49 protein-coding genes (2 of these 49 cut by a window edge) are annotated in these 57,671 nt (G+C 65.6%); 27 read left to right on the forward strand and 22 right to left on the reverse strand.

Annotation, left to right across the window (positions count from 1 at the left end; all coding sequences use genetic code 11):
• On the forward strand, positions 1-362 hold the 3' end of the coding sequence (locus H7A12_08045) for a hypothetical protein (protein MCP5320760.1). It extends 592 nt beyond the left edge of the window; 362 of the gene's 954 nt are visible here — the last part of the coding sequence; the start codon falls outside the window, past its left edge; the stop codon is at positions 360-362.
• A gap of 21 nt (positions 363-383) precedes the next feature.
• Positions 384-4,979, forward strand: a complete 4,596-nt coding sequence (locus H7A12_08050; protein MCP5320761.1) for an EAL domain-containing protein — start codon at positions 384-386, stop codon at positions 4,977-4,979.
• Between the two features lie 183 nt (positions 4,980-5,162).
• On the opposite strand, the gene H7A12_08055 is transcribed toward H7A12_08050, so the two are convergent.
• From H7A12_08055 to H7A12_08075, 5 genes are all read right to left on the reverse strand, one after another.
• On the reverse strand, positions 5,163-6,590 hold the full coding sequence (locus H7A12_08055) for a M48 family metalloprotease (protein MCP5320762.1): 1,428 nt from the start codon (positions 6,588-6,590) through the stop codon (positions 5,163-5,165).
• A gap of 8 nt (positions 6,591-6,598) precedes the next feature.
• Positions 6,599-7,216: a hypothetical protein gene (locus tag H7A12_08060; GenBank protein MCP5320763.1), complete on the reverse strand. Its 618-nt coding sequence runs from the start codon at positions 7,214-7,216 to the stop codon at positions 6,599-6,601.
• Between the two features lie 115 nt (positions 7,217-7,331).
• Entirely contained in the window at positions 7,332-8,162 is an 831-nt protein-coding gene (locus tag H7A12_08065) for an undecaprenyl-diphosphate phosphatase (GenBank protein ID MCP5320764.1), read from the reverse strand.
• 11 nt (positions 8,163-8,173) lie between these two features.
• Positions 8,174-8,929: an SDR family oxidoreductase gene (locus H7A12_08070; GenBank protein MCP5320765.1), complete on the reverse strand. Its 756-nt coding sequence runs from the start codon at positions 8,927-8,929 to the stop codon at positions 8,174-8,176.
• Positions 8,930-8,986: 57 nt separating this feature from the next.
• Positions 8,987-9,379 (reverse strand): TM2 domain-containing protein, encoded by a 393-nt coding sequence (locus tag H7A12_08075; GenBank protein ID MCP5320766.1) that lies wholly within the window; start codon positions 9,377-9,379, stop codon positions 8,987-8,989.
• Positions 9,380-9,468: 89 nt separating this feature from the next.
• Here H7A12_08075 and H7A12_08080 point away from each other — a divergent pair, with 89 nt between their 5' ends.
• Entirely contained in the window at positions 9,469-12,165 is a 2,697-nt protein-coding gene (locus H7A12_08080) for a bifunctional acetate--CoA ligase family protein/GNAT family N-acetyltransferase (GenBank protein MCP5320767.1), read from the forward strand.
• Between the two features lie 12 nt (positions 12,166-12,177).
• On the opposite strand, the gene H7A12_08085 is transcribed toward H7A12_08080, so the two are convergent.
• Positions 12,178-12,765, reverse strand: coding sequence for a thioredoxin family protein (locus H7A12_08085; GenBank protein MCP5320768.1), 588 nt, complete (start codon positions 12,763-12,765; stop codon positions 12,178-12,180).
• A gap of 27 nt (positions 12,766-12,792) precedes the next feature.
• On the opposite strand from H7A12_08085, the gene H7A12_08090 reads away from it, so the two are divergent.
• Positions 12,793-13,182, forward strand: a complete 390-nt coding sequence (locus tag H7A12_08090) for a nuclear transport factor 2 family protein (protein MCP5320769.1) — start codon at positions 12,793-12,795, stop codon at positions 13,180-13,182.
• 49 nt (positions 13,183-13,231) lie between these two features.
• Here H7A12_08090 and H7A12_08095 read toward each other — a convergent pair whose 3' ends face one another.
• Both H7A12_08095 and H7A12_08100 read right to left on the reverse strand, forming a co-directional pair.
• Positions 13,232-14,269, reverse strand: a complete 1,038-nt coding sequence (locus tag H7A12_08095) for a tRNA pseudouridine(13) synthase TruD (protein ID MCP5320770.1) — start codon at positions 14,267-14,269, stop codon at positions 13,232-13,234.
• A gap of 96 nt (positions 14,270-14,365) precedes the next feature.
• Positions 14,366-15,859 carry a Ppx/GppA family phosphatase gene (locus H7A12_08100; GenBank protein MCP5320771.1) on the reverse strand — a complete coding sequence of 498 codons (1,494 nt, stop codon included), beginning with the start codon at positions 15,857-15,859 and terminating at the stop codon, positions 14,366-14,368.
• 145 nt (positions 15,860-16,004) lie between these two features.
• On the opposite strand from H7A12_08100, the gene ppk1 reads away from it, so the two are divergent.
• A complete protein-coding gene (ppk1, locus tag H7A12_08105) occupies positions 16,005-18,107 on the forward strand; it encodes a polyphosphate kinase 1 (GenBank protein ID MCP5320772.1) in 2,103 nt (700 codons plus the stop codon).
• On the opposite strand, the gene H7A12_08110 is transcribed toward ppk1, so the two are convergent.
• Positions 18,104-18,421 carry a BolA/IbaG family iron-sulfur metabolism protein gene (locus H7A12_08110; protein MCP5320773.1) on the reverse strand — a complete coding sequence of 106 codons (318 nt, stop codon included), beginning with the start codon at positions 18,419-18,421 and terminating at the stop codon, positions 18,104-18,106. The genes ppk1 and H7A12_08110 overlap by 4 nt on opposite strands.
• A gap of 103 nt (positions 18,422-18,524) precedes the next feature.
• On the opposite strand from H7A12_08110, the gene H7A12_08115 reads away from it, so the two are divergent.
• Complete coding sequence (locus H7A12_08115) at positions 18,525-19,841, forward strand: tRNA 5-hydroxyuridine modification protein YegQ (protein MCP5320774.1); 1,317 nt, start codon at positions 18,525-18,527, stop codon at positions 19,839-19,841.
• 68 nt (positions 19,842-19,909) lie between these two features.
• Here H7A12_08115 and trxA read toward each other — a convergent pair whose 3' ends face one another.
• The 5 genes from trxA to H7A12_08140 form a co-directional block, all read right to left on the reverse strand.
• Complete coding sequence (gene trxA, locus H7A12_08120) at positions 19,910-20,764, reverse strand: thioredoxin (GenBank protein ID MCP5320775.1); 855 nt, start codon at positions 20,762-20,764, stop codon at positions 19,910-19,912.
• A 142-nt stretch (positions 20,765-20,906) separates the two neighbouring features.
• The gene (locus H7A12_08125) at positions 20,907-21,119 is read right to left on the reverse strand and encodes a hypothetical protein (GenBank protein ID MCP5320776.1); all 213 of its coding nucleotides are present in this window, start codon (positions 21,117-21,119) and stop codon (positions 20,907-20,909) included.
• A gap of 235 nt (positions 21,120-21,354) precedes the next feature.
• Positions 21,355-23,508, reverse strand: a complete 2,154-nt coding sequence (locus H7A12_08130; GenBank protein ID MCP5320777.1) for an enoyl-CoA hydratase/isomerase family protein — start codon at positions 23,506-23,508, stop codon at positions 21,355-21,357.
• Between the two features lie 44 nt (positions 23,509-23,552).
• Positions 23,553-24,755 carry an acetyl-CoA C-acetyltransferase gene (locus tag H7A12_08135; protein MCP5320778.1) on the reverse strand — a complete coding sequence of 401 codons (1,203 nt, stop codon included), beginning with the start codon at positions 24,753-24,755 and terminating at the stop codon, positions 23,553-23,555.
• Between the two features lie 147 nt (positions 24,756-24,902).
• Positions 24,903-25,982 (reverse strand): AraC family transcriptional regulator, encoded by a 1,080-nt coding sequence (locus H7A12_08140; GenBank protein ID MCP5320779.1) that lies wholly within the window; start codon positions 25,980-25,982, stop codon positions 24,903-24,905.
• A gap of 150 nt (positions 25,983-26,132) precedes the next feature.
• Here H7A12_08140 and H7A12_08145 point away from each other — a divergent pair, with 150 nt between their 5' ends.
• Positions 26,133-26,666, forward strand: coding sequence for a hypothetical protein (locus H7A12_08145; protein ID MCP5320780.1), 534 nt, complete (start codon positions 26,133-26,135; stop codon positions 26,664-26,666).
• Here H7A12_08145 and H7A12_08150 read toward each other — a convergent pair.
• A complete protein-coding gene (locus tag H7A12_08150) occupies positions 26,635-28,059 on the reverse strand; it encodes a HAMP domain-containing histidine kinase (GenBank protein ID MCP5320781.1) in 1,425 nt (474 codons plus the stop codon). The genes H7A12_08145 and H7A12_08150 overlap by 32 nt on opposite strands.
• Positions 28,031-28,723 carry a response regulator transcription factor gene (locus tag H7A12_08155; protein MCP5320782.1) on the reverse strand — a complete coding sequence of 231 codons (693 nt, stop codon included), beginning with the start codon at positions 28,721-28,723 and terminating at the stop codon, positions 28,031-28,033. The genes H7A12_08150 and H7A12_08155 overlap by 29 nt, the downstream gene beginning before the upstream one ends.
• 198 nt (positions 28,724-28,921) lie before the next feature.
• Here H7A12_08155 and H7A12_08160 point away from each other — a divergent pair, with 198 nt between their 5' ends.
• From H7A12_08160 to fnr, 16 genes are all read left to right on the forward strand, one after another.
• Positions 28,922-29,398, forward strand: a complete 477-nt coding sequence (locus tag H7A12_08160; protein MCP5320783.1) for an RDD family protein — start codon at positions 28,922-28,924, stop codon at positions 29,396-29,398.
• A 211-nt stretch (positions 29,399-29,609) separates the two neighbouring features.
• Positions 29,610-31,130, forward strand: a complete 1,521-nt coding sequence (locus tag H7A12_08165) for a leucyl aminopeptidase (GenBank protein MCP5320784.1) — start codon at positions 29,610-29,612, stop codon at positions 31,128-31,130.
• Positions 31,127-31,585: a DNA polymerase III subunit chi gene (locus H7A12_08170; GenBank protein MCP5320785.1), complete on the forward strand. Its 459-nt coding sequence runs from the start codon at positions 31,127-31,129 to the stop codon at positions 31,583-31,585. The genes H7A12_08165 and H7A12_08170 overlap by 4 nt, the downstream gene beginning before the upstream one ends.
• Entirely contained in the window at positions 31,575-31,904 is a 330-nt protein-coding gene (locus H7A12_08175) for a hypothetical protein (protein MCP5320786.1), read from the forward strand. Before H7A12_08170 ends, H7A12_08175 begins: the two co-directional genes overlap by 11 nt.
• A gap of 60 nt (positions 31,905-31,964) precedes the next feature.
• A complete protein-coding gene (locus tag H7A12_08180; protein ID MCP5320787.1) occupies positions 31,965-34,724 on the forward strand; it encodes a valine--tRNA ligase in 2,760 nt (919 codons plus the stop codon).
• A gap of 151 nt (positions 34,725-34,875) precedes the next feature.
• Positions 34,876-36,309 (forward strand): cytochrome-c oxidase, cbb3-type subunit I, encoded by a 1,434-nt coding sequence (gene ccoN, locus H7A12_08185; protein ID MCP5320788.1) that lies wholly within the window; start codon positions 34,876-34,878, stop codon positions 36,307-36,309.
• Between the two features lie 9 nt (positions 36,310-36,318).
• The gene (gene ccoO / locus H7A12_08190; GenBank protein MCP5320789.1) at positions 36,319-36,930 is read left to right on the forward strand and encodes a cytochrome-c oxidase, cbb3-type subunit II; all 612 of its coding nucleotides are present in this window, start codon (positions 36,319-36,321) and stop codon (positions 36,928-36,930) included.
• A 9-nt stretch (positions 36,931-36,939) separates the two neighbouring features.
• Positions 36,940-37,110, forward strand: a complete 171-nt coding sequence (locus H7A12_08195) for a cbb3-type cytochrome c oxidase subunit 3 (protein ID MCP5320790.1) — start codon at positions 36,940-36,942, stop codon at positions 37,108-37,110.
• Complete coding sequence (ccoP, locus tag H7A12_08200) at positions 37,103-37,978, forward strand: cytochrome-c oxidase, cbb3-type subunit III (GenBank protein ID MCP5320791.1); 876 nt, start codon at positions 37,103-37,105, stop codon at positions 37,976-37,978. Before H7A12_08195 ends, ccoP begins: the two co-directional genes overlap by 8 nt.
• A complete protein-coding gene (gene ccoG, locus H7A12_08205) occupies positions 37,975-39,393 on the forward strand; it encodes a cytochrome c oxidase accessory protein CcoG (protein ID MCP5320792.1) in 1,419 nt (472 codons plus the stop codon). The genes ccoP and ccoG overlap by 4 nt, the downstream gene beginning before the upstream one ends.
• On the forward strand, positions 39,390-39,896 hold the full coding sequence (locus H7A12_08210; protein ID MCP5320793.1) for a FixH family protein: 507 nt from the start codon (positions 39,390-39,392) through the stop codon (positions 39,894-39,896). Before ccoG ends, H7A12_08210 begins: the two co-directional genes overlap by 4 nt.
• 4 nt (positions 39,897-39,900) lie before the next feature.
• Positions 39,901-42,324: a cadmium-translocating P-type ATPase gene (gene cadA, locus H7A12_08215; GenBank protein MCP5320794.1), complete on the forward strand. Its 2,424-nt coding sequence runs from the start codon at positions 39,901-39,903 to the stop codon at positions 42,322-42,324.
• A complete protein-coding gene (ccoS, locus tag H7A12_08220; protein MCP5320795.1) occupies positions 42,317-42,514 on the forward strand; it encodes a cbb3-type cytochrome oxidase assembly protein CcoS in 198 nt (65 codons plus the stop codon). Before cadA ends, ccoS begins: the two co-directional genes overlap by 8 nt.
• A gap of 73 nt (positions 42,515-42,587) precedes the next feature.
• On the forward strand, positions 42,588-43,217 hold the full coding sequence (locus H7A12_08225; GenBank protein MCP5320796.1) for a sulfite exporter TauE/SafE family protein: 630 nt from the start codon (positions 42,588-42,590) through the stop codon (positions 43,215-43,217).
• Positions 43,218-43,369: 152 nt separating this feature from the next.
• Complete coding sequence (hemN, locus tag H7A12_08230) at positions 43,370-44,749, forward strand: oxygen-independent coproporphyrinogen III oxidase (protein MCP5320797.1); 1,380 nt, start codon at positions 43,370-43,372, stop codon at positions 44,747-44,749.
• 150 nt (positions 44,750-44,899) lie between these two features.
• Complete coding sequence (gene fnr / locus H7A12_08235; protein ID MCP5320798.1) at positions 44,900-45,658, forward strand: fumarate/nitrate reduction transcriptional regulator Fnr; 759 nt, start codon at positions 44,900-44,902, stop codon at positions 45,656-45,658.
• Positions 45,659-45,668: 10 nt separating this feature from the next.
• Here fnr and H7A12_08240 read toward each other — a convergent pair whose 3' ends face one another.
• From H7A12_08240 to fliS, 4 genes are all read right to left on the reverse strand, one after another.
• On the reverse strand, positions 45,669-47,090 hold the full coding sequence (locus H7A12_08240) for a sigma-54-dependent Fis family transcriptional regulator (GenBank protein ID MCP5320799.1): 1,422 nt from the start codon (positions 47,088-47,090) through the stop codon (positions 45,669-45,671).
• Between the two features lie 10 nt (positions 47,091-47,100).
• The gene (locus tag H7A12_08245; GenBank protein ID MCP5320800.1) at positions 47,101-48,327 is read right to left on the reverse strand and encodes a PAS domain-containing protein; all 1,227 of its coding nucleotides are present in this window, start codon (positions 48,325-48,327) and stop codon (positions 47,101-47,103) included.
• 287 nt (positions 48,328-48,614) lie between these two features.
• A complete protein-coding gene (locus H7A12_08250) occupies positions 48,615-50,051 on the reverse strand; it encodes a sigma-54-dependent Fis family transcriptional regulator (GenBank protein MCP5320801.1) in 1,437 nt (478 codons plus the stop codon).
• A gap of 107 nt (positions 50,052-50,158) precedes the next feature.
• Complete coding sequence (gene fliS, locus H7A12_08255) at positions 50,159-50,581, reverse strand: flagellar export chaperone FliS (GenBank protein MCP5320802.1); 423 nt, start codon at positions 50,579-50,581, stop codon at positions 50,159-50,161.
• Positions 50,582-50,835: 254 nt separating this feature from the next.
• Here fliS and H7A12_08260 point away from each other — a divergent pair, with 254 nt between their 5' ends.
• The 4 genes from H7A12_08260 (at position 50,836) to H7A12_08275 (ending at position 54,740) form a co-directional block, all read left to right on the forward strand.
• On the forward strand, positions 50,836-52,317 hold the full coding sequence (locus H7A12_08260) for a flagellin (protein ID MCP5320803.1): 1,482 nt from the start codon (positions 50,836-50,838) through the stop codon (positions 52,315-52,317).
• 84 nt (positions 52,318-52,401) lie between these two features.
• On the forward strand, positions 52,402-52,848 hold the full coding sequence (locus tag H7A12_08265) for a flagellar protein FlaG (protein MCP5320804.1): 447 nt from the start codon (positions 52,402-52,404) through the stop codon (positions 52,846-52,848).
• Between the two features lie 69 nt (positions 52,849-52,917).
• Positions 52,918-54,366, forward strand: coding sequence for a flagellar filament capping protein FliD (gene fliD / locus H7A12_08270; protein ID MCP5320805.1), 1,449 nt, complete (start codon positions 52,918-52,920; stop codon positions 54,364-54,366).
• Positions 54,363-54,740 carry a hypothetical protein gene (locus H7A12_08275; GenBank protein ID MCP5320806.1) on the forward strand — a complete coding sequence of 126 codons (378 nt, stop codon included), beginning with the start codon at positions 54,363-54,365 and terminating at the stop codon, positions 54,738-54,740. The genes fliD and H7A12_08275 overlap by 4 nt, the downstream gene beginning before the upstream one ends.
• Before the next feature lie 20 nt (positions 54,741-54,760).
• On the opposite strand, the gene flgL is transcribed toward H7A12_08275, so the two are convergent.
• Both flgL and flgK read right to left on the reverse strand, forming a co-directional pair.
• The gene (gene flgL / locus H7A12_08280) at positions 54,761-55,996 is read right to left on the reverse strand and encodes a flagellar hook-associated protein FlgL (protein ID MCP5320807.1); all 1,236 of its coding nucleotides are present in this window, start codon (positions 55,994-55,996) and stop codon (positions 54,761-54,763) included.
• Between the two features lie 13 nt (positions 55,997-56,009).
• On the reverse strand, positions 56,010-57,671 hold the 3' portion of the coding sequence (gene flgK, locus H7A12_08285; protein ID MCP5320808.1) for a flagellar hook-associated protein FlgK. It continues 342 nt past the right edge of the window; 1,662 of the gene's 2,004 nt are visible here — the last part of the coding sequence; the start codon falls outside the window, past its right edge; it ends in the stop codon at positions 56,010-56,012.

The raw sequence follows: 57,671 nt of genomic DNA on the forward strand, positions 1-57,671 counted from the left end.
AGCTCCTGCCCATGATGCGTTCTCCGCAGGATGCGCTGTGGTTGCTGCAGGCTTCGCCGTTCCTCGACGAGGCCTCGGTGCTGCAGATGGTGTTGCGCGCCGCCTGGGATCGCAATCTCGTGATCTTTTCGAGCAACCCGTCGCATGTGCCCAAGGGAGCGTTGTTCGCACTGTTCCCGAACGACAATGAACTCGGCCGGCGCCTGGCCCGCGAGGCGGCAACGGCACCGACGCCCGATGCACGGCTGCAACCACTGGAGCAACTGCATACGGCAATCAACATCCGCACCGCAGACCATCTGGGCCTGGGACTCGATGCGCGTGATCCACGTTTCAACATGGTCTTCCCGAGTCGTCTCTAGGTTCCGGAGGAGCAATTCCCGATGCCACGCAACCCGATACGCAACATGAGCCTGCGGCAACTCATTGCGATCAGCTTCACGGGTTGCGTTCTGTTGCTCGCCTTCGCATCGAGCATGCTGATCTCGCGGCAATCGGGCGACACCGTACAGCGACGTGTTCACGACGAAGGCATGCGTCTGGTCGAATCGCTGTCGCGCCAGAGCACGCTGGCATTGCTGTACGGCGACACCGGCAGCGCCACCGAGCTGGTCAGCAGCTTCCTGAATTTCCCCGACGTCCAGGGGGTCGAGATCGTCTACGCGGACGGCCGTCGGCTGTACGCCAGCGACTCCGTCGCCGCGGTGCCTGCGCAGCAGATCGGCATACCGAAGGCACCGCAACTGGTGCAGGAAAGTACACACGAGTGGGTCTTCTCTGCACCGGTCTTCTCCGGACAGGAGCAGGTGGATTCTCCGTTTGCCGATACGCGCGGCAGCCACCGCGAGATGATCGGTGCGGTAAGACTGATCATGTCGCGACAGACGCTGGCAAACATGCGATCCGAGATCGTGCGTTCCGGTCTGATGGTCGCAGCGGTGCTTGCGGCGCTGTCGCTGCTGGTGCTTTTCGGCATCACGCAGCGCCTTACCGGGCCGATGCGCAACCTGTCGGCCGTGATGCGACGAGCGCAGGCAGGCGAACAGGATGCACGCGCGGTGCTCGAGGGCACGCGCGAGGTTCTCGACATGCAGCGTGCCTTCAACACGATGATGGAAGTGCTGCGCAATCGCGAACAGACGATCGCGCTGGCACGTGACCAGGCACTGGAGCAGGAGCGCGTCGCGCAGACAGCGCGCGACCAGGCGATCGAACAGGAACGCGTCGCCCAGGACGCGCGCGATCGCGCGATCGAGCAGGGCAAGGCACTCAAGATCGCCCGCGACCAGGCCCTCGATTCGGCCCGTGCCAAGGGCGAGTTCGCCGCGACCGTCAGCCACGAACTGCGCACACCGCTGAATGGCGTGATCGGCATGCTGGATCTGATCGTCGAGATGGATCTGACCGGCCGCCAGCTCGACTACGTGCGCACTGCACGCAACTCCGCCGACATGCTGCTCGCCCTGATCAACGACATCCTCGCCTTCTCGAAGATCGACGCTGGCAAGACCACGCTGGAAGTGGTCGAGTTCGAGTTGCGCGACCGGATCGAAGAGATTCTGGCGCTGGTGACGCCGCAGGTGCAGAGCAAGGGTGTCGAGCTCGCCTACGTGGTGGACTCCGAGATTCCGGCGAGCCTGCTTGGCGACACGCATCATCTGGGGCAGGTGCTGCTGAACCTGCTCGGCAACGCCGTCAAGTTCACCGAGACCGGTACCATCGGAATACGGGTCACGCTGCGCGAAGACGACGACGTCCACCTGCGGCTGTGCTTCGAGGTCAGCGATACCGGAATCGGTATCGCACCCGAAGCACAGAAGCGGATCTTCGATGCCTTCTCCCAGGAAGACAGCTCCACGACCAGGCGCTTCGGTGGCACTGGGCTCGGACTGGCGATCTGCCGCGAACTCGTTCACCTGATGGGCGGCGAGATCGACGTGCGCAGCACACCGGGGCAAGGCAGTTGCTTTTACTTCATGCTGCCGTTCATCCGTCCGCGCGAGCCCATGCAGTCACGTCCGCTGCTGCCGCTGGCACGCCCCGCCAGTATCCTGCTCTGTGACGACAACCCGCTGGTGCGCGAGTCGCTGCAGACGATGCTCGTCGGCGAACGCGTGCAACTGCAGCTCTGCGCCGACGCGACGCAAGCGATCGCCGCACTGCGTGCAGCCCGCACGGACGGGCACTTCGACGTCGCGATCGTCGACGAAGACCTGATCGGTCCCGATGCAGCGGAGTTCATCGACGCACTCGTGCACGGAGCACGCCAGTTCGTGCGCCTCGGCGTGCGCCCGCGGGCCGATGGTCACTGGCTGCCGCGATTGCCGATCGCGCACGCTCTCGGCAAACCGGTACGCCGCAACGCGCTGGCCGACTGCCTGCGTGCGTTGCTGGCGTCCCAGCTTCCCGCGCCGCGCCAGACGACGCAGCGCGATCCGGGTCGCGAACGCGACAGCTTCCGTGGCGTGCGCGTGCTGGTGGTCGAGGACAATCGCGCCAACCAGGAGGTCGCGAGCGGCATGCTCGAGCGCCTCGGCTGCGAGGCCGTGATCGCAGCCGACGGTCTCGAAGCGCTCGAGGCAGTCGCACGCTCGCGCTTCGATCTGGTGCTGATGGACTGCCACATGCCACGCATGGATGGCTTCGAGGCGACCCGGCAGATTCGCGCTGCCAACGCACCGTACAGCGGCGTGACGATCGTCGCGATGACCGCGAACGTGCAGAAGAGCGCGATGGAACAATGCCATGCCGTCGGCATGAATGATTACCTGTCGAAGCCGGTCAAGCTCGCAGTGCTTCGCGACATGCTGAACCGCTGGATCGAACCGGAAGAAGGTGCTGCGCAACAGACTCACCCCGTCGCGTCACGACCAGGGCCCGGGAACTTCGTGATCGACAAGGATTATCTGGCCGAGCTGTACGAGCAGATCGGAAACGCAGCCGAGCGCATGATCGCGGCCTTCCTGGAGGATCTGCCCGGCCATCTGGAACAGCTACAGCAGGCGCTGCAGACGCAGGATATGGCCGAACTCGCCCGCCTCGCGCACACGATCAAGGGTGCCGCCGCAAATTCGGGTGCCGGGCGGCTCGCGCAGAAGGCACAGCAGCTCGAGCGCGAAGCCCGGGCGGGCACTGGCAGCGCATGCGACGATCTGGTCTCGGGACTCGCGTACGAATCGAACCTGGTGCGCCACGTCCTGGGCGCCAGCGATGCGCGCGACGCCGCCGGTGCATCACGAGCCGTCGAACGCCGTCTGCAGGCTGACCGCCAGTATCGCATCCTGGTCGTCGATGACGATCGCGGAGCGCGTTTCGCGTTGCGTGAGACCCTGGTCGGTGAAGGCTACGAGGTGCTGGAAGCGACCAACGGGCAGCAGGCGGTGCAGCTCTGCCGCCAGAGTCTGCCCGACCTGGTGATTCTCGACGCCGTGATGCCGGTAATGGACGGCTTCCAGGCCTGCGAAGTGATCCGCTCGCTGCCGGAATGCGCCACCATCCCGATCCTGGTCGTCACCGGTCTGCACGACGAGGCGTCGGTGGACAAGGCGTTCATCGCGGGCGCCACCGACTACATCAGCAAGCCGATCAACTACGCGGTGCTGCGCCGGCGCATCGATCACATGCTGCAGGTATACAGTGCAGAGAAGCGCGTGCACCAGCTCGCGTACGTCGATTCGCTCACCGGAAGGCCGAACCGCACCCGCTTCAACGAACACATGGAATCGTTGTTGGCCGACACCGCACGCAGCGACAAGCAGTTCGCGTTGCTGTTCCTGGACCTGGACAACTTCAAGCTGGTCAACGACACGCTGGGCCATGAGGCAGGCGATCTGCTGCTGAAGTATGTTGCCGAACGCCTGAGCGGTTGCGTGCGCAAGGGCGACCTCGTCGCCCGTTTTGGCGGCGACGAGTTCTGCATCGTGCTCGACGGGGTGCGCAGCTACGAAATGGTGCGCAATATCGCCGAGAAGCTGCTCGAGCACCTCAAGCGCCCGTTCGTGTTCCTCGGGCGCGAGATGCTCCTCAGCGTCAGCATCGGCATCGCCGTGTATCCGGAGCACGGACGTGATGCAGTGACACTGCTGAAGGCGGCGGACATGGCGATGTACGACGCGAAGAAGGCGCGCCGTGGCTATGGCTTCTACGAAGCGCACCTCGAGTCCGACAACCTCGACCGGCTCGAGCTGGAAAACGACCTGCGCAACGCGATTGCGCGCGACGAACTGCTGCTGTACTACCAGCCGCAGGAGGACCTGGCGACCGGGCGCATCACCGGACTCGAGGCGCTGATCCGCTGGCAGCATCCGAAGCGCGGCCTGGTCAGCCCGGCCGGGTTCATCCACCTTGCCGAGGAGACCGGAATCATCGAGGACATCGGCCACTGGGTACTGTGCACGATCTGCGCACAGATCAACGACTGGATCGAACGCGGATTCGAGGCGCCACGCATCGCCGTCAACCTGTCGGCGCGCCAGCTCGCCAACCCGTCGATGGTCGATACCTTCTCGGAAATCATTGCCGACTCCCGCGTGCCGCGCGACTGTATCGAGTTCGAGATCACCGAGAGCACGATCATGGAGCGTCCCGACGAGATGATCGGGATGCTCGGCAGGCTGAAAGGGCTTGGCACACGCCTGGCGATCGACGACTTCGGAACCGGCTACTCGTCACTCGGCTACCTGAAACGATTCCCGCTCGATTACATCAAGATCGACCGTGCGTTCGTATCGGACGTGACCGAGAACCGCATCGACGCCGACATCGTGCGTACGATCCTCGCACTGGCCCAGGCACTCGAGGTCAGGGTGATCGCCGAGGGTGTCGAAACACCGCAACAGCGACAGTTCCTGAAGGATCACAACTGCCATTACGCACAGGGATTCCTGCTCAGCAAGCCGATTCCCGCACCCGAGATCGAACACCGGTTCCTGCGCCGCGTGGAGACCGCAAACCTGCTGCCTTTTCCGAAGACGCCCTGATTCGCCAGGCCCGGCGATCCGACCGGAAGATGCAAGCAGCGTGCGACGATGCCTTTGCACCGGTGGGACGCCGTAAATGCATCCCTGCAGGCTCGAGCGCCGCATCTCCTGCGGCACACGCCCCCGATGCAAAGGCATCGCCACACGCGTCGCGGCGTTTTGCGACAGCCTCGGAAGCCTGACCTACTCGATGATCTTCAGCCACTCGCCCGGCTGCGGCTCACCGCGCGGATACGCACCGTTCAGCAGGCGCAACTGTTCTTCCGCGTACGCTCGCAGCGGGCTTTGCGCCGCCAGTTGCGCAAAGCCGGCGCCGGGCTCTGCGCGCACATACCGCATCTGCATCGCCAGCACTGCGTCGCGGTCTGCGGGACGCAACGGCCGGAAACTGCCGATCGTCGACACGAACAGCGCATCGTGCAGTGACGCAAGTGCCGCATTCGCCGACCGCCCCTCGAAAACGTAGGCGTATGGACCGTAGTACAACACCGCCACGCGTCGTGAAGGCCCGCCCCCGGCACCCGGGTAACGGGCGGTGAACCCCTTCACCCCTCCATCCCCGATTTCACGCCCATCGCTGCCATCGCGCAGTTCGAGCATCGTCGCGGCAAATTCGGCCGGGCTCAGCTCCGCCAGGGCACGTCGCACCGACATCTGCAGACGAGCTTCGCCATTCGCCGCGTCGGCAACCACGGTCGTCGCACGGTTGACGACGCGCCATCCGGTCGGGAAGGCAACCGTGAAACCCATCTTGCCGTTGAAATAGCGACCATCCACGACCGCTGCGCTGCCACGTCGCTCGGCGAACTTCATGCCATCGGTGACCCGGCGGAACTCGTCGGGATCGACTTGCAGTGCTGCGCCGGAGCTGAGTGCCCCCGCGGCGGCGACGACTTCCTGCAAGCGCTGGTCGTTGCGCGGATGGGTCGAGAACACGCCGTGATATACCGCTGCTTCGTGTCCATCGGCGCGGGCACGCACACGCGCAAAGCTCTCCTGTTCCTTCAGCGCGCCGAGCACTTCGACCATCGCCATCGGGTCATAACCGCTGCGGTGCATGAACCTGGCGCCTTCGCGATCGGCTTCGAGCTCCATCTCACGCCCGTAACCGCGCACCATCGCGGTTCCTGCGGTCGCTGCCGCGTCCTGCGCCAGACTGCCCACCGTACCGCTGCCGGTGCCAATCGCCGCCAGCACGCCGAGCGCCAGCGAAGCCACCGAACTCGTCTTCGACATCACGTCCTGGCGCGAGGCATGCCGTTCGGTGATATGCGCAATCTCGTGGGCAAGCACTGCCGCGAGCTCGGCCTCCGACTGCAGATACAGGATCAATCCACGATTGATGTAGACGAAACCGCCGGGCGTCGCGAACGCGTTGATGTCGGGACTGTCGAGCACCGTGAACGTGTATTCGAGCCCGGGACGATCGCTGGCACGCGCGAGCCGGTTGCCGACCCGTGCGACGTAAGCGGCAAGCGCAGGGTTCGCGTAGACCGGAATCTTCGCGAGGATCTCGCGATGCATCTCGCGCCCGATCGTGATCTCCTTCTGCTCCGACATCGACCAGGCGCTGAGCGGCGCCAGCCCCAGCAGGGTGATCAGCAGCAGCATGCGCATCTTCATGGCGCCGTGAACAACTGTCGCAACTGCGCGCTGATGCCCTCGCAGGCCGAAGCACGCACGCGCGCGATCAGCGGCACCGGAACGATCAGTGCCGGCATGTAGGAAGTTCCCTCCGCTTCGGCACTGATCGTCGCGATCGCCTGCGTCTGCTTCAGGTCCCAGACGCTCGCTTCGTATTTCGACTGATCGTCCCAGGTACCGAAGCCGATACAACCCCCGCCACCCGGCCCGATCGCGCACGAGACCGACCCCGCCTTGTCGACGGTTTCGGTATGGCCGTCGACCCAGACGATGTAGCGCAAGCCGGTCTCGTTCATCCGCGCCGCGAATGCCGGCATCTGCATCAACGCCTCGAAGCGCTTCAGGCTCATCGGGGCCGTGCGCGGCTCGAACCACGGATAGAAGCGGTTCATGAACTCGAGCTCGGGCAGCACCGTTGCGCCGCTGCCCGCGATGCCGCGCCCCACGCAGCGCACGAACGCGGGTTCGGTCTCGTAGTCGCTGCTGTGACGGCGGCCCAGCACGACCACGCGTTCGCCATCCCCGAGCGCAACCGGTGCCACCCGACTCTCGTCGATCGTCGTCGTCGTGCACCCTGCCACCGCCAGCCACATCGGCAGCGACACGCATCGCAACAGCGCCGTAACAGCTCTCATCGGAGACACCCTCCTGCGCGCACCATGATAGAGCCGTGCCGCGACGGCTGGCCAGCAGTGCGGCCCGGCCGGCTCAGGGTGGTGCCTGCGACCAGTCGACCAGGGCGAAGCGCCAGGTCACGAGGACCAGCAGACCGAACGCGATGCGGTACCACGCGAATACGGCGTAGGAATGTCCGGCCACGAAGCGCAGCAGCGCCCGCACCGCGATCATTGCGCACACGAAGGACGTGACGAACCCGACGGTGAATACCGGCAGGTCGGAGGCGAGGAACTGATCGCGGTAACGATAAGCCGAGTAGACCGCGGCACCGACCATCGTCGGCATGGCCAGGAAGAACGAGAATTCCGTTGCCGCGCGCCGCGACAGGCCGAACAGCAGACCACCGATGATCGTGGCACCGGAACGCGAGGTCCCGGGTATCAGCGCCAGACACTGGGCGCAGCCGATCTTCAGCGCATGCCTCCAGTCCATCAGATCGACCGCATCGATCCCGCTGCGGTGTTCGCGCCGTTCGACCCAGAGGATCACCAGACCGCCGACGACCAGTGCCATCGCCACCGACGGCGGGTTGAACAGGCGCTGCGTGATCAGATCGGAGAACAGCACACCGAGCACCGCCGCCGGAATGAAGGCGAGCAGCAGATTCACCGTGAAACGCTGTGCCTGCGCAGAGCGCGGCAGATCGCGCACCACGCCGACGATACGCGCCCGGTACTCCCACATCACGGCAAGGATCGCGCCAAGCTGGATGATGATGTTGAACGCGGCAGCACGCTCACCCGTGAAGCCGATCAGGTCGGCAACGATGATCTGGTGTCCGGTACTGGATACCGGAATGAACTCGGTAAGGCCTTCGACCACACCGAGCAACAGCGCCTGCAGCAGCGACCACGAATCCATGGCGTGGGCGTTCAGCGCAAAAAGGCTTCACCACCGTCGAGCGGCAGCGTATGGCCCGTGATATAGCGCGCGTCGGGCCCGCACAGGAACGCGACCGCCCGGCCGATATCGACCTCGCAGTCACCGACACGCCCCAGCGGCACCAGGCGCAGCAGCGCAGCCGCCTCCTGCGGATAAGCCGCAGTCCACGCGTCCATCGCCGGCGACATCGCCAGCGGCAGGATGCAGTTGACACGGATACCGTCCGGACCCCATTCGACCGCCGCCGCCCTCGTCAGTGCCCGGATCGCTTCCTTGGCTGCGGTATACGCGCCAAGACCTGCGGCACCCGGGCGCATGGCCGCCGACGAACCGAGATTCACCACACAGCCTCCATCACGCAGGTAGCGATGGCAGGCACGCATGAAGCGCAGCGTCGCCAGCGGACCCGAATCCATTCCGGCCTGGTAATGCTCTTCGGAAAACTCGAGGATCCTCCCGAGCGCGACCACCTGGGCGTTGTTGACCAGGATGTCGACCGTGCCGAACGCGTCCACCGTGGACTGCACGCAGCGTTCGATGTCCGCGGCGATCATCACGTCACAGACGACCGGCAAGGCACTGCCGCCCCGCTGCGTGATCTCGGCACAGGTCTCGAGCAGCTTGCCCTCGGTGCGTCCGGCCGCGACCACCCGCGCGCCTTCCGCGGCGAGCGCGAGTGCAATACCGCGTCCCACCCCCTGCCCCGCCCCCGTGACCAGCGCGACCTTGCCTGCCAGAGTCCCCATGATCCGTCTCCCGTCCGCCACGTGCCCGCACCGTCACCGCACCCCGAAGCGTCCGCGCTACGCGCCGAGTTCGTCGATCTGCCGGTTGAGTGTCCAGTAATCGTAAAGAACCCCGAGCATGAACAGCCCGCCGGTGAACAGGTACAGCAGCCCGCTCAGCCACTTGCCCATGTAGAAGCGGTGCACGCCGAAGACGCCGAGAAAGGTCAGCAGCAGCCAGCTCACGTTATAGCCGACCGGACCCGTGCGATAGCGACGCTCCGCATCCCTGTCCATGCCGGGGATCAGGAACAGGTCGATGATCCAGCCGATACCGAGCAACCCCAGGGTGCAGAACCAGATGGTGCCACTGACCGGCTTTCCATAATAGAACCGGTGCGCTCCCATGAAACCGAAGATCCACAGCAGGTAGCCCATCGGTACCGAATGCGTCTGCCCGCCTGCGCTCATCGTCCCCACCCCCTTGCAACGACGCCGTAGTGTAGCCAATCCAGGTCCAGATGCACCTTCTGCGACACGAATTCGCTACACTCCGTCGCATGACGATACGCAACCTCGACAAACTCCTGGCGCCCTCCTCGGTGGCGGTGATCGGCGCCAGCGAACGTGCCGGCAGCATCGGCAACGTACTGACACGCAACCTGCTGGCCGGAGGCTTCGCGGGTCCGATCTGGGCGGTGAACCCGCGCCACGGTGGCGCCAGCGTGCTCGGCGTCCCGTGTTTTGCGTCCGTGGCCGAACTGCCGGCAGCGCCGGATCTGGCCGTGATCGTGACGCCGGCCGCGAGTGCGCCCGGACTCGTCGCCGCGCTCGGCGCACGCGGCACCCGAGCCGTGATCGTGATCAGCGCAACCCCCGAGGGAGCGCAAGGCAAGGCGATCAAGACGGCGATCCTCGAAGCGGCACGCCCGTACACACTGCGCGTCGTCGGGCCGAACTGTCTCGGCATGATGGTGCCGGGGATCGGCCTCGACGCGAGCTTCTCGCATCTGGCTCCACTGGCGGGACGACTGGCGTTCGTGACCCAGTCGGGCGCGATCGTGACCTCGATGATCGACTGGGCGCACGCACGTGGCATCGGTTTCTCGCAGGTGCTGTCGCTCGGCGACATGAGCGACGTCGACATCGGCGACATGCTCGATTACCTCGCCAACGACGCCGCAAGCGACGCGGTGCTGCTCTATGTCGAGTCCGTGAGCAGCGCGCGCAAGTTCGTCTCCGCGGCACGTGCGGCTGCACGCACCAAGCCGGTGATCGTCGTCAAGGGCGGACGCTTCGCGGCCGGTGCACGCGCGGCGGCAACGCACACCGGTGCGATGATGGGCCGCGATGAAGTGTACGAGGCGGTGTTCCGCCGCACCGGCATCGTTCGCGTCTACACGCTGACCGAACTGTTCAACGCCGCAGAAACCTTGAGCCGCATGCGCAAGCTGCGTGGCGAGCGGCTCGCGATCCTGACCAACGGGGGCGGACTGGGGGTACTTGCAGCCGATGCGCTCGGGGCACTCGACGGCACCCTGGCCACCCTCGACGAGCAGACCGTTGCCGCACTCGATGCGATTCTGCCGCAGAACTGGTCACGCGCGAACCCGATCGACGTGATCGGCGATGCGCCCCCGGAACGCCTCGCACATGCCGCCGACATCATCGCAGCCGATCGCGGCGTGGACGCCGTACTGGTGGTGCACTGCCCCACCGCAGTCTGTCCCGGCGTCGAGGCTGCACGCGCGATTGCCGAAGTCTTTGCGCCACGGCGCACGACGCAACTGCTGACGAGCTGGGTCGGCGGCGCAACCGCGCTGGCTGCACGTGAGGCATTCAGTGCAGCCGGCATCCCGACCTACCCGACGCCCGAACAGGCGGTCCGCGGCTTCATGCACGCGGTCGCCCACGCACGCGGCCAACGCATCCTGATGGAAACGCCGGAGCTCGCACCGCTGACGCGCACACCCGAAATCCGTGTGGTCGCCGAACTGCTCGCACAGGCACGCCGTGAAGGACGCGAGTGGCTGGACAGCAGCGCCACGCGGCGTGTGCTGCAGGCCTATGGTTTTCCGGTAGTCGAAGCGTTCCATGTCGAATCACCTGCGGAGGCCGCTGCAGCGGCTGCACGCATCGCGGCTCCCGTGGCGCTGAAGATCCGTTCGCCGGACATACCGCACAAGACCGACTTCGGCGGCGTGGTGCTCGACCTGGCCGACCCCGAGGCAACCCGTGCCGCTGCCGAGGCGATGCGCACGAGCATCACGGCACGATTGCCGGGCGCACGCATCGAGGGTTTCAGCGTCGAGCGCATGGTGCATCGTCGCGGCGCCTACGAGCTCATCATCGGCATGAGTTCGGACCCGCAGTTCGGCCCGGTGCTGGTGTTCGGCCACGGCGGTACGGCAACCGAGACGATCGCCGATACCGCACTCGCCTTGCCGCCGCTGAACATGCACCTCGCGCGCACGCTGATCACCCGCACACGCATCGCACGACTGCTCGGCGGAGCGCGCGGCATGCCGGCGGCAAACCTCGATGCGATCGCGCTCGCGCTGGTAAGGCTGTCGCAGCTCGTGTGCGACTTCGGCGAAATCGCCGAAATGGAGATCAACCCGCTGCTCGCGGACGTGCACGACGTAGTGGCCATAGACGCGCGCATCCGCCTCGGCGAGGCCACCGACGCGGGAACCGCTCGCCTGGCGATCAAGCCCTATCCGCGTGAACTCGAGGAAGACGTGCCACTTGCCGACGGGCGGGTGCTGTGGCTGCGCCCGGTGCTGCCGGAAGACGAGCCGTCACTGCGCCGGGCCTTCGAGAGCCTGAACGCGGACGAGATCTACCTGCGCTTCTTCGCTCCGATCAAGGCGATGTCGCACGCGATGGCCGCACGCTTCACGCAGATCGACTACGACCGCCAGATGGTGCTGATCCTGACCGATCATGGCGCGCCGGGAACGACCGAATTCTACGGATCGGTCAATATCGTCTGCGACCCTGACCTGCAACGCGCGGAGTATGCGATCCTGGTGCGCCACGACATGACCGGAATGGGTCTTGGTACGCTCCTGATGCGCCGCATCATCGCCTACGCACGCGGGCGCGGCATCGCTGAAATCTTCGGCGATGTGCTGGTGCAGAACCACAGCATGCTGAATCTCTGCACGCAACTCGGTTTCCGCATCGAGGCTTCCAGCGGAGACCCCGGCGTGGTCACGGTGCGCCTGGATCTGGGCAGCGCACGCACCGACTGATCCGACTCGCACTCAGTGTCGATGCCAGGCTGCGGCAAACTTGCGGATCAGCCCGGTGTCGTATTTCGCGTCGGCGATCAGCACATCGGCATCGACCGATGCGAGTACGTGTCCGTCGGTCTCGACCACGAAGAAGTGGGGAAACAGCTCGAACTCGGGGAATGCGGCGAGGAAGGCCTCGTTGGTGTTGTCATCGCCGTAGTACACCCGCAGCAGCTCGAACTCGCCGTACAGCGTGCGCGCCGCTTCGGCGTCGGAACGCAGATGGCGATCGAGCAGGAAGCACCACACGCACCAGTCTCCACCGACCATGACCAGCACGCGCTTGTCGCTGGCCGCAGCCGCCGCAAGCGCGCGCCGCAGGTCACCTGCCGGATCACGGGCGGCATCGAAGCGCAGCGAGTAGTCGGCGGGCCCCTGATCCGCCCCGGTGCGTGTTGCGCTCGGCGCAGCCGCAGTGCCCTGCGCGTGCGACGGCAGCGCCTGCGCCAGCATCAGCAGCAGTGCCAGGACCGGGAACGACCACAGAAAAACACGCCACGGCGGCACACGCGCGGCCCGGTTCGCGACAATTGCCTTACAATCTCTCGACCGATACATCATCCAACCATCCTGCGGAGGCTACCCATGGCACTGAACCTCGAAGACTGTCATGCAATCGAGCAACTCCTGCATCGCTATTGCCACAACGCTGACTACAGCCTGCCCGAAGCGATGCGCGCAATCTTCACCGAAGATGCGGTATTCGAGCTCGGGGCGATGAACGTGCGCTGCGAAGGCTTCGAAGCGATCCTCGCCTTCTTCCAGAATGCGCGCGGCTCGATACCGCCGGCGCAGCATGTTATCAACAACCTCGTCCTCGAGGGAGACGGTGATTCGGCGCAATCCTCCTGCTACATACAGGTGATCACCACCGTCGATGGCGAGCCACGGATCATGATGACCGGACGCTACATCGACACCCTGCAGCGCACGGCGGACGGCTGGCGACTCGCACGGCGCATCGTCAGCAACTGAGCACGCGCTGCCAGTCGCCCCGTGCACGGTTCCGTCGGCATGCCGGATTTCAACCGGCGCCGGCGGCGTCGTGGCATACCAGCACCTCGGCGAGCAATGTAGTGGCATAGCAGCCGGGAGGCAGGCCGAACGACAGCACGACGCCCGTCTCCCCGATCCATTCCCAGGCGAGATCGCGCGGCAACACGCGCAATGCGCGCCGCTCCTGGCGCAGCCCGGCATCGGCCAGGCCCTGTGCCAAGTCGGGAAGACGGCCCGCTGCTGCCCGCTCGAGCTCGGCAATCGCGCCGCCAGCCGGACTGTCGCCCGCACCCCACAAGGGACCCGTCGGATGCAGTTCACCGGCACGAACCCGTGCCGCGAGCGTGGCGTCGATCTCCGGCGCCGGGAAGTAGCTGCCGCGCCCATCGGGCATCAGCGCATCCCCGGCACACGCCGTGCACCAGGAGCCGTCGCCGACGCGCTCCGCCAGCACCGCATTGAAGATCGCTGCGCGAGCGGTCGACAACAGCAGACCGCGCAGCTTGCGGTCCGCGACCCGCCGGGTGCCGGCGAACCAGTCGTGCGCCAGCGCCAGGTTGTTGCCGCCACGACCGAAACGCTGCACCCCGAAATGGTTCGGCGCACCGTGCACGGCCAGTTCCGCCAGCCGCCGATCCAGCAGGGAACGCTCACCCGTGAAATCCCGCACCGCGATGCGGAACCGGTTCGCGCGCAGACCGCCGATCGCGAGCTTGCGACGACGCCGGCGCGTCTCGAGCACCTCTACCGACGGCGGCAGCCCGTCGAAGCACGGGTCTGCACGTCCCGGCAGATGCAGGCTGAACCATTGCGTGGTGAGCGCATGGCGATCCTTGCGCCCCGCATAACCGACGTCACGCACGCGGATTCCCGCTGCACGTGCAAGCAGTGAAGCGACGTGATCGGTGTTCTCGCCGGCCTTGCGCACCCGCAGCCAGAGGTGCTCTCCGCCGCTGTCGTCGTCCATCTCGATATGCTCGTCGACCACGAAATCGGCAACGGCAGCACGGATCGTGCCGCTGCCGGCCAGCGGTCCGGCCCGCGGCTGCGCGCGCTCTTCCAGCATCGAACTCATTGTCCGCGGATCCTGCAGGCGCAAGCATTCATCGACACGTTTTCCAGCCTCCGTGACACGCGCCAGACACCACGTACACACATCGCATCAGCGACTCGTCCGGATACTCAACGACGAGTCGATCGCCCCAAGGAAGGCATTCTCGGCGCGCAGATCCTCTTCGAGCAGCGGATGCCTGCGCAACCAGGTCGCGGGCAGCTCGATCTCCCAGCCGTTTCGCACCGGGACCAGGCGCAGCGCCGGCAGGCGTTGATCGACGCGCATGCGGTTGAACAGGCACGCCAGTCGCAACACCAGCACCAGCGTCCAGTCAGCCTCGAAGCCGTAGCTGTGCACCTCGGGTGTACGCAGCTTGCGGCGGTGGTTCAGCACCAGGAAGCTCAGCATCTTCTGCTCACTGCGCGAGAATCCCGGCATGTCGGCGTGTTCGAGCAGGTAGGCACCGTGCCGGTGGTAGCCGTTGTGCGAGATCGTGAGCCCCAGTTCGTGCAACTGGGCCGCAGCGACCAGCACCTGCTGCGCGAAGTTGCGCTCGGTACGCAGCCACGACAGCACCTGTGGCAACAGCACCTTCGCAAGCCGCTCGACGCGCATCGCCTGGCGGCGATCGATGTTGAACTGCCGCCCCAGGTAGTCGATCGTCTGCCGTCGCGTGTCCTCATGCTCGCCCTGGTCCGCCAGTTCGTAGAGCACACCCTCCTTCAGCGCATAATCCGACACGTGCATGCGCTCGATGTCCAGTTCGATGAACGCAGCATGCAGTATCGCCAGTCCGCCGGGAAACACCGGCGCCCGTTCGCTGCTGACCCCCAGCGCCTCCAGCGCAGCAATCCGGCGCTTGCGCAACAACCGCTCGACCAGCGCCTCGAGCGCGTCGCGCGTGATCATGTGTTCACCCGGATTGAAGCGTTCGATCAGGCTTGCCACATGGCGGATCGTACCGGAAGTGCCGACTGCTTCGTCCCAGCGCGCTGCACCGTGGCCGCCCGCAAGATGCTGGATCTCCGCACGCGCCAGCGTCAGCGCACGCTCGTAGCGTGAGCGCGTGATGCGTCCGTCGGCGAAGAATTTCTCGCTCATCGAGACACAGCCGATGAACAGGCTCTCGATGCGCTTCGCCTTGCGCCGCCCGACGATGAACTCCGTGGAGCCACCGCCGATGTCGATCACGAGTCGGCGCAGCGCATTGCTGGCATGCCCCTTGACGACGCCGAGAAAGATCAGTCGCCCTTCTTCCTGGCCGCTGATCACGTCGATCGGGACACCGATGATCTTCTCGACCCGCTCGAGAAATGCATCGGCGTTGGTGGCGGTACGCAGCGTATTGGTGGCGACCACGCGCAGGTTCGTGCGCGGAACATTGCGCAACTGCTGCGCAAACGTGGTCAGACTGTCGAGCGCACGCTGCATGGCCTTCTCGTCCAGCCTGCTGTCCTCACCGAGGCCCTGCGCCAGGCGCACCATGTCCTTGCGCCGGTCGAGCATGACGATGCGACCCGCCTCGAGCCGCCCCACCAGCAGGTGAAAGCTGTTCGATCCGAGGTCCAGCACGGCACAGACGGGACCGGTCGTCTCGTTCATGTGAGGTATTTCCGTGGTATTGCACTGAAGGCTGTAATAAAACTGCCAACGAGAGCGGTCCGACGGGCGATCGCCGACGCGCGGCGGCCCAGTTTAATCGCTGACGGTGCATTTTCAATTGTTGCCATCGAACGGCGGATTTCCGATGCCATCGAAACGCAAGACCCTTCCGCTCCATCCGAAGGAGCTCAGCTGGCTCTCGTTCAATGCACGCGTGCTGCAGGAAGCCGAGGATCCCGAAGTGCCGCTGATCGAGCGCGTGCGCTTCATGGGCATCTTTTCCAACAACCTCGACGAGTTCTACCGGGTCCGCTATGCCGATGTGCGGCGCCTCGCAGCGTTCGCCAAGGGACGCGAGAAGGCGCGCTGGGAGCAACTGCTCGACGACATCCGTGATGCAGTCGGCGACCTGCAGATGCGTTTCGATCACGTGTACCGGACCTGCCTCGCGGAGCTGCGTGCAAACAGCATCTATCTGATCGACGAGCGCCAGATCGACGAGCCGCAACGCGAATTCGTGCGCCGCTATTTCTTCGGTCGCGTGATGCCGGCGCTGTCGCCGATCATCCTCAGCGACAACTCGCCGATTCCACAGCTCGAGGACGGCTCGATCTACCTTGCGGTACGACTGCAGCTCGCGAACCAGAACAGCCGTTACGCGATCGTGAACATCCCGTCCGACCGCCTGCCACGCTTCGTCGTGCTGCCCGCACCGACCGCGCAGACCGGGCGCCAGGTGCTCATGGTACTGGACAACATCATCCGCGCCTGCCTGCCCGAGGTATTCGAAGGCGTATTCCCGATCACGCAGGCCGATGCATTCACGTTCAAGCTCACGCGCGACGCCGAACTGGAACTCGGCGAAGGCATCACGCAGAGCCTCGTCGATGCACTCGCAAGCAGCCTGAAGAAGCGCAAGCTCGGTGACCCGGTACGGCTGATCTACGACCGGCGCATGCCGACCGACATGCTCGACACGCTGGTGCGTCGCCTGCGTCTCGGCAGCTACGACAACGTGCTGCCCGGCGCACGCTACCACAACTCGAAGGATTTCATGGACTTTCCGAATCTCGGCGCGCGCTCGCTCGAGAACCGTCCGCTGCACCCGCTGAAGTCCCCGCTGATCGAGGCACAGCGCAACGTCTTTGCCGCGATCGCCGAAGGCGACATCCTGCTGAACTACCCGTACCACTCGTTCCGCTACACCGAGCAGTTGCTGAGCTCTGCGGCCATCGATCCAGGCGTGCGTTCGATCCAGGTCACGCTGTATCGCATCGCGCGCGAATCGAACATCGCGAACTCGCTGATCTGCGCCGCGCTCAACGGCAAGGACGTGCTGGCGATCGTCGAGCTGCGCGCACGCTTCGACGAGGCGGCGAACATCGACTGGGCCAAACGCCTCACCGAAGCCGGCGTGCACGTCATCTTCGGTGTCCCGGGACTCAAGGTACACGCAAAGCTGATGCTGATCGGACGCCAGGAAGGCAGCCAGTTGCGCCGCTACGCACACGTCTGCACCGGCAATTTCAACGAGAAGACTGCACGCATCTACACCGACCTCGCGCTGTTCACGGCGAATCCCGGGATCTGCGAAGACGTTCACAATGTCTTCGATTTCATCCGCCACACCTGGCAGCGCCACAAGTTCCACCACCTTGCGGTCTCACCGCTCAGCAACCGCTCTGCGCTGCTGCGACTGATCCACGCCGAGGTGCTGAGCGCGCGTGCCGGTCGCGCCGCACGGATCTTCATCAAGTGCAACAACCTGGTCGACGAGGGAATCATCGAACGGCTCTACGATGCCTCGCAGGCCGGCGTGATGATCCGCGTGATCGTGCGCGGCATGTGCGCGCTGGTGGCCGGCGTGAAAGGCATCAGCGAAAACATCGAGACGATCAGCATCGTCGACCGCTTTCTCGAGCACAGCCGCGTCTACGTATTCCACAACGACGGCGAACCGCGCTACTTCATCTCGTCAGCCGATCTGATGACGCGCAATCTGGATCATCGCGTCGAGGTCACGGTACCGATCTACGCCGCCCATGCACAGCGCCTGCTGCAGCGGCTGCTCGACACCCAGTGGGCGGACAACGTGAAGGTACGCCTGCTCGCAGCCGCGCAGGACAACGACTACCGCGAACGCGGCAACCGGCGGCGCATGCGTTCGCAGGAAGCGCTGCACCGCTTGTATCTCGAAGACCAGCAGCGTGAATTCACCGCGCTGGAAGCCCGCGGCGAGCAAGCCTAGTCGCGGCGCTTGCCGCCGCCCATGCAGTCGGGAGAATCCGGAGCACCGTCCTGTGCTCGCCACTCCTCGGGCGTATACGCGTGCACCGACAGCGCGTGTACACCGCCGGCGAGTTCGCTGGCGAGTGCGGCATGCACGCGCCGGTGTCGCTGCACGCTGCGTTCGCCGGCGAACACCGTGCTCACGACCACCACACGGAAGTGCGTCTCCGAACCAGGTGGCACGCTGTGGCGGCTGCTCTCGTTGAGCACCTCGAGGTGTTGCGGCACAAGCGCCTGCTCGAGGTGGCGCTGGATCGACTGCTGGATGCGCATCGGACGGACTTCTCCTCGCGGAACGGCCTTATTCACTGGCCCATGCAGGGCGAGGACCGGATAATAATCGTGTTCACCCCGCATACGAAACTGCAGACCTCCCATGCGCAGACCCGAGCTCCTGTCCCCTGCCGGCACGTTCAAGGCGATGCAATACGCGTTTGCCTACGGGGCCGACGCGGTCTATGCGGGTCAGCCGCGCTACAGCCTGCGCGTGCGCAACAACGACTTCAACCGCATCGAACGCCTTGCCGAGGGGATAGCCCACGCGCACGCACTCGGCAAGCAGTTCTTCGTCGCGAGCAATGTTTCCCCGCACAACGACAAGCTGCGCAGCTACCTCGCCGACATGGAACCGGTCATCGCGATGCGCCCGGACGCGCTGATCATGGCCGACCCCGGCCTGATCATGCTGGTGCGCGAACGCTGGCCGGACATGCCGGTGCATCTCTCGGTGCAGGCCAACGCGATCAACTGGGCGAGCGTGAAGTTCTGGCAGCGCATGGGCCTGACGCGCGTGATCCTCTCGCGTGAACTCGCACTCGATGAAGTCGCCGAGATCCGCCAGCACTGCCCAGACATCGAACTGGAAGTCTTCGTTCACGGCGCATTGTGCATGGCGTACTCGGGCCGTTGCCTGCTCTCGGGCTACATGACGCACCGCGACCCGAACCAGGGCGCCTGCACCAACAGTTGCCGCTGGAAATACCAGGCACACGAAGCCGTCGAGACGAGCACCGGCGACGTGGTTGCCGTGCAGGAGCCGGTGCGAAGCGATATGGGCGAGCGCATCTTCCTGTTGCAGGAGGAAGGACGGCCCGGTGAGTACATGCCTGCCTTCGAGGACGAACACGGCACCTACATCATGAATTCGCGCGATCTGCGTGCAATCCAGCACGTGCAGCGGTTGATCGAGATCGGTGTCGACTGCCTGAAGATCGAGGGACGCACCAAGTCACACTACTACGTGGCACGCACGGCACAGGCGTATCGGCGCGCGATCGACGACGCACTCGCCGGTCGCGGATTCGACATGGGACTGATGGACGAACTCGAAAAGCTTGCGAGCCGCGGCTACACGGAGGGTTTCTACCGCCGCCATCCACCGGGCGAGTACCAGAATTACGAACAGGGCGTTTCGCGCAGCGACTACCAGCAGTTCGTCGGCGAGGTACTCGGAATCGAGGCTGCTTCGGGCCGGATCACCGTTTCGGTCAACAACCGCTTCGAGGTCGGTGACCGCATGGAACTGATGTCGCCACAAGGCAACTGCGACTTCGTCCTCGGCGAACTGTGGAGCGAGGGCGGCGAAAGCCGCGAAGTGGCACCCGGTTCAGGCCATGTGGTACGCCTGCCGTTGCCGGAAGCGGCGCGATCACTGCGTGATCCGGAGTTTGCCGTCCTCGCTCGCTATCTCTGAGGCAACGAGGAGCAGCGCCGCAAGGTGCAGCGCCGCTGCACCCTGCGATTCTCCCGGGGAGTGCAGCGTCAATACATCAGCGCGAACAGCTTGCGCTGATACTCGGCTGCAAGCGGGTCGCCCTTGCCGAGCGAACGGATGATGTCGAGCAGGGTCTTGCGCGCCTCGCCGTCACGGAACTCGCGCGCGCGGCGCACGATCTCGATCAGGATCTCGAGTGCCTCGCGGGTACGGCCCGACTGGCTGAACTGCACCGCGAGCTGATAGCCGATATCCATGTCGTCCGGCTCGCGCTGATGCGCCTCGAGCAGTGCCTGCATCTCGGGAGTCTCGGCAGCCTGGCGCTTCAACTGGAGCTCGGAAAGCAGCCGTTCATAATCCGAATCGTGCTCCACCATCGGGATCGCATCGATCACGGATTGCGCGTCATCCAGCCGGTTCAGCTCGATCAGCACATCGGCATAGACCTTCGCGATATCCGCGCGCTGGCCGGAGTCCTCGTACGCGGAACGAGCCAGTGGCAACGCCGCCGCGGCCTCACCTGTCGCCAGCAGTTCCTGCGCCTGCGCGATCGTGTTGTCCCAGGGCTTCGGCAAATGCCGCTCGAGCATCGCGCGCACCGCCGATTCGGGCTGTGCACCGACGAAACCGTCGACCGGCTGGCCATCCTTCATCAGGATCACGGTCGGCAGACTGCGCACGCCGAACTGCTCCGCGATCGGCTGCAGCCGATCGCAGTCGACCTTTGCCAGCATCACCTGCCCGTCGTACTCGCGCACCAGCCTGTCGAGGATCGGCATCAGCATCTTGCACGGACTGCACCAGTCGGCCCAGAAATCGATCAGTACGGCGCGATGCCGCGACTCCTCGATCAGCATCTGCTGTGCGTTCTCACGCGTGATCTCGACCACCAGTTCGGTCATCACAGACTCCAGGAAACCATCAGTTGATCGGACCGCCGCCTCGTTCACGGCTTCACACCGGACCTGGCCTCATGGCCCGGAAAAGACGGCTGCGAGATGCGCTCGGTGCGTGACGCAGCGGCAGGAATCCGCTGCCGTACGCTCATTCGCGCGAGGATTCGTCGTCCGGCGGCTGGTTGCGCGTGCCGGTCGACTTTTGAACGAAATGATGACTCTCGACATAACTGCGCTCGAGCCACCAGGACGCCTGGGTTCCGGTACGTGGCTTGCGGCGATCCCCCGCCTTGCGCCGATTTTCGGCAATCGGTTCACTGTCTGCGCGACGATCCTGCCCGCTGCGCTTGTCTCCGAACATCGACTCACCTTCGATGCCCGGTCTGCGGCCAGTCCCCGACATCCTGTCGTCGGCGTTCTTTCTTGCCATAACCGCCATCAAGATGCTGCTACCCGAGCATTATAAACAGCAGCCGCCCCATCCTGCCAAGCAAGCTGCGCTCCCCCGCGCTGACATTCGACCAGACCCGGAGGATGCGTTACCACCTGCCACAGGACACCTGCCTGGTCGATCACTCCACGACCGCCCTGGCGTCTCAGCGGAACGTCTCTCCCTTGTCGGCCTTTTCGAGCAGCAGCCGGGGCGGCTCGAAATCCGCGCCGTAGGCGCTGGCGAGTTCGCGTGCACGCGCGACGAAACGCGGCAGCCCCCAGGCATTGATGCACTGGAACACACCACCGGTCTGCGGCGGAAAACCGATACCCATGATCGATCCGATATTGCCTTCGGCAGCGCTGGTGATCACGCCTTCCTGCATCGCACGCACCGCGTCGATGCACTGCGCAAAGATCAGCCGGTCCTTGATATCCTCGAATGGCACCTCGCGAAAACCGTTCGGCGCGAAGTGCTGCCTCATGCCCGGCCAGATTCGCTTCTTGCCGCCTTGCGGGTAATCGTAGTAGCCGGCGCCGTGGCGCTTGCCCTTGCGCCCGAAGTCTTCGACCATGCGCCGTATCAACTCCCCGGCAGGCTGCTCCTGCCAGGTCTCGCCGCGCGCCTCGACGTCGGCTTTCATCTGCAGGCCATTGCGGTAGGCGGTTTCCTGGCTGACCTCGTCGATCGCGGCCAGCGGTCCCACCGGCGATCCGTTGGCGCGCGCTGCCGCCTCGATCAGTACCGGATCGATCCCTTCGAGCACCATCGCGGCTCCCTGCGCAACGGTCTTGCCGATCACACGGGTAGTGAAGAAACCGGGGGCGTCGTTGACCACGATCGGTGTCTTGCCGAGTTGTTGCGCCAGATCGAAGGCCGCTGCGAGCGCGGCGTCACCGGTCTGTTCGCCGCAGATGATCTCGACCAGCGGCATCTTGTCCGCTGGCGAAAAGAAATGCATGCCGATGAAATTTGCCGGGCGCACCGAGACCTCGGCGAGTTCGGTGATCGGCAGGGCCGAGGTGTTGGTGGCAACCAGGGCGTCGTGGGCAAGTACCGCCTCGGCTTCGCGGGTCACACCGGCCTTGACGTCACGCAGTTCGAATACGGCCTCGATCACTGCTTCGCACGCTGCGAGATCATCGTACCTGTCCGTGGTGCGGATCAGCCCCAACAGCGCTTCCCGCTCGGTCTCGGACATGCGCTTGTTCTTCGCACAGGCCTGGCGCGCATAATCCTTGCCGCGTTCCGCCGCCGCCAGATCGACGTCCTTGAGGATCGCGACGATACCCTTGCGCGCGGCAGCGTAGGCGATGCCGGCGCCCATCTGGCCGGCGCCGAGGATGCCGAGCGTCCTGACCTTGCGTCGTGCGATTCCCGCCGGACGGCTCGCACCCTTGGCGATCGCATTCATCTGCACGAAGAAGGCCGTCATCATGTTGCGCGCCGTCTGGTCCAGCAACAGGCTCAGGAAGTAGCGCGCCTCGATCTTCTGCGCAGTATCGAAATCGACGCGCGCACAATCGACCACGGCGGCAAAGATGGCCTTCTGCGCCGGCATCACACCCTTGGTCTGGTTCATCACGTTGACCGGCCCGAGCATCACCAGGCCCTGGTTCGCCTTGCTCTCGGGTCCGCCACCCGGGATCCGGTAGCCTTCGCTGTCCCACGGCTGCCTGGCGCCCGGGTTGGCGAGCAACCAGGCGTGCGCTCGCTCGCGCATCGCGTCTTCGTCGGCTGCGATCTCGTGGATCAGCCCTTTCTCCAACGCCTTTTCGCTCTTCAGCCGCGCGCCCTGGCTGATCAGCGCGATCGCCTCCTGCATGCCCACGAGGCGCGTCGTGCGCACCACCCCGCCGGCGCCCGGCATCAGCCCGATCTGCGCTTCCGGCAGACCGACATCGACGCCCGGCAGCGCGAGACGGTAATGGCTGGCAAGCGCGATTTCAAAGCCGCCACCGAGCGCCGCGCCGTTGATCCCTACCGCAACCGGCACGCCCAGCGTCTCCAGCACGCGCAGCGGCGCCTTGGTCGCGAGAATGCCTTCGAACAGTTCCTGCTTGCGCTCGGGCGGCGGGTTCAGATCCGACTCGAGCATCTCCTTGATGTCGCCGCCGGCGAAGAACTGACCCCGCTTGCCCGAACGCAGGTAGACGCCGGCCACGCCCCCGGCGGCGACCATGCGCTGCAGTTCGGCGACCGCCGCCTTCATCGCGGCGTCGTACTCCATTCCCATCGTGTTGACGCTGGACCCCGGCTGATCGAACACCAGTTCGACGATTCCGTTGCCGACGCTGTTCAGAGTGATGTATCCCATTCCCGCTGTACTCCGCTGTGAATCGCTGCCGATGCCTGCGGCAATCAGACGCGTTCGATGATCGTTGCGATGCCGATGCCACCACCGGCGCAAAGGGTGCAGAGGCCACGGCGCAGCCCGCGCCGCTCGAGCTCGTCGAGCAAGGTGCCGAGGATCATTGCGCCGGTGGCGCCGATCGGATGCCCCATTGCAATCGCCCCGCCATTGACGTTGATGCGATCGTCGGGAATGCCGAGCAGGGCCTGGTAGCGCAGAACCACGGCGGCAAAGGCTTCGTTCAATTCGAACAGATCGATGTCATCGAGCTTCAACCCCGCCTTGGCAAGCGCCTTGCGCGTGGCCGGTGCCGGGCCTTCGAGCATGATCGTCGACTCGGTTCCCACCAGTGCCGTGGCGACGATGCGCGCGCGCGGCGTGAGCCCGAGTTCACGCCCGATGCGCTCGTTGCCGATCAGCAGCAGTCCGGCCCCGTCGACGATCCCGGAGGAGTTGCCCGGCGTGTGCACGTGTTCCACCACCTCGACCTGCGGGTAGCGGAACTTCAGCAGCTCGTCATGACCCCATTCGCCGAACTGCGCGAACGAAGGCTTCAGCCGCGCCAGATCCTCGAGGGTGGTGGCGGGGCGAATCAACTCATCGTGGTCGAGGATGGTGACTCCGTTCATGTCACGCACTGGCACCAGCGAGCGAAAACGTCCCGCGGCGCGTGCCGCCGACGCGCGCTGTTGCGACATCAGCGCGTAACGGTCGACGTCCTCGCGGCTGAAGCCGTTCAGCGTCGCGACCAGGTCGGCGCCCACGCCCTGCGAGACGAACAGGTTGCGCATCGCCACCCAGGGGTCGCCCTGCGCACCGCCACTGGCACCGATGCCGAGACGCGACATCGATTCGACGCCACCCGCGGCAACCAGATCCTCGACGCCGGCCATCACCTTGGCTGCCGCCAGGTTGACCGCATCGAGTCCGCCGGCACAGTAACGGTGGATCTGTACCCCGGCAGTCGCCTCACCCCAGCTCGAATAGGTCACCGCGGTACGCGCGATGTCCTGTCCCTGCTCACCGACGGGCTCACCGCAGGCGATGATCAGATCCTCGACGCGCGAGGTGTCGAGCGCGTTGCGCTGCTTGATCGCCTCCATGAGGTTGAGCAGCAGGTCGATCGGTTTGACCTCGTAGAGACCACCACCCGCCTTGCCCCTGCCGCGAGGGGTACGGATAGCGTCGAAAATCAGTGCGTCGTGCGCCATGTCGAACTCCGCCGATGAATGCTGGTGCGCCCGGATTCACCGGCAATTCACCGGCAGCACGGACGTACATGTTACGGATCGCAGAGAATACCGGAGACCTGCGGGGCCTCAATGGCATATCGATTCAAAGTGGGCTAACAGTTGCAATCACCGGCACGCGTTCAACGATGCGCTGGCCCGATATTCGCCGGGAGTCATTCCGGTCCACTTCTTGAACGAGCGGTAGAACGCACTCGGGTCGGTGAATCCCATCAGGATCGCCACGTCGTTGATCGACAGTTCGGATCGATTGAGGTAGTCGATCGATGCCTCGCGCCGGCAGTCGTCCTTGAGCTGCTGGAATGTGGTTCCTTCACGCTTCAGGCGCCGGCGCAATGTGGGTGCCGACATGTGCAGCAAATCGGTGATGCGGTCGAAGCTCGGAAAGCCACGGCTGAAATCGTGTCCGATCAGCGCGCGCACCTGGTCGACCAGACTCTGGTGGCCGGGGTCGGCCGGCATGATCAGCAACTGGTACGGCGCGGTACGCAGGAAGTCATGCAACGAGTCCTCGTTGTGTACCAGCGGGTAGGCCAGATAACCGGCAGGAAAATCGAACGATGGCGTCGCAGCGCCGAAACCGGGTTCGCAACCGAACAGTTGCATATAACGATCCAGGCGGGCCGGCACCTCGCCGCTCAGCGCCACACGCTCCAGCGGCAGCGGATGACCGATCAACCAGCCACAGAAACGGTGCCACATCGACAACGCACAGGCAGCTGCCGCAGCCGGCATCGGTGCCGCCGGATCGGGACCGATGCGTGCTTCCGGCGCCACGATCACCGCGAGACGCGCCGACTCGCCCGCCACCGTCAGCTGCAGTGCCAGCCGGCCGTCGTAGAAGACCTCGTGGAACTCGCTCATGCGACGGATCGCCCGCCCCAGATCCGCACATCCGAGCAGCGTGTAGCACATCATGCGGAACGCGCCGGGCTTCATTCCCATGCCACGGTGCAGACCGAAGCTCTCGTCCTGCAGCGCGGTCATCACGTAACGATACAGCCGGCTGTAGGCAAGCGCCGGAATCTCGCTGCGGTAGCCGGTAGCCGTGATATCGGCCACGTCGAAATCGAGTCCGGCAGCCTGCATCGAGCGCGCCGGATCGATCCCACGCTCGCTCAGCATGCGAGCCAGCGAGGCCGCAAACTGGGTCGGAATGACTTCGACAGCGGGTTCCTGCGGATTCATCGGTACGTCGGCAGCCAGCCGGTGGGCGTCGTGAACGGGTCCTCATTATGCCAAAGCGACTGCCACACCGACCACGCATGCCGTTGCGGTGACATATACTTCACGGCAACCCACGGCCACGACGACCTTCAGCAGCGAATCCTGCCAGCCATGCCAGAACAGTGCTTCGACATCGTGTTCCACGGTGAAACGGCGCCCGGAATCCCGCGCGAGGTCGTCGCCGGCAATCTGGCGCAACTGTTCAGGACCACGCCGGATACCGTGGCGCGCCTGCTCGACGGGAGCACCCACACGCTCAAGCGTGGACTGGACGCTGCAGCCGCCGAGCGGTATCGCTCCGCACTCGAGCGCGCCGGCGCCGTGGTGACCCTGCAACCCGCCCCGGCCGTCCCCGCAACGGCGCCGGCGCCCGCCTCTCCCGAACTGGGTCTCGCACCGGTCGGAAGCGATGTGCTGGCACCCCATGAGCGTCGCCAGATCACGGCGACGGCACCGGACACCTCGCACATCGGCCTCAACGCAGCGGGCACACGGCTTTCACCACCGGGCCCGGTGCCCCCCGAGCCACCGGATACCTCGCACCTCACGCTGGCTCCAGCGGGCAGCGTGCTCGCCGAGCCGCGCGCGGTAGCCGCTGGCGTGCAGCCGGACATCAGCGCGCTGGAGTTGCTGCCGCCGGCGTGAATTCGCCACGCAAGGGCTGGCGCGGCAGCCGCACCGTGACGCACAAGCCGGGAGCATTGTCGCCCAGTTCGACGGCCCCGCCGTGCAGATTGCCGACCGCGCGCACCAGACTCAGCCCGAGTCCGTTACCCGGATAGCCGCTGCGGCTCGCCTCGACACGGTAGAAACGCTCGAACACCCGGGTCCGCTCCGACTCCGCGATGCCCGGCCCGTCGTCGCGGAATTCGATCTCGACGGTCTCCGGCGCACAACGCATCACCACCGCCACGTGGCCGTCGACCGGCGCGTACTTGATCGCGTTGTCCAGCAGGTTCGCAAAGGCCTGGAACAGCAGATCCCGATCGAACACGCCGGGGCACGTCGGCGGCAGGTCGAGCTGCACCGCCTGGCGCTTCTCGGCAGCCAGCGGCTCGTAGAACTCGCACACGTCATGCACGATCAACGCAACGTCGGTCGGCGCAAAGCCCGAGCGCGCACTGCCGGCCTCGATCTGCGCGATGCGCAGCAACGCGTTGAATGTCGCCAGCAGATCGTCCGACTCCTGCAGCATCCCCGCCACTGCCTCGTCGCGAGCCTCATCCGCTCCGGATCCCAGGCTTGCGATGCGGTTGCGCAGGCGCGTGAGCGGTGTGCGCAAATCGTGCGCGATGTTGTCCGACAACTGCTGCAGGTTGGCCATCAGTTGCGCGATGCGGTCGAGCATGTGATTGAGGTTGACGATCAGGCGGCGGAAATCGTCGTCGCGATTGTCGTCGAGCACCGGGATCCGCTGGCTGAGATCACCCGCCAGGATCGTTGCGATGCTGTCGTTGACCTCGCCGATCAGGCGCTGCAGACGCATCGCCAGCAACGCTGCACCGATCGCCCCGACCACGATCGTCGCCAGCATCGCCTGCAGCAGCACGGTGAGCGTCAACCGCAGGAACTCGCTGATGTCCTTGTAGTGCCTCACGACCAGCAGGCGTGAACCGTCTGCCAGAAAGGTGCTGGAGCCGATGAAATCGAGCGGTGCCTGCGCTCCCGAAACCTCTTCCAGCACGTGCTCGAGCCCGACCCATTCCTTGCCTTCGCCGACCCGCTCCGGCCAGCGCGAGAGGTTGCCGGCAATCCTTTCCCCGCCGGCGTCGACCAATAAATAGAAGAGTCGCGGGAAACTTGCCGCCTGCACGCGCTCGCCGATCGCGGCGGCCGTTGCCTCCACGCCACCACCGGCATGGATGCGTCCCAAGGTCTGCTGCTCGGAGCCGATCAGCTCATTCAGTCCACGAAAATAGCCGACCGTGACCCATGCATAACCGATCGCCAGCACGACGAATACCGCCAGGCTGACCCCGGTGAGGTACAGCACCGCATAGCGGAATGTTTCAGTGTGCAGGATCCGGCTCGGGTTCATCGAGCATGTACCCCGCGCCGCGCACGGTCTTCAGCAGCGGGCGGTCGAAATCCTTGTCCAGCTTCTGTCGCAGCCGGCTGATATGCACGTCGATCACGTTGGTCTGCGGATCGAAGTGATAATCCCAGACGTTCTCGAGCAGCATCGTGCGCGTGACGACCTGCCCCGCATGCTTCATCAGGTACTCGAGAAGGCGAAACTCACGCGGCTGCAGGTTGAGCGAGCGGCCTGCGCGCACCACCTTGTGCGACAGCAGATCCATCTCGAGATCGGCGACGCGCAGGCGCGTGACGGCCGACGATGCGTCCTTGCGCCGCAACAGCACCTCGATGCGCGCCAGCAGTTCGGCAAACGCAAACGGCTTCACGAGGTAGTCATCGCCGCCCGCCTTCAGCCCCTTCACGCGGTCGTCCACTTCGCCGAGCGCGCTGAGGATCAGCGCCGGTGTGTTGTTGTCGGCTCCACGCAGGGTGCGGATGATCGACAGCCCGTCCATGCCGGGCAGCATGCGGTCGACGACGAGCGCGTCGTAATTCTCGGTGCTTGCACGCAACAGGCCGTCCTTGCCATCGCCGGTCTGGTCCACCGTGAAGCCGCTCTCGCGCAGGCCGCGCGCGATGTACTCCTGCACGCTCACGTCGTCCTCGATCACCAGAATCCGCATCGTGTCGCCCTCCCGGGCACGCCGTAGCGCCACCAGCCTGTCCATCCGCTCGCCCCTGCACGCAACCATCCTGCAGGAAATTGTGCCGGGGCAGGACTGAACGGCGTTTTGCGCCGCACTTACCTTTTGGTAACGTGCGCCGGATCCGACCCGCCGGCCACGGCTGCGGGCAATACTCGACGCCGGCGCGATACTAGCATGAGCAGCACTCCATCCGACCCGCCCGAGACGAGCACGCCGGGGCTTGCACGGCGCCTCGCAGCGATGCTCTACGACAGCTTCCTGCTGTTTGCCGTCACGTGGTGCGCCACTGCGCTGGCCGTCTTCGTACGTGTCGCACTGATCGGTACCGATGCGGTCCAGACCAGCGGCACGGCGGCCGCCTCCGGTCCGTTGCTGCAACTCGTGCTCACGCTGGCAACCGTGCTGTTCTTCGGCTGGTGCTGGACGCGGTCGGGCCAGACACTCGGCATGCAGACCTGGCGGCTACGCGTACAGCAACCCTCGGGGGCCGCCATCACGTGGCGCCAGGCGTTGCTGCGCCTGGGATGTGCCACGCTGTCGCTGCTGGCTTTCGGCGCCGGCTACTGGTGGGCGCTGATCGATCGCGATGGCTGCACCTGGCACGACCGCTGCTCGGGAACCCGCGTGGTGCTGCTGCCAAAGCGGCGCTGAAGCGACACTGTCGCAAAGGTCCCCGATCGTCGATACAGGCAGCGCGCATACAGGCAGAGCGCGGCGATGCCTTCACACCGGTGGGACGCCGTAAATGCATCCCTGCAGGCTCGAGCGCCGCATCCCTGCGCCACACGCCCTGCAAGCTTTTGCGACACCCCCTATAATCCGCCGCCAACACAAATGCCCGCGCAATCAGGCAGGAGTTCCGATGGAAATCACGACCCGACACGTCAAGGATGCCGCTGCCGAGCGCTGCGGCTGCCTGGTACTGCCGGTAGCCGATGGCGGCAAACCCTGTGGCACCACGGCCGGCGTCGACGATGCCGCGGGGGGAGCGCTGAAGCGGCTGATTCGCAACGAGCATTTCAGCGGTGCCGCCGGCAAGAGCCTGCTGCTGCACGAGGTGCCTGGAATCGCAGCCCCGCGCGTGCTGCTGCTCGGCTGCGGCGACCCGCACCAGCCCGATACGACGGCCTTGCGCAAGATGCTCCAGCATGCGCTGTCGGTGCTGCAGGCAAGTGGCACCAGCGACGCCACCTTCGTGCTGGACGATCTTGCGTCAACGGAGCGCGAACGCAACACACAGGCCCTGCAACTCGCGCTGCTCGCCGGCGCCAGCGCGTACCGCTACACCCACACCCTGTCGAAGCCCGACCCTGCGCCACGCCTGCACAAGATCGTCTTCGCAAGCACCACCAGACCCGCTGCCAGCACCGTGCGCGCACTCGCCGAGGGCCATGCGATCGCGACCGGTACCAGCCTGGCCCGCGAACTCGGCAACCTGCCGCCGAACATCTGCACGCCAGGCCACCTCGCAGACCGGGCACGCGCACTCGCAGAGGGGCACCGGAAGCTCACCTGCCGGGTACTCGACGAAAAGAAGATGGCCTCACTCGGCATGGGTGCCTTGCTGTCCGTGACTGCGGGGACCCGCGAACCGGCCAGGCTGATCGTGCTCGAGTACCGTGGTGCGGCGCGCGACGAACGGCCCCACGTACTGGTCGGCAAGGGGATCACCTTCGACTCCGGCGGCATCAGCCTGAAGCCGGGAGCCGGGATGGACGAGATGAAGTTCGACATGTGCGGCGCGGCAAGCGTGCTCGGCACGCTCGAGGCGATCGCGACGCTGCAGCCACGGCTCAACGTCGTCGGCATCGTCGCTGCGGCCGAAAACCTGCCGAGCGGCAGCGCGACACGCCCGGGTGATGTCGTGAAAAGCATGGCAGGCACCACGATCGAGGTCCTGAACACCGACGCCGAAGGCCGCCTGATCCTCTGCGATGCGCTGACCTACGCACGGCGCTTCAAGCCGCGCTCGCTGGTCGATATCGCCACGCTGACCGGAGCCTGCGTGGTTGCCCTTGGCAAGCACGCCAGCGGACTGTTCAGCAACGACGAAGAACTGGCAGCACAACTGCTCGCCGCGGGCGAAGCCACGCACGACCGTGCCTGGCGAATGCCGCTGTGGGAAGACTACCAGGAGCAGTTGAAGAGCAACTTCGCCGATGTGGCGAACGTGGGCGGACCGGGTGCCGGCAGCGTCACGGCCGCGTGCTTCCTCGCCCGCTTCACGCGCGAGCAATGCTGGGCGCACCTCGATATCGCGGGAACTGCATGGGAACAGGGCGCCAGCAAGGGGGCCACCGGTCGCCCGGTGGCGCTGCTCACGCGCTATCTGCTCGACCGTGCGGGTTCGCCGGGAAAATCCCGCAAGAGTGCCGGCGAGTGACCCGGATCGACTTCTATCTGCTGCCGGTCGCCGAACCGCACGGCAAGCTGAGCTTCGCCTGCCGGCTCGCGGAGAAGGCGTTCCGCGAGGGCTGCCAGGTACACGTGCACGCCAGCGACGCCGACGAGGCTGCAGCGATCGATGCGCTGCTGTGGTCGTTTCGCGACACCAGCTTCGTCCCCCACCGGCGCATCGACGTGGCCGCCCGCGAACCGGCGCCGGTGCTGATCGGCTGGGGCGAGGAACGCTCCGACCACCATGACGTACTGATCAACCTGACGCAGAGCGTGCCGCCGCTGTTCGGGCGCTTCGAACGTGTCGCCGAGATCGTGCTCGACGACCCGGCGCTGCGCGCCGCCAGTCGCGAACGCTGGCGTTTCTACAAGGAACGCGGCTATCCGCTCGCCCACCACGACCTCCAGCATCTGCACGGGGGAGACGCCCGTGAACCCTGAGCAGGAGAACACGCGCCGCGAGCTGCTCGACGAGCTGGACTCGCTGAGCGCCGCGCTGGAGAGTGCATGGCAGGAGATCGCACCGGGCGAGGATCCGCGCATCCCGGTACTGAGCGACGTCGTCGAAGTCAGCGCGGCGGCGCAAGCGGACGGACCCTCCGTCGCGGCGGACAAGGTCGCGCCGATTTCCGACGACGCCGTGGCCTGTCTCGTCGACGAGCTGCTTGCCCAATGGCTGCCCGTGATCGAAGCCGAACTGCGCACACGCCTGCAGGAGCACGCCAGGGCCCGTTTGGCGCCTGAAGACGGGGCCACCTAGAATCGCCGCTTCATCCACATCGCGGGTCCGAGCGAGCACCGCGAGCCAAGAACCGGAACCATGGACAAGACCTACAGCCCGGAGCAGATCGAGAACCGCTGGTACGAACAGTGGGAAAGCCACGGCTATTTCCGCCCGGGCGGAAGCGGGACGCCGTACTGCATCGTGATTCCACCACCGAACGTGACCGGCAGCCTGCACATGGGGCATGCATTCCAGCAGACGATCATGGACGCGCTGATCCGCCATCAGCGCATGCGTGGCTGCAACACGCTGTGGCAGGGTGGCACCGACCATGCCGGCATCGCGACCCAGATGGTCGTCGAGCGTCTGCTCGCTGCCGAAGGCACGGATCGCCTCACGCTCGGCCGTGAGGCGTTCACGCGCCGGGTGTGGGAGTGGAAGGAACACTCCGGCGGCACGATCACGCGCCAGCAGCGCCGCCTCGGCAACTCGGTCGACTGGTCACGCGAACGCTTCACGATGGATCCGGATCTCTCCGCAGCCGTGCGCGAGGTGTTCGTGCGGCTGTACGAGGAAGGACTGATCTACCGCGGCAAGCGCCTCGTGAACTGGGATCCGAAACTGCACACCGCGATCTCCGACCTCGAGGTCGTGCAGGAAGAGGAAGACGGCCATCTGTGGCATCTGCGCTACCCGCTGGCCGACGGCAGCGACGCGCTGGTGGTCGCGACCACCCGCCCCGAGACGATGCTCGGCGACGTCGCGGTCGCGGTGCATCCTGACGACGAACGCTACCGTCACCTGGTCGGGCGCAGCGTGCGGCTGCCGCTCGCCGAACGCATGATCCCGGTGATCGCCGACACGTACGTGGACCCCGCGTTCGGCACCGGTTGCCTGAAGATCACGCCGGCACACGACTTCAACGACTACGAGGTCGGCACGCGCCACAACCTCGAGGCGATCAATCTGTTCACGATCGACGCGGCGCTGAACGACAACGCACCGCCTGCGTATCGCGGCATGGATCGCTTCGCGGCCCGCGAGCGCATCGTGGCGGATCTCGACGCCCTCGGGCTGCTGGCGAAGACCGAGAAGCACCGCCTCAAGGTGCCGCGCGGCGACCGCACCGGCGTGGTGATCGAGCCCTATCTGACCGACCAGTGGTTCGTCGCGACCCGGGCGCTTGCCGAACCCGCAGTACGCGCCGTAGAGGACGGGCGCATCGAGTTCGTGCCCAGGCAGTGGGAGAACACCTACTTCGCGTGGATGCGCGAGATCCAGGACTGGTGCATTTCACGCCAGCTCTGGTGGGGCCACCAGATCCCGGCCTGGTACGACGACGCCGGCAACGTCTACGTCGGACGCAGCGAGGCCGAGGTTCGCACCGTGCACGGGCTGGGCGAACTGGCGCTGCGCCAGGACGCCGACGTGCTCGACACCTGGTTTTCCTCTGCGCTGTGGACCTTCTCCACGCTCGGCTGGCCACGGGACACCGCGGAGCTGCGCAGCTTCCACCCCACCGATGTGCTGGTCACCGGTTTCGACATCATCTTCTTCTGGGTCGCACGCATGGTGATGATGACCCTGAAGTTCATCGGCGACGTGCCGTTTCGCAAGGTCTACGTGACCGGGCTGATCCGCGACGAGCACGGCCAGAAAATGTCGAAGTCCAAAGGCAACGTGATCGATCCGCTCGACCTGATCGACGGCATCGATGTGGAGGCGCTGGTCGCCAAGCGCACCGCCGGCATGATGCAGCCGCAGCTCGCGCAGACGATCGCCACCGCGACTCGGCGGGAATACCCGCAAGGCATCCGCGCGCACGGTACCGATGCGCTGCGCTTCACGCTGTGTGCGCTTGCCTCCACCGGCCGCGACATCAAGTTCGACATGGGGCGGCTCGAAGGCTACCGCAACTTCTGCAACAAGCTGTGGAACGCGGCACGCTTCGTATTGATGCACACCGAAGGCAAGGACTGCGCACAACCGGGCGAGAGCGCCATCGCGCTGTCGCTGCCCGACCGCTGGATCGTCTCGCGGCTGCAGCAGACGATCAGCGAGGTGGAGCGCGCGCTGGCAGGATTTCGCTTCGACCTGGCTACCCAGGCGCTGTACGAGTTCACCTGGAACGACTACTGCGACTGGTACCTCGAACTGGTCAAGCCGGTGCTGGGCACCGCGGGTGACGCCGGGCAGGCGCGCATCGCGCGGCGCACGCTGCTCTCGGTGCTGGAAACCTTGCTGCGCCTCGCACACCCGTTCATTCCGTTCATCACCGAAGAGATCTGGCAGCGTGTCGCTCCACTCGCGGGTCGCCCCGGCCCCACCGTGATGCTGGCACCGTACCCGGTAGCCGATCCGCAGCAGATCGACGCGGTGGCCGCCGCCGACATCGGCTGGCTGCAGCAGGTCATCGTCGCGGTGCGCAACATCCGTGGCGAGCTCGGCATCGCACCGGGGAAGGCACTGCAGCTGCTGGTGCGTAACGGCACGGCGGACGATCACCGCCGCCTCGGCGAGCATCGCGTGCTGCTGCACGCGCTGGCACGACTCGCCGGCAGCGCGTGGATCGATGGCGCCGAGGCGCCGCCGGCCGCCACCCAGGTGGTCGGGCAGCTCGAACTGCTGGTGCCGCTGGCAGGTCTGATCGACGTCGCGGCCGAACGCGAACGACTCACGCGCGAGGCCGGCAAGCTCGAACAGGAAATCGAACGCCTCGACGCACGCCTCGCCAACACGGGTTTCACCGCGAAGGCACCGCCCGCGGTGGTCGAGCGCGAGCGCGCACGGCTGGCCGAACTCGGCGCGACGCGCGACACGCTGCTGGCACAGCTGGGTGCGCTGAGCCAGCCGTGAATCCGGGCGATCGGCATGCACAATGCCCCGACGAATCTTGCTAGAATCGCGTCGGCAGGGGGAGTCCACAAGACAGCAACCGACACGCCACGATCGTGGCGGGGGTTGGTGCGGGCGACTCCCGCACCTTCAGTCATATACGGAAAACGCAATGACGCATTCAACAGCAGTCGAACATCCGGTCTACAACTACAAGGTCGTCCGGCAATTCACGATCATGACCGTGGTCTGGGGCCTGGTCGGGATGCTGGTCGGCGTGGTGATCGCTGCCCAGCTGGCGTTCCCGCAACTCAACTTCGACTCCCAGTGGTTCCACTTCGGGCGTCTGCGCCCGCTGCATACGAACGCGGTGATCTTCGCGTTCGGTGGCTCGGCCCTGTTCGCGACCTCGTTCTACGTGGTGCAGCGCACCTGCCAGGCGCGGCTGATTTCGGATGGCCTGGCGAGCTTCGTGTTCTGGGGCTGGCAACTGGTGATCGTACTGGCGGCGATCACGCTGCCGCTCGGGTATACCTCTTCCAAGGAATACGCCGAGCTCGAGTGGCCGATCGACGTCCTGATCACGCTGGTGTGGGTCGCCTACGCGATCGTGTATTTCGGCACGATCGCGCGCCGCAAGACCTCGCACATCTACGTGGCGAACTGGTTCTTCGGCGCCTACATCATCACGATCGCCGTGCTGCACGTGGTCAACAGCCTCGCGATTCCGGTCAGCCTGACCAAGTCCTATTCGATCTACCCGGGTACCATCGACGCGATGGTGCAGTGGTGGTACGGACACAACGCGGTCGGCTTCTTCCTGACTGCCGGTTTCCTCGGCATCATGTACTACTTCGTGCCCAAGCAGGCCGAGCGTCCGGTGTACTCGTACCGACTCTCGATCGTGCACTTCTGGGCGCTGATCGCGATCTACATGTGGGCCGGACCGCACCACCTGCACTACACCGCGCTGCCCGACTGGGCGCAGAGCCTCGGCATGGTGATGTCGCTGATCCTGCTCGCGCCGAGCTGGGGCGGCATGATCAACGGCGTGATGACGCTTTCCGGCGCGTGGCACAAGCTGCGCACCGACCCGACGCTGCGCTTTCTGATCGTCTCGCTGTCGTTCTACGCCATGTCGACGTTCGAAGGTCCGATGATGTCGATCAAGACCGTGAACTCGCTGTCGCACTACACCGACTGGACGATCGGACACGTGCATTCCGGTGCGCTCGGCTGGGTCGCGATGGTCACGATCGGTGCGATCTACCACCTGATCCCGCCACTGTGGGGACGCAAGCAGATGTACAGCGTCGGCGCGATCAACCTGCATTTCTGGCTGGCGACGATCGGCACCGTGCTCTACATCGCCGCGCTGTGGGTGAACGGCATCATGCAGGGGCTGATGTGGCGTGCGTACAACGCCGACGGCACGCTCACCTACAGCTTCGCCGAATCGGTTGCTGCCAGCTACCCGGGATATTACGTACGCCTGATCGGCGGCAGCATGTTCCTGCTCGGCATGGTCGTGATGGCATGGAACACCTGGAAGACGGTCGCACCGGGTGGTGCCGCGATCGCCGAACCCAGTGTCCAGCCCGCCTGAGGAGAACGTGTGATGCAGCACGAGAAAATCGAGAAAAACATCGGCCTGATGATCGTGTTGATCATCGTGGCGATCAGTTTCGGCGGCCTGGTCGAAATCGTTCCGCTGTTCTTCCAGAAACAGACCACGGAGCCGGTCGCCGGGTTGAAACCACTCAGCGCACTGCAGCTCGAGGGACGTGATATCTACATCCGCGAAGGCTGCAATGTCTGCCATTCGCAGATGATCCGCCCGCTGCGTGCCGAGACCGAGCGCTACGGTCACTACTCGGTGGCCGGCGAGTTCGTCTACGACCACCCGTTCCTGTGGGGATCGAAGCGTACCGGCCCGGATCTGGCGCGCGTCGGCGAGCGCTACAGCGACGACTGGCACCGTGCCCACCTGTTCAATCCACGCGACGTGGTACCCGAATCGAACATGCCCGGATTCCCGTGGCTGTTCGACAACGACGTCGACAACCGCCATATCGCCGGCAAGATGCGGGCGCTGCGCATCCTCGGTGTTCCGTACACCGACGAGGACATTGCGGGCGCCGAGGCCGCGGTCGCCGGAAAGAAGGAAATCGACGCGGTACTGGCGTACCTGCAACAGTTGGGCACGCTGATCAAGAGCACTCGCTGAGGCGACAGCATGGACAGAGGCACTCTGCTCGGGCTCGGCACGGTACTCGCGATGATCGCATTCATCGGCGTATGCATCTGGGCGTGGAGCGACAAGCGCAAACAGCGATTCGAGGAGGCGGCACAACTGCCGTTCGCCGACGAACCGCAAGCAAGCAGCAAAGGTGGAAACGATGACTAGTTTCTGGAGTGGCTACATCATCGTCCTGACGGTGATCACGATCATCGCGACGGCGCTGCTGCTGTTCGGCAACCGCACGCGGCCGGCCGACTCGCAGGCCAAGACCGGGCACGTCTACGACGGCATCGAGGAATACGACAACCCGTTGCCGGCATGGTGGCTGTACCTGTTCGTGGCGACGATCGTGTTCGCGATCGGCTATCTGGTCGCGTTCCCCGGCCTCGGCAATTTCCCCGGCCTGCTCGGCTGGTCCGGCGTGGGTCAGTGGGAGGGCGAGGTCGCGGAGGCCGAGCAGAAGTACGAGCCGATCTTCGCCGCGTATCGCGACAAGGCGATCGCCGATATCGCAGCCGATCCACAGGCGGTACGCATGGGGCAGCGCATCTTCGCGACCGAGTGCGCCCAGTGCCACGGCGCCGATGCACGTGGTGCACAAGGTTTTCCGAACCTGACCGACAAGGACTGGATCTGGGGCGGTGATGCGGACACGATCCACACCACGATCGTGAACGGCCGCGTGGCAGCGATGCCGGCATGGGGTGCGGCGCTTGGCGAGGAGGGTGTACGCAATGTGGCGCGCTACGTGCTGAGCCTTTCCGATCCGCAGGCTGCAGGTGCCGAGGCGCAGGCCGGTGCACAGCAGTTCGCGACGTTCTGCAGCGCCTGCCACGGCCCCGAGGGCAAAGGCAATCCGATGCTCGGCGCACCGAACCTCGGCGACACGACCTGGCTCTACGGTGGCGATCAGGCGACGATCGAGCGCACGCTCCGTGACGGTCGCAACGGCCGGATGCCGGCGTTCGGCCAGACCCTGAATGCCGACAAGGTCCGTCTGGTCGCTGCCTACGTGTACAGCCTGTCGCAATGAGCGGCGAGCGGATCCCGGTCACCGATCTCGCACCGGCGGAGGTCGGCGAACTCGACCTCTACGAGAAGCGCGAACGCATCTACACACGCAAGGTCGAGGGCTTCTTCCAGCGCCTGCGCCTGTACACGGGCTGGCCACTGCTGATCATGTACTTCGGTGGCCCGTGGCTGCAGTGGGACGGCCGCCAGGCGATCTGGTTCGACCTGCCGACGCGCAAGTTCCATATCCTCGCGATCACGTTCTGGCCGCAGGATGCACCGCTGCTCGCGTGGCTGCTGGTGATCGGGGCGTTCGCGCTGTTCACGGTCACGGTGTTCGCCGGCCGCGTATGGTGCGGCTACACCTGCCCGCAGACGGTCTGGACCAGCATCTTCATGTGGGCCGAGCAGTTCAGCGAGGGCACACGCAACCAGCGCATCCGCCTCGACCAGGCGCCGTGGAGCCTCGACAAGCTGCGACGCAAGCTGCAGAAGCACGCGCTGTGGTTCGGCGTCTCGCTGTTCACCGGCATCACCTTCGTCGGCTACTTCACCCCGATACGCGATCTCGTGATCGAGCTGCCGCTGGCGCAGGCGCACATGTGGGCGTACCTGTGGGTGATGTTCTTCACGCTCGCGACCTACATCAACGCCGGCTGGCTGCGCGAGCAGGTGTGCATGCACATGTGCCCCTACGCGCGCTTCCAGGCCGTCATGTTCGACCCCGACACGCTGATCGTGTCCTACGATGCGGCACGCGGCGAGCCACGCGGCTCGCGCCGGCGCAACAGCGACCCACGCGCGGCCGGGCTCGGTGACTGCATCGACTGCGAACTCTGCGTGCAGGTCTGCCCGACCGGGATCGACATCCGCAACGGTCTGCAGTACGAGTGCATCACCTGTGCGCTGTGCATCGACGCCTGCGACTCGGTGATGGACCGCATGAACTATCCGCGCGGCCTGATCCGCTACACGACCGAAAACGCGCTCGAAGGCCGTCCTGCCCGGATACTGCGACCACGCCTGCTCGGCTACTCGACGGCGCTGCTGGCAATGACCGGGGTGTTCCTGACCATGCTGCTGACGCGAGTGCCGGTCGGTGTCGACGTGATCCGCGAACGCGGCCAACTGTTCCGTGAAGTCGGCAGTGGCATGATCGAGAACGTCTATACGCTGAAGATCCGCAACATGAGCGAAGCGACTCAGAGCTACCGGGTCGGTGTCGAAGGGCTTGCGGACGCCGCGATCGAGGGTCGCACCGAGGTATCGCTGGCATCCGGCGAAGTGTTTGCGCTGCCGGTCGCGGTGCGGGCGCCACGCGAACGCCTCGGTGGCAGCCGTTCGGTACCGATCGTGTTCACGGTCAACGCCAGCAGCGATGCGCCGGCAGGCGCAAGCGCCGACAGCCGCTTCCTCGGTCCGGGTCCGGTGCGATGACGACCCCGCTCCCCTGGTATCGCCAGGGCTGGCCCTGGCTGCTGATCCTGCTGCCCGCCTCCACCGTGATCGCCTCGATGGCCACGGTATGGCTGGCGTTCACGAACGACGATGCGCTGGTACGCGACGACTACTACCGCGAGGGGCTGGCGATCAACCGTCGTCTCGACGACGGAGCACGCGCGCGCGCCGCCGGACTTGCTGCCGAACTGCGCTACGAGCGAGCAACGCGGGCAGTGGAGCTGCGGCTGCAGGGTGCGGACGATGATCTGCAGCGAGTCGTGCTCACGATCGAACACCCGACCGACGCCACACGCGACGAAACGCTGACCCTGCTCGCCGCCGGCAACGGTGTGTTCCGCGCCCGGGCAAGCACACCACTGGAAGGCAAGCGCTACCTGCTGCTCGAACATGCAGCAGCCGACGGCAGGAGCTGGCAATTGCGCGGCACCCTGCAACCCGCCACCGCAGCCGTCAGGGTCACGCACCTGGACACCGACTGACGGCATGCACACGGCGTGTTTCCACTGTGGACTGCCGGTACCGCCGGGAAGCGACTTCCACGTCGAGATCGACGGTGCGCGTCAACCGATGTGCTGCGCAGGCTGCGCTGCAGTCGCGAGCCTGATCACCGGCAGCGGCCTGGCAGGTTACTACCGCCACCGTGACGCCACCGCGCCCGGTCCTGCGGATACCGGCGCAGGAGCACGCGAGTACGCGGTATTCGACGACCCCGCTGCCCAGTCCGGCTTCGTGATCGACGAAGCCTCGGGAGTGCAACGGGTCGAACTCGCCGTTGGTGGTGTGAGCTGTGCTGCCTGCACCTGGCTGATCGAGCATCATCTGCAGCGCCAGCCCGGCGTACTCGGCGTGAACGTCAACCTGGCCGAACAACGCGCGAGTGTGCGGCTGCACCCCGATGAGCTGGCGCTCAGCGAGCTGATGGGTCATATCCGCGAACTCGGCTACAACCCCCACCCTTTTCTCGGCTCGGCACGCCAGCAGAACACGCAGACCGAACAACGTGCTGCACTGCGGCGCATGGGGCTCGCCGGCATCGTGCAGATGCAGATCGGCATGTTCGCGATCGCCCTCTATGCGGGTGATTTCAGCGGTATGGAAGTCGTCTATCGCGACTACCTGCGCTGGATCAGCCTGGTGCTCTGCATCCCGGTGGTCGCCTATTCGGCACAGCCGTTCTTCAAGGGTGCGCTGCGCGGTTTGCGCCACTTCGCGCCTGGCATGGACCTGCCGATCGCACTCGCGATCGGTCTCGCCTTTGTCGCGAGCGTCTGGGTCACCGTCACCGGTGGTGACGCCGTGTACTACGACTCGGTCGCGATGTTCACCTTCTTCGTGCTGCTCGGGCGCTACCTCGAGATGCGCGCACGCCACCGGGCCGGTCTTGCCGGTGGCAACGTGCTGTCGCTGGTTCCGGCTGCGGCCACGCGTGTCGGTGCCGACGGCAGTCACGAACTGATACCGGTCGGGCGCCTCGCACGTGACGACCTGGTGCTGGTACGCCCGGGGGAGGCGATTCCTGCCGACGGCACGATCGTCAGCGGTGAGTCCAGCGTGGACGAGTCGAGTCTCAGCGGGGAAGCACTGCCCGTTGCCAGGCGGCCCGGCGATCGGGTCAGCGCCGGCACCCTGAACACCGACGGCGCGCTGACGCTGCGCGTCGAGGCCACCGGACTCGGTTCACGCATCGGCACGGTGCTCGCACTGGTCGATCGTGCGCAGCGTGAAAAGCCGCGCAGCGTACAACTCGCCGATCGTTCCGCCCGCTGGTTCGTGCTCGGCGTGATCGTGCTGGCAGCGCTCGCCGGCTGGTGGTGGCTGCAGCACGACGGCGCGCGTGCGCTCGCGATCGTGCTGTCGGTGCTGGTGGTGAGCTGCCCGTGCGCGCTGTCGCTCGCCACACCGGCGGCAGTCACCACCGCCGTCGCCGCGTTGCGCACGCGCGGATTCCTGGTCACGCGCGGACACGCGCTCGGCGCTCTGGCAGCGGCCGATACGATCGTGTTCGACAAGACCGGCACGCTGACCACCGGCAAGGTGCGACTCGAACAGGTGCGCATCGAAGCCGGAGCCGACCGTGACGAATGCCTGCGCGTCGCAGCCGGACTCGAGGCGCTGTCTGCGCATCCGATCGCCGGCGCCTTCGCGGCGCTGCCGCGCGCACCCGTCGAGGCGTTTCGCGCCTGGCCCGGCGGCGGCCTGGAAGGCCGGGTCGCAGGCAGGCACTACCGCATCGGGCACGCGGCGTTCGCGCTCGGCGAACAGCACGCGGAGCAGGATGCAGAGCACTGGATCGTGCTCGCCAGCGCGGGGCACGCACTGGCCCGGTTCCGGCTCGCCGACACCTTGCGCCCGGAAGCACACGCGGTGATCGGGTGCCTGCAGCGCGGGGGCATCCACTGCCTGCTGCTGAGCGGCGACTCGGCACCGGAAGTCGCGCGCGTCGCCGCACGGCTCGGCGTCGAAGGCTGGCACGCACGCCAGTCGCCGGAGCAGAAACTGGAACGCGTGCGCGCGCTGGAGGCATCGGGGCGGCGCGTCGTGATGGTCGGTGATGGTGTCAACGATGTGGCGGTACTGGCCGGCGCCGGGGTCTCGATCGCGCTGGCCAACGCAGCCGATATCGCCCGTGCGAACGCCGACTGCATGCTGCTTGCCGGCGATCTGTGGCGCATACCGCAAGCGCTGGCGAAGGCACGCCAGTCTGGCACGGTGATCCGCCAGAACGTCGTGTGGGCGATCGGCTACAACGCTGCCGCGATTCCGTTCGCGGCGGCCGGACTGGTACCCCCGTGGCTGGCCGCGATCGGCATGACCGCGAGTTCGCTGGTGGTGATTGCCAACGCGCTGCGACTGCGCAACGATGCCTCCCCCACCGCCGCAGCAGAGTGCGCCGAGGCCGATGGATAGCATCTACATCCTGATCCCGGTAACCGTAGTGCTGCTCGCCATCGCAGTCGCGGCCTACCTGTGGTCGGTCAACAACGGGCAGTTCGACGATCTCGACAAGGCAGCGCACAGCATCCTGTTCGAGGACGAGGAGCCGGGCGAGCCGCGTACCACACCACAGCGTACCGATTCGCCCCGCAACGGCGATTGAGCACGTGCAGCACTCACCCGAGATCGCCACTGCCTTCGTGCTCGGACTGCTCGGCAGCACGCATTGCATTGGCATGTGCGGCGGCATCAGCGCTGCACTCGCGTTCGCGCTCGGGCCGGGCACCTCCAGCGCCCGCCGCTACCTGCTGCTCGGCGGCTACAACGCCGGGCGCATCTTCGGCTACGCGCTGCTCGGTGCCGTGTTCGCCGGTGTCGCCGGGGGAATCGCCGGCAGCGGCGGGATGCGCGCGCTGCGGATCGTGGCCGGTCTGCTGCTGGTACTGATGGGTTGCTCGCTCGCTGGCTGGTTCAATGCACTCGCGCTGCTGGAGCGCGCAGGCTACGGCGTATGGGCGCGCCTGCAGCGCTTCGCCGCACGATTGCTGCCGGTGGATCGCCTGGACAAGGCGCTGCTCGCGGGGCTGTTCTGGGGCTGGCTCCCCTGCGGCCTCGTCTACAGCACGCTGGCCTGGGCGAGCGCCTCCGGCAGCGCCGCACGTGGCGCCGTGCTGATGCTGGCTTTCGGGGCCGGAACCCTGCCGGCCGTGCTCGCGAGCGGGGTCTTCGGCGATGCGTTGCGACGCATGCTGCAGCGACGCGGGCTGCGACGCCTGGCCGGAATCACGGTCATCGCGTTTGGCGTATGGACCCTCGCCGCAGTGCTGCTGCCGACGTACGGTGTCCACGCCCACCATCAGGGCTGATTCCAGCAGCAATCACTGCATGCCGATACCCGCCCCCGAGCGGTTGACGTGCATCAAACGCACCCGCGCCCCGAGTGCGTACACTGCACGCATTCGGGAACAGACGTACCGCCCCGGCAGTGACCATCGCCATGCAGACCATCCCGCACGAAATCGACGCACGTATCCGCTGGGATCCGGCGCTGATCCGCAAGTACGACGTCGCCGGCCCGCGCTACACCTCGTACCCTGCCGCGGTGCAGTTCAGCGAGGGCTTCGGCTCGGGCGACTACGAACGCTACCTGCACGAGCGCCCGCCGGTGATCGGGCCGCTGTCGCTCTATGTGCACATCCCCTACTGTCGCAACATCTGTCATTACTGCGCCTGCAACAAGGTCGTCACGCCTGATCCGGACGTTGCCGAACGCTACATCGGCGCCGTGGAGCAGGAAATCGAGCTGCTCGCACCCCACTTCGACCGGCGCCGGCGCGTCACCCAGCTCCACTGGGGCGGTGGCACACCGACCTACCTCAGTCCTGCCGAACTCACGCAACTGATGCACGTGCTGGCCAAGCACTTCCTGCTGATCGACTCGCCGGAGCGCGACTACTCGATCGAGCTCGATCCACGCTCCGTGGACGGCAGCACACTCGCCCTGCTGAAAGGGTTGGGCTTCAACCGCCTCAGCATGGGCATCCAGGACTTCAATCCCGCCGTGCAGCGCGCCGTCAACCGCATCCAGCCCTTCGAGATGGTCGAGCGACTGGTCGCATCGGTGCGCGAGCACCGTTTCAAGTCGCTCAGCTTCGACCTGATCTACGGCCTGCCGCTGCAGAGCCAGGCATCGATGGAGCAGACGCTCGCCGGGGTGCTCGCGCTCTCGCCCGACCGCATCTCGTGCTACAGCTACGCGCATCTGCCCGAGGTTTTCAGCAACCAGCGCAGCATCGACCGCATGCAGTTGCCGAGCGCCGACGACAAGCTCGAAGTGCTGCACACGATCACCGACACCCTCACCGACGCCGGCTATATCTACGTCGGGATGGATCATTTCGTCAGGCCGGACGACGAGCTTGCACGGGCGCTGCACGACGGCACGCTGCAGCGCAACTTCCAGGGCTATTCGACCCGGCTCGCACCGGAACTGCTCGGCATCGGGGTGTCTGCGATCAGCAGCACCAACGACCTCTACTGCCAGAACGTGACGGACGTCGACGCATACCACGCCCTGCTGCAGCAAGGCAGGCTGCCGGTGCGCCGCGGCTTGCGGCTCAGCGCCGAGGACATCCTGCGCCGCGACGTGATCATGCAACTGATCTGCCGCATGAACATCGACATCGAAGAGACCGGTGCCCGCCACGGTGTGGATTTCCGGCGCCACTTCGCACGCGAAATGCGGATCATCGCTGGAATGGAGCGCGAGGGCCTGGTCGCTGGCGAAGGCAACCGCATTGGCGTGACAGCCGCCGGCCGGCCGCTGGTACGCAACATCTGCATGGTCTTCGACGCCTACCTGGACCCATCCCGGCAGCGCTTCTCGCGCACGATCTGAGCATCCCTTCGCCTCGCCCGCCCGCCGTCCTCCGCACGCCAGCAGCGACAACCTCTCGCCGTGGTTGCCCACGGACACCGGGTCTGCCTTATACTCGCCAACGAGGCAGCGGCAGTGCCGGTGGCGGCGGGGTACGCAGTGAGTGAAGTGTTGAACACACGAAGCCCGGACGGTGCGGACACGCGCTGCCCCCACGACCGTCAGATCAGCTGTACCAATTGCCGCCTGAACGGAATCTGCCTGCCGCTCGCCCTGGATCTGCACGAGGTCGAGCAACTCGACGAGATCATCCACCGCAATCGTCCCCTGCAGAAGGGTGAACACCTCTACCGTCAGGACCAGCCGTTCACCTCGGTGTTCGCCGTGCGCTCCGGCAGCGTCAAGGCCTACGCGATCACCGACAGCGGGCAGGAGCAGGTCACCGGTTTCTATTTTCCCGGCGAAGTCGTCGGCATGGACGGGATCGCGAAGAACAAGTACGCAAGCTCCGCGCGAGCGCTGGAGACCGCTGCGGTCTGCGAGATCCCGTTCGACAAGCTCGGCGAACTCAGCCAGCGACTGCCCAGCCTGCAGCGGCACTTCTTCCAGCTCATGAGCCAGGAGATCGCCGAAGACCAGTTGCTGCTCATGCTGCTCAGCAAGAACACTGCCGACCAGCGGATCGCCACACTGGTGCTGAGCATCTCTGCACGCAACAAGCGTCGCAAGCTCTCGGCTGCCAATTTCCGCCTGCCGATGTCACGCACCGATATCGGCAACTACCTGGGGCTCACCGTCGAGACGGTAAGCCGGGTGTTGAGCCGCTTCCAGAAGATGGGCGTACTGGCCGTGGACAACAAGGAAATCACCATCACCGACGTCGAGACGCTGCGCTCGATCGCCGACGGCACGCACGCCGAGGCCGGTTGAGACCGACCGCTCACCTGGCCTCGGCCAGAGGCCGCGAGCCGCGCACCGCGGCGTCCACATCGAAACCGCTTTCACGCAGGCGCGCCAGCTTGTAGCGCAGCGTACGCGCGCTGATTCCGAGCCGTTCGGCTGCGCCGCTGCGACTGCCTCGCGTATCGCGCAGCATGTCGACGATGAGCTGGAATTCACGCGCCCGCAGATCATCGCTCAGCGCGGCATGATCGGCGGGTGCACTGCAGGCAGCCGTTGTCGCGCCGGGTTCGACCCTGGCCTCGCGGCCTGCGGCCGGCGTACGCAGGACGCTGCCCGCCAGAGGCTCCAGACGCAGGTGCTGCGCGGATATCAGGACACCCTCCTGCAGGATCAGGGCACGCTGCATCGCGTTGTCGAGCTCGCGCACGTTTCCCGGCCACGGGTGTGCGAGCAACGCCCGCCTCGCATCGGTCGCAAACTCGACCGGTACGTGGCGCATCTTCGCCGTGTGCGTGCGCACCAGCCGCTCGGCCAGCGGCAGGATGTCCTCGACGCGTTCGCGCAGCGCCGGACATTGCAGTGGAAACACGCCAAGGCGGAAATAGAGATCCTCGCGAAAGCGCCCGGCGGCAATTTCCGCGTGCAGCTCGCGATTGGTGGTGGCGATCACCCGCACATCGACCGCCTGCGGGCAACGCGCGCCCAGCCGCTCGACCTCGCGCTCCTGCAGTACGCGCAGCAGCTTCGCCTGCAGCGCCGCATCCATTTCGGAAATCTCGTCGAGCAGCAGCGTTCCGCCGTCGGCCTGTTCGAACTTGCCCGGCATCGCCGCGTGCGCTCCGGTGAAAGCCCCCTTCTCGTACCCGAACAGCATTGCCTCGAGCATGTTGTCCGGGATAGCCGCGCAGTTCACGGCGACGAACGGTTTCCCGGCACGCGTCGACTGGCGATGGATGTAGCGCGCCAGCACTTCCTTGCCGGTACCGCTCTCGCCGCACAGCAGCACGGTCGAGTCGGTTGCCGCAACCCGGCGCGCCAGCGCCAGCAATTCCTGCGAGACCGGAGCCACCGCGACCGGATCCTCGCCACGGGCCGCAGCCGCGGGCCCCAGACGTGCGACCACCTCGATCAGTTGTCCCGGCTGGAACGGCTTCACGAGGTAATCCGATGCACCATCGCGCATCGCCTGCACCGAACGCTCGATGCTGCCGAACGCGGTGATCAGCACCACCGGCACGTGCGGATACGCACTGCGCACACGGCGCAGCAGTTCGTGCCCGTCCATGCCGGGCATGTTCACGTCGGAAAGCATCACATCGGGCACACAGCGTTGCAGCAATGCCAACGCCTCGTCGCCAGCCGCTGCCGCCTCGACGCGGCAACCGGCGACTTCGAGTGTATCGACCAGCGCCTCGCGCAAGGCATGATCGTCCTCGACGATCAGCACCCGCATGCCCAGTACCGCACGGTCAGCCATGCAGGATCTCCCGCGTTGCGTCGCGTGCAGGCGCCACCTGCAGCGGCAACAGCACGCATGCACTGGTACCGGCACCTGGAGCCGAGACGATGCGCAGCTCACCACCGTGTGCGCGTGCAACCGCTCGCACCACGGCCAGCCCGAGTCCGGTGCCCTGCGCCTTGGTGGTGAAAAAGTCTTCCCCCGCAAGCGCGGCCATCTCCGCACTCATGCCGGGTCCGTCGTCTCGCACCGTGATGCACAACCGGGATTCCTCGAGCGCGGCCGCCGCGTCGATCCGGCCTGCGCTGCCGGTCGCCTCGAGCGCGTTGCTGACCAGGTTCATCAGCGCACCGCCCAGCACCTCGCGATTGCAGAGCACGCGCAGCCCGGGATCGCAGGCAAGGCGCAGCGTGAAGCGGGCGCGCGACGCAGCCACGGCAGTTTCCATTGCCGCAGAGAGATCGTCGACGATCTCCTGCACGCAGCAGACGTCGGTCAGCGCGAGGTCGCCCCGCACGTAGATCAGCATGTCGCGCACCTGGTGCTCCAGGTGCGCCAGGCGCGAGAGCACCTTGGCCGAAAAGCGCCGCGTCTGTTCCGGACTCAGCTCGGCATCGCGCAGATTCGATGCGTACAACATCGCGGCGGCGAGCGGGGTGCGCAACTGGTGCGCGAGCGCCGCCATCATGCGTCCCATGGCAGTCAGGCGACGGTGACGGCTCAACCGATCCTGCAGTTCACGCGTCTCGGTGAGGTCGGTGAGCAGCACCAGTTGCCCCATGCCGCGCTCGAGCGAACGCGTGGCGACGCTTACCCGCAGGCCGCTGCGCAGCGAAATCTCGTGGCCGTCGTCGCTGCGCGGAGCGAAGCAGCGCCGGATCACCTCGATCCAGCGTTCGCCGCACAACGCGCCACCCAGCATCTCGCGCGCGGCCGGATTGCAGTCGCAGACCACCCCGGCAGGATCGAGCACGACCACGCCGCCGGGCAGCAGGTCGAGCAGGCTCTGCAGCCGCTCCGACACCCGTTCCTTCTCTTCGAGCTCGCGCAGCCGCGCACGATCCACCTGCTCGAGTTCCGACGACAGTTGTTCCACACGCCGCTCGAGCAGCCGGTACGAGTCGCTGAGTTCCGACGAAACCTGGCTGAACAGCGCGAACGCCGCCTGGATATCGGCACTGCCTCGCAGTTCACCGGGCGACGCGAGTGTGCGCGCCTGCGCGCTGGCGGCGCTCATCGTCTGCTACCGACAGCAGTCCGGGCCACGCACACGCAGCAATGAAATCCGGGCATCGCCTCACTCCGCGGAAACTTGACGCTCCCGGGGGCCTAGCAATTCACGTGCCGGATCGGATTTGCGCGTTGATTCTCTCTGCGCGTGACGAGGCCTTTCGCAGCCGTGGGACGCCGTGAATGCATCCCTGCAGGCTCGAGTGCCGCATCCCTGCGGCACACGCCCACGGATGCAAAAGACCTCGGCACGCACCTCACCGTATCTTGCGAAATTCACCACACGGAAGCGCACTAGGTGTCGGAATCGGCACGCGCCAGCAGATCGTACTTGCGCATCTTCTCGACCAGCGTGGTACGACGCAGGCGCAGGCGCTCCGCCGCCCGCGCGACCACCCCGCCACAGTCATCCAGCGCCTGCACGATGAGCCCCTTCTCAAGATCCTGGATGAACTCCTTGAGGTCCAGGCCGTTGATCGGCAGCAAACCCAGCGTATCGCCACGTACAACCGGCACTGGCGAGGGCGACACCAGGGCGGCTGCCAGTTCGGCCTGCTGCTCGAGAAACTGTTCTTCCTGTTCATCGAGATGACGGAACTTCGCCGGCAGGTCACGCACACCGATCACCGCCCCCGGATGCATGATCGCCATACGCTCGACCAGGTTGGCCAGCTCACGCACATTCCCGGCCCAGGCATGACGCTCCAGCGACGCCAGCGCCGACGGGCTGAACCGCACGCCTTCCCGCTGCTCGCGCTCCAGACGACGGTTGATCTCGGCGATCAGCAACGGCAAATCGTCCGTGCGCTCGCGCAGCGGCGGCATTTCGATCGGGAACACATGGATACGGTAATAGAGATCCTCACGGAACGTGCCGTCCGCGATCATGCCATCGAGGTTCTTGTGCGTCGCGCAGACGATACGCACATCGGCGTCGATCGACTGCGAGCCGCCGACACGCTCGAAGCTGCGTTCCTGCAGCACGCGCAACAGCTTCACCTGCATCGCGAGCGGCATATCGCCGATCTCGTCGAGGAACAGCGTACCGCCGCGCGCCAGCTCGAAACGCCCGGCGCGGCCCGTGATCGCACCGGTAAAGGCCCCTTTTTCGTGGCCGAACAGTTCGCTCTCCAGCAGATCGGCCGGAATCGATCCGCAGTTGACTGGAACGAAGGGACCCGAACGGCGATGGCTGCCCGCGTGCAGGCTGCGCGCGACCACTTCCTTGCCGGTACCGGACTCACCGAGCACGAGCACCGTCGCATCGGTGGCTGCCACCCGGCCCATCATGTGCCGTACCGCACGCAGACCGTCGCTCAGTCCGACCAGCTCACGAAACAGTTGTGCGCCGGCAGCTTTGCCCGTTTCCCCGGCCTCGTACTGCACACGGGCGTGGTGCACGGCCTCGAGGTATTCGCCGTGCGTGAATGGCCAGCCGAGCGTCCCGCATACCGGGGTTCGCAGCAGATTCCCGGATGGCACGACTCCGCCCGCAGCGATCAGCAACACCGCCGGGCGCGGCCGCAGCGCAGCCAGCGCGTCGAGCGCGGCGTCGGCGCCAGCGCCCGGCCCATCGGCGGCCAGCAACACCACCTCGGGCAAGAGCTGGAACTGTGCCGGCAGCGTCGCCGAGGCACACTGATGTTCACCGAGGAAATCGAGGATCGCGGCGGTTGCGGCCCGCCGTTGCTCGTCGTGATCGAGGATCAGGATCCGGACTGGTTTCGACATCATCCACTGATTGCACTGCAGGCACCGGGCGGTGCCACCCGCAGGCAATTATAGATGCAGCAACCGGAACCGCGACGGAATTCCGCGCTGTGAACTGCGGCTTTCTGTCAAGAAGATGGCGATTCGACCGGAAGTTGGGAACGAATTCCCTCCCAACCGCTGCGAATCGTCGTCAGCAGGCCGCTCACCTCGTCGAGCGGCGCTGCTCCCTCGCCGCGATGCACATCCAGCAGGCGGCGGGTCATGTAGTCATAGAGCCGATCCAGATTCGCGGCGACTTCACCGCCCTTGTCACGGTCCAGGCAACCCTGCAGACCGCCGATGATCCCCAGCGCCTTGCCCAGTGCCTCTCCGACCGCCGCCTTGTCGCCACTCGCCACGGCGCCCCGCGCCTGCGCAATACGATCGATCGCGCCGTCGAGCAACAACTGGATCAGGCGGTGCGGGTCGGCATCGACCACGCCGGTCTGGGCGTTGATCTGGCGATACTGTGCCAGTGCACTGCGATTGTAGACATCCTGCTGGCTCATCGAACTGCACTCCCTGAACGGTTGGCACGGCGCGCGCAACGGAGCGCGAGCCTGCGTGGCCGGCACTTTAACGCTCTTCTGTGCGCCCCGTCCTGTTCCGGGGGCAGACTGCGGCCGGAAATTTTTCTAAAGTTCCGGCAACATACGCCGATAGCGGAATCGGGCGCCGCAGATGCGGCAACCAAAGGAACCGGACACTCAAACCATGTTCGCCCCCGCAACACAGCAACGGGGGCAACCAGAGGAACCGCACAATGCCGCAGATCATCAACACTAACACCTCGTCTCTGAACGTACAGCGCAATCTGGACGTCAGCGGCAAGTCACTTTCGACCTCGCTGGCGCGCCTGTCGTCGGGACTTCGCATCAACAGCGCCAAGGACGACGCTGCCGGGCTGGCGATCGGCAACCGTTTCACGGCGCAGATCCGCGGCCTCAACCAGGCGGTACGCAACGCCAACGACGGGATTTCGCTGTCGCAGACGGCCGAAGGCGCGCTGCAGGAATCGGGCGAACTGCTGCAGCGCATCCGTGAACTGGCGGTGCAGTCGGCCAACGGCAGCCAGTCGGGCACTGAGCGCGCAGCACTGCAGGCCGAGGTCTCGCAACTGCAGCAGGAAATCAACCGCATCGCGGAAACCACCACCTTCGGCGGGCGCAAGCTGCTCGACGGCAGCTTCGGCACCGAAAACTTCCAGGTAGGCGCAAACGCCAACGAGACGATCGGGATCAGCCTGTCGAACGCCCGCGCGACCAACGTCGGGGCGCACGCCGTCGATGCCAACGGCACCCTGGACGCCGCAGTCGCTGCCGGAGCAACCGCACCGGCCAACACCGTCGCGAGCCAGACGCTGACCCTGTCGGGCAGCCTCGGCAGCAAGATAGCGACGATCGCCGGCGGAGCAACGGGCGACTCGATCACGACCAGCGTGAATTCCCTGTCGGCCAACACCGGCATCAGCGTGACCGCACGCACCACGGCCACGATGTCGGCTTTCACCGCGGGCACCGCGACGTTCACGATCGGCACGCGCTCGGGTGACACCACGTCGGGCACCGATTACACAGCCAATATCAGCGTACAGATCGCCGACGCCTCGAACCTGAAGGACGTTGCCGACGCGATCAACGCCTCGTCGGCAGCCACCGGGGTACGCGCGACCTCCAACGGCTCGAGCATTGCGCTGGTGAACGAGGAAGGTCGCAATATCTTCATCCAGGATTACACCAACTCGAACGCAACGAAGACCGTGAACCTGACGGGTGCCTCCGGTTCTGCCGTAACCCTGACGGGTGGCACAGCCACCGACTCGAGCACGGTGGGTGCAACGCTGAAATTCGACAGCCACAAGGCCTTCGCGGTGACTGCCAGCGTGGGCACCGGCATTTTCAATGCGACCACCGGGTTCTCGAGCTCGCTCAGCAGCGTCGCCAGCATCGATATCGGTAGCCAGCAGGGCGCGCAGGATGCGCTTGCCGTCGCCGATGCCGCGCTGCGGTTCATCGACGCCGAGCGTGGCCAGCTCGGCGCAATCCAGAACCGGTTGATAGGCACGATCTCGAACCTCTCGAACGTGGTCGAGAACGTGACTGCAGCACGCAGCCGGATCATGGACGCAGACTTCGCGGCCGAAACCGCGAACATGACGCGTGCCTCGATCCTGCAGCAAGCCGGCATCTCGGTACTGGCACAGGCGAACTCGCTGCCACAGCAGACGCTGGCACTGCTGCAGTAAAATGAAACGGTTGCCTGCAGGGTGGCGCTTGCACCACCCTGCAGGCAACCGACCGACACCTGACAACCAGGGAGAACCGCACGGATGGACCCCGTACGTTTCACCAGCGGACCACGACAGCCGTCGCCGGGCACATCGCCGGCTGCGGCTACTCGCCGCGATCACCCTGCCGGCATGGCACCCATGGTGCCGGATACCACAGCCGCCGATGCCACTCGGACGAAGACCGTCGCCGCCGCGCAGCACGACGCGGTCTCCGCAAACAGTGCAACACAGCCCACCGCGCCCGAGCTGCGTGAATTGCTGGAACGGACCGGAGACCACATCGATCCGGCACGCCGTTCGCTGTCGTTCGAGATCCGCGAGGAACTCGGGCGAGCAGTCGTCTCGGTCTACGACGCCGACACCGAAGAGCTCGTGCGCCGGATTCCGGCGGACGAGATGATCCGCGTCGCCAGCGTGATGCGTGAAATCGCCGAGCAGGGCGAGCAGCGCGCTGCTGCCGGCCTGTTGCTGAACGAACAGGCCTGAAGTGTAATGCCGCTCTTGGCAGGCTGGCGCACGCGCAGCCGATAGCGAAACACGGGAGAAGCTGCGGGAATGGCTAGCATCGGATCGCTGGGAGCCGGTTCAGGACTCGAACTGGAATCACTGGTACAGAAACTGATCAGTGCCGAGGGCACTCCGCGCATCAACACGCTCGCGCGCCGCGAAGCCACGATCCAGGCGAACATTTCCGCTTTCGGTTCGCTGAAGAGCGCACTCGACCAGTTTCGCACTGGAGTACGCGGGCTCACCGAAGCGCAAGCGCTGCAGCAGCGCACGGTCAACACTGCCAACAGCAGCTATTTCAGCGCCAGTGCCACCGCCAGCGCCGCGCCAGGCGCCCATTCGATCCAGGTGCTGGGCACGGCACGTGCGCACCGGCTGGTCAGCGCCGCAGATTTCGCCGACGCCAACGCCACCGTCGGCGAGGGCAAGCTGACGATCGCGCTCGGCGCGAACACCTTCGACGTCACGACCACTGCCAGCACCACGCTCGCCGAACTGAAGACGCTGATCAACGAGAAGGCCGGCGACTCCGGCGTCAGCGCAACACTGATGGTGGTCGCAAACGACCCGCTCGACCCTTCCGCGGGCACTGTCACGCGCCTGGTGCTGTCGTCCGCAAAGACCGGCAGCGCCAACACCATCGCGGCCACGGTCGCGGATACGGACGGCGACCATACCGACGACCAGGGCCTGTCGCGTTTCTACTTTTCCTCGGCCGACCCGACAAACAGCCAGATGAACCAGCAGCAGGCGGCGGCGGACGCGCGCATCGTCGTGAACGGATTCACGGCGCACAGCGCCGACAATACGTTCAAGGATGTACTGGAAGGCGTCACCATCACTGCATTGAAGGATCCTGCCGACCCGCTCGCCCCTGCGGTGGAAACGCTCACGGTCACCATGGATCGCGCCAGCGTGGCTGCACGCATCAAGTCCTTCGTGAATAGCTACAACGAGGTGGTCAAGACGATCCGCAACGTTTCGTCCTACGACAGCGCCACCAGAAAGGCCGGCGCATTGAACGGTGACGCGACGGTACGGGGGATCGGCTCGCAACTGCGATCGATCCTCGGCACACAGTCCGGAAATGCGGACGGTATCAATTCGCTGGCCCGGCTCGGCATCACCACCCAGCGTGACGGTACGCTGGCAGTGGACACGGCAAAACTCGATGCGGCACTCGCGGCCAGCCCGACCGAAGTCGATCAGTTGTTTGGCGGCACGGACGGAATTGCCACCCGGCTTGGCCAGGCCCTCGATGGTTACCTGGATCGCCAGGGAATGCTGGCAAGCCGCACGCAGGGATTCGATCGCCAGTTGGCGCAGATCGGTACCGAACGGCAGAACCTGAACGTACGCCTCGAAAAGATCGAAGCCCAGTACCGCAGCCGCTTCGCAGCGCTCGACACGCTGGTCGGTCAACTGCAAAGCACCGGCTCCTATCTGGACACCCAGCTTGCCAACACATCCAGCATCATCAGTGGCAAACGCAGATGAACCTCATACTGATCAAGCCTGAAACCGTAGCCACCGTACGCACCGGCTTGCCGCTGGCACTGCAGACGACGTGGGCACATATCGATACCTTGCACGAGCGCATCCGCAACGCACTCGCCGAGGACGATTTCAGCACGCTGGGCGAACTGGCAAGCGAACACAAGCAACGTGTCATCGAGCTGGCCGAAGCGCTCGATGCAAGCCATGCCGATGCGCAATCACAGGTGGTGGTCTTGCGGCAGTTGCGCACTCGCAACGACGAACTGCAGCAACTGGCCGAGCGCAGCCTGGCTGCGGCAATGCACGCGTCTTCACACGCACGCCAGCGTCACGCCAGCATCAACGCCTACCAGTCGCAACAGCAACGACCCTGAGCCGGCGCAATCGAGCGCCCTCAGCGCAGGAAGGAAAACAGCGACAGACCCGCGATCTTCGCCAGACTCTGCTGCGCCGCCTGCAGCACCAGCGTCTGGAAGGCCAGCCGGCTTGCAGCCTCCCCCAGATCCAGATCGACCAGGTCCGATGCCAGTTCGTCGTTGGCCAGGTCCATGCCCTGCTGTTCGCTGCGTGCCGTGTCGAGTCGTGCCAGCCGGGTGCCGGCGGCTGTCCGCCCGCCATCGAGCGATTGCAATGCGAGGTCCAGATCACCGAGCGCGGTGGCAATGACACGCTCACGCTCGATTGCGCCCTGCTGGGTATCGGGTGTGGCTCCCAGTCCCTGTGCAAGCCGCTGTACCGTCAACGCGATCGGCTGCGCATGGTCCGCCTCGAGAGTGAATCCGTCACCGGGTTGCGGGTTGCCGCTGATCGTGACTTCGACACCGGCAACCGTGATCGTCAGCTCGTTCCCGAGCGTGAACCCCGTCGGTGCAACCAGTGGGGTAAGGGCTCCGCTTACGCGATCCACGCTGCTCACCGCGTAGGTTCCCGGCGGATTCGGGAACGATACGACGATATCGTCCGGGTGCACGCCGGCGTACGCTGCCGGGTCGACGATATGCCCCACCGAAACCGTCGCACTGCCGCCGTTGTCCGCACCCGCGCGCGCCACGAACGTGGGAGCTGCCGTCGGTACGTCGACAAACAGTTTGCGTCCGGAATCGCGTGACTGCACGGTGATTCCGGCGCCGATATCGATATGGCGCGCCAGTTCGTCACCTTGGTATTCGATCTGTCCCGACGCCGACGCCACGAACGGCACCTGATCGGCCGCACCGCCTGCAAACAGGTAATCGCCGCTCGCCGTACGCGTATTGAACAGCGCCCGCAACTGCTCGCCGGCGCCATTCAGCGCCGTCACGATGGCCGCACGCTCGCTCACGCTCAGCGTGGCGTTGCCGGCCTGCATCGCCAGATCCTTGACCTCCAGCAGCACGTTTCCAACCGACTCCAGCACGGAATCCTGCTGGCGCAAGTCGCCCTCGGCGAGGTCGGCGTTGCGCTGGTACTGCGCGCTCCTTGCCTTGTCCTGGCGGATCGCGAGTGCGATGGCGGCAGCGGCCGGGTCGTCTGCTGGTGACAGGAGGCGCTTTCCGGCAGCAATCTGCTCCTGGGTACGCGCAATTTCGGTCTGTGCGCGCCCCATATGACGGGCACCGGTGTCGAATATCTGAGCGGTCGAGATGCGCATGTATGGCCTCCGTTCAGCGGACTGCAGCGAACAGCGCGTCCATCACCTGGCGCGCCACCGCAATCACCTGGGCGGAGGCATTGTAGGCCTGCTCGAAACGGATCAGGTTGGCCGCTTCCTCGTCCAGGTTGACCCCCGAGAGTTGTTCGCGACGCGTGCGCGTCTGCTCCAGCACCGCAAGGCTCGATTCGCTGTCGATACGCGCCGCACGGGTGGTGCTCCCTACGCCGGATACCAGCAGATTGTAGGCCTGCTGATAACTCATGCGCGCCCCGCCGACCGTAGCCGCCGATTGCAGCGACGACATCAGCATCGCGTTGCGGTTGTCCGCCGTCGCGCCACTGTTGTAGTCGATGCGAAAACTGTCTCCGGCCGCAGGACTACCGCTGAGCGTCAACTGGAAACCGAAATAGTCCGGATCCGAGGGATCGGCAGAGAACACGGTGTTGCTCGCACCCGGTGTATACGGCAGTCCGCCCACGAGTACCGCAGCGGTATTCGCATCGAGGATGTCGTAGCTCGTGGCGCTCGTGAAACGCAGCTGCAGCGGTGGCGACAGGGTGCCCGGAGTCGCGAACGCCGCTGTCGATGTATCGAAAGTACGCAGCTCCCCCGCCACCCCGCTGCCGCTGTTGCCGGTGGCACTGCTGGCACGCGCTGCGCCTGCCAGCGCCAGACCTTCGGGTCGGGTCATGACGGTGGCGATCGACTGCGCACCACGACGCGTGGGCTGGATCAGGAAGCTGTCGCCAGCGACGAAGTGGCCCGGGGGTGACTCGCTCAGGTTCAGATCGAGCGTGAAACCATCGACACTCGTCAGCGTGTCGTCGAGACTCGCACCGCTCGCGACGAGAGTTTGATCCTGCAGGCGCAGCAGGCGCCAGGCGCCACCCGTATCGATCTCCAGCCGGTAGTCGCTGGTCGTCAGTTGCGCCGGATCCGTGATGAAGACCCGCACTCCGCCGGTCGATGCAGGATCATTGTCGGCCGCAGGCCGCGCCCGCAACGCCGCCGCCAGGCGTTCGTTCGGATCGCTGAACAGCGCACCGCCAAGCTTGCCGTCGAGATCGACACCGAGCGCATTCTGTGCGTTCACGCCGGTGCCGAGCGCAAGTGCGATTCGCCCCAGCGAGTTGAACGCGGGATCGAGCATCTGGTCGCGAAACGCGAACAGACCACCGAGTTCACCCCCGCTCGTCGAACCACCGACCGCCATGGTGCTGCCGCCTGACTGCAGCCCCAGTCGCAGTCGCGAGGGATCCATGGAATCGGGAACCGCGACTGCAGTGCTGGATGTCGCTCCGACCACCAGCGACTGCCCCTTGCCGAGGAACACATTCAGCGAACTGCCGTCGGCGACGGTCTGCACATCGACGAGTTCGGCAAGCTGCAGCACCAGCCGGTCACGCTGGTCGAGCAGATCGTTCGGCTGCTGGCCCGTCTCGCCGCGATTGCCCACGCGCATGCCGATCTCGACGTTCAGGCGTGCCACCCCTGCTGCCAGTGAACTGATCTGCGATGCAATCGCGTCCACCCGTGTGTTCAGCGAGGAATCGATCCGGGCCAGGCGTGCATACTGAGCGTTGAAACGCTGCACCAGCGCACCGGCATGGTCGAGCACGAGACTGCGCAGTGCGCTCGACTGCGGGTTGCTGGCCGCGTCATCGAGTGCAGA

This window comes from Pseudomonadales bacterium (assembly GCA_024234165.1).
Taxonomy (GTDB): Bacteria; Pseudomonadota; Gammaproteobacteria; order Pseudomonadales; family UBA5518; genus UBA5518.

Coding starts and splice junctions, on each gene's coding strand:
- H7A12_08050 (MCP5320761.1), top strand. CDS start 384: ATGCCACGCAACCCGATACGCAACATGAGCCTGCGGCAACTCATTGCG.
- H7A12_08055 (MCP5320762.1), bottom strand. CDS start 6,590: ATGCTGCTGCTGATCACCCTGCTGGGGCTGGCGCCGCTCAGCGCCTGG.
- H7A12_08060 (MCP5320763.1), bottom strand. CDS start 7,216: ATGTGGCTGGCGGTGGCAGGGTGCACGACGACGACGATCGACGAGAGT.
- H7A12_08065 (MCP5320764.1), bottom strand. CDS start 8,162: ATGGATTCGTGGTCGCTGCTGCAGGCGCTGTTGCTCGGTGTGGTCGAA.
- H7A12_08070 (MCP5320765.1), bottom strand. CDS start 8,929: ATGGGGACTCTGGCAGGCAAGGTCGCGCTGGTCACGGGGGCGGGGCAG.
- H7A12_08075 (MCP5320766.1), bottom strand. CDS start 9,379: ATGAGCGCAGGCGGGCAGACGCATTCGGTACCGATGGGCTACCTGCTG.
- H7A12_08080 (MCP5320767.1), top strand. CDS start 9,469: ATGACGATACGCAACCTCGACAAACTCCTGGCGCCCTCCTCGGTGGCG.
- H7A12_08085 (MCP5320768.1), bottom strand. CDS start 12,765: ATGTATCGGTCGAGAGATTGTAAGGCAATTGTCGCGAACCGGGCCGCG.
- H7A12_08090 (MCP5320769.1), top strand. CDS start 12,793: ATGGCACTGAACCTCGAAGACTGTCATGCAATCGAGCAACTCCTGCAT.
- H7A12_08095 (MCP5320770.1), bottom strand. CDS start 14,269: ATGCTGGAAGAGCGCGCGCAGCCGCGGGCCGGACCGCTGGCCGGCAGC.
- H7A12_08100 (MCP5320771.1), bottom strand. CDS start 15,859: ATGAACGAGACGACCGGTCCCGTCTGTGCCGTGCTGGACCTCGGATCG.
- ppk1 (MCP5320772.1), top strand. CDS start 16,005: ATGCCATCGAAACGCAAGACCCTTCCGCTCCATCCGAAGGAGCTCAGC.
- H7A12_08110 (MCP5320773.1), bottom strand. CDS start 18,421: ATGCGCATCCAGCAGTCGATCCAGCGCCACCTCGAGCAGGCGCTTGTG.
- H7A12_08115 (MCP5320774.1), top strand. CDS start 18,525: ATGCGCAGACCCGAGCTCCTGTCCCCTGCCGGCACGTTCAAGGCGATG.
- trxA (MCP5320775.1), bottom strand. CDS start 20,764: ATGACCGAACTGGTGGTCGAGATCACGCGTGAGAACGCACAGCAGATG.
- H7A12_08125 (MCP5320776.1), bottom strand. CDS start 21,119: ATGTTCGGAGACAAGCGCAGCGGGCAGGATCGTCGCGCAGACAGTGAA.
- H7A12_08130 (MCP5320777.1), bottom strand. CDS start 23,508: ATGGGATACATCACTCTGAACAGCGTCGGCAACGGAATCGTCGAACTG.
- H7A12_08135 (MCP5320778.1), bottom strand. CDS start 24,755: ATGGCGCACGACGCACTGATTTTCGACGCTATCCGTACCCCTCGCGGC.
- H7A12_08140 (MCP5320779.1), bottom strand. CDS start 25,982: ATGAATCCGCAGGAACCCGCTGTCGAAGTCATTCCGACCCAGTTTGCG.
- H7A12_08145 (MCP5320780.1), top strand. CDS start 26,133: ATGCCAGAACAGTGCTTCGACATCGTGTTCCACGGTGAAACGGCGCCC.
- H7A12_08150 (MCP5320781.1), bottom strand. CDS start 28,059: ATGAACCCGAGCCGGATCCTGCACACTGAAACATTCCGCTATGCGGTG.
- H7A12_08155 (MCP5320782.1), bottom strand. CDS start 28,723: ATGCGGATTCTGGTGATCGAGGACGACGTGAGCGTGCAGGAGTACATC.
- H7A12_08160 (MCP5320783.1), top strand. CDS start 28,922: ATGAGCAGCACTCCATCCGACCCGCCCGAGACGAGCACGCCGGGGCTT.
- H7A12_08165 (MCP5320784.1), top strand. CDS start 29,610: ATGGAAATCACGACCCGACACGTCAAGGATGCCGCTGCCGAGCGCTGC.
- H7A12_08180 (MCP5320787.1), top strand. CDS start 31,965: ATGGACAAGACCTACAGCCCGGAGCAGATCGAGAACCGCTGGTACGAA.
- ccoN (MCP5320788.1), top strand. CDS start 34,876: ATGACGCATTCAACAGCAGTCGAACATCCGGTCTACAACTACAAGGTC.
- H7A12_08195 (MCP5320790.1), top strand. CDS start 36,940: ATGGACAGAGGCACTCTGCTCGGGCTCGGCACGGTACTCGCGATGATC.
- ccoP (MCP5320791.1), top strand. CDS start 37,103: ATGACTAGTTTCTGGAGTGGCTACATCATCGTCCTGACGGTGATCACG.
- ccoG (MCP5320792.1), top strand. CDS start 37,975: ATGAGCGGCGAGCGGATCCCGGTCACCGATCTCGCACCGGCGGAGGTC.
- H7A12_08210 (MCP5320793.1), top strand. CDS start 39,390: ATGACGACCCCGCTCCCCTGGTATCGCCAGGGCTGGCCCTGGCTGCTG.
- cadA (MCP5320794.1), top strand. CDS start 39,901: ATGCACACGGCGTGTTTCCACTGTGGACTGCCGGTACCGCCGGGAAGC.
- ccoS (MCP5320795.1), top strand. CDS start 42,317: ATGGATAGCATCTACATCCTGATCCCGGTAACCGTAGTGCTGCTCGCC.
- H7A12_08225 (MCP5320796.1), top strand. CDS start 42,588: ATGTGCGGCGGCATCAGCGCTGCACTCGCGTTCGCGCTCGGGCCGGGC.
- H7A12_08245 (MCP5320800.1), bottom strand. CDS start 48,327: ATGAGCGCCGCCAGCGCGCAGGCGCGCACACTCGCGTCGCCCGGTGAA.
- H7A12_08250 (MCP5320801.1), bottom strand. CDS start 50,051: ATGTCGAAACCAGTCCGGATCCTGATCCTCGATCACGACGAGCAACGG.
- fliS (MCP5320802.1), bottom strand. CDS start 50,581: ATGAGCCAGCAGGATGTCTACAATCGCAGTGCACTGGCACAGTATCGC.
- H7A12_08260 (MCP5320803.1), top strand. CDS start 50,836: ATGCCGCAGATCATCAACACTAACACCTCGTCTCTGAACGTACAGCGC.
- H7A12_08265 (MCP5320804.1), top strand. CDS start 52,402: ATGGACCCCGTACGTTTCACCAGCGGACCACGACAGCCGTCGCCGGGC.
- fliD (MCP5320805.1), top strand. CDS start 52,918: ATGGCTAGCATCGGATCGCTGGGAGCCGGTTCAGGACTCGAACTGGAA.
- H7A12_08275 (MCP5320806.1), top strand. CDS start 54,363: ATGAACCTCATACTGATCAAGCCTGAAACCGTAGCCACCGTACGCACC.
- flgL (MCP5320807.1), bottom strand. CDS start 55,996: ATGCGCATCTCGACCGCTCAGATATTCGACACCGGTGCCCGTCATATG.